The following is a 57,340-nucleotide window of genomic DNA, read 5'->3' as shown; positions in this document are numbered from 1 at the left end:
AGATAGCTTAAAAGCTCTTGGCATATCTACAGAAAAATATGATATTAAGTTTGTTGAAGATGATTGGGAAAACCCAAGTGTTGGTGCATCAGGACTTGGATGGGAAGTTACATGCAATGGAATGGAAGTAACACAGCTTACTTATATACAGCAAGTTGGAGGGATTGACTGCAAGATGATTCCTGGTGAGGTGGCATATGGGTTGGAACGTTTAGCAATGTGCATACAAGGTGTAGATAATGTTTACGATATAATTTGGAACGATAACGGTGTAACTTACGGAGATATTTTTAAACAAAGAGAATATGAATTTTCTTATCTAGCGTTAGATTATTATGATACTAAAGTGGTACAGCAGCAATTCGAAGATACGGAAAAATTGTGTAAGTTCCTTATTGAAAAGGAGCTACCAATGGCAGCTTATGACCAATGTATTAAAACTAGTCACCTACTTAATCTGCTTGATGCAAGAGGTGTGCTTGGTGTGAATGAACGTACAGCTTATATTGGTAAAGTTAGAGAGCTAACAAAAAAATGTTGTGAATTGTACATGAGTAAATAGCGTATGTCGTTGCAGTTGTTATTTGAGTGCCTTTCAGAAGAAATACCACCGAGAATGCAGAATTCAGCTACAGTTCAAGTTAAGAGCTGTATTGCCAATGTTTTTAACAAAAATAATGTAAAATTTACATCAATGGAGGTTTTTATAACGGCACGTCGCATTACCCTATTTGTCGACAACATAAATGCTTTGGAGCTAAAGGATTCCAATAACGAAGTTAAGGGACCAAACATTAACGCACCAAAAAGTGCTATCGAAGGTTTTTTAAGAAAATATCAGAAAAATGAAGAAGATTTGCTCGTTCGAAAAGTAAATAATGAGGATTTTTACTTCATTAAAAGAGAAAGCTGCTCATTTAACATTCAAGAGTTTCTTAAAAATCAACTAGGAGAAATATTAAAAAATTTCTCTTGGCCAAAAAGTATGAGATGGGGCAAAGGAAAAGAAAGGTGGGTTAGGCCAATTAAAAACATTTTATGCATTTTAAATGATGAAATAATACCTGTATCTTTTGCAGGGATTACAGCATCTAACACAACATATGGCCATCGATTTCTCTCAAGTGGTACGGCGCTTACTGTTAAAACACCTAAAGACTATTTTGAATTGCTAGAAAAAAACAGTGTAATTCTCCAAATGGACAAAAGAAAGCAATTTATACTAGATCAGATTAATAAATTCACAAAAGAGCAGAATTTACAACTTGAGAAAAATGATTATTTACTAAATGAATTGACAGGGCTTATAGAGTGGCCAATCGTACTGTTTGGTGAAGTGAATCAAGAAAAGTCATTTGGATTAACGAAGGAAGTAATACTTAGTATAGTTAATACACAACAAAAATACCTTGCTTTAAGTAATGGAAAGAGAATTTCACACTTTGTCACTGTTGTCAACGTCAACAATGGTGAAGTTGTTAAAGGACACGAAAGAATATTAGAAGCACGTCTTGCTGATGCCCAATTTTTAATATCTCAAGATAAAAAGGAAAATCTAGATTATTATGTCAAAAGATTAGGTTCAATATTATTTCATGCTTCACTTGGCAGCGTGGGGGAAAAGGTGAAGCGTATTACGGCTTTGTCAAAGTATATAGCTATATTTATTCCACATGCTTCGCTGATAAAAGTTGAACGTGCTGCATATTTGGCAAAAGCTGATTTGGCAACATCGATAGTAAGAGAGTTTCCAGAATTACAAGGAGTAATGGGTGGATATTATGCTTCTTATTTTCAAGAAGATAGAGAAATAGTGGAAGCTATAACTGAGCATTATAAGCCAATCGGGCCAGAGCAGGAGTGTCCTAAATCTCCTTCTGCAATTGCTGTGTCAATTGCAGACAAAGTGGATAGCTTAGTTGGTTTAATTGCAGCAGGTGAGAAAATCTCTGGTTCGTATGATCAATTTGGTTTGCGGAGAATGACAATTGGTATAATTAGGACAATACTTGAAAATAATTTGCATGTTCCAATTAGGCTAATGATAGACAAGTCAGTATCTTTATATTCAAGGCTTCTATTTAATAAAAATACAGCGTCAGTTGATAAGCCGAATAGAAAACAAATTTCAGAACTAGTATTTAGATTTTGCTTAGAAAGATTCAAGGTTATTTTAAAAAATAGAGATATAAGGCAAGATGTTGTAGATTCAATACTATATAAAATCGATATTAATGATCTGCTGACAGCAGAAAAGCAAACTGTTATATTGGATCGTTATCTTAGTACTCCAGAAGGTGAACAAATTCTAAGCACTTACAAAAGAGTCAGTAACATGATGAGCAAAGCAAGGAAAAGTGATGGCACTACTTATAGTGCATCTTACGGTAAGAGGTTTTTGATTGAAAGTGAAGAAATTGCGCTATCAAATTGTGCTATAACTGCTTGTAAAAACATAAAACAAGCGATAAAAAATAACCACTTTAATGTAGCACTTGATGAACTTGCTGGTTTTGCTCCGTTTATCAATCAGTTTATGGACAGTATAAAGATTAACTGTGATTCTGATAAGCTGAGAAGAAACAGATTATCTTTGCTTGAAAATGTAGTTTCCATCTTTCATTTAGTAGCAGATTTTAACCTCATACAGGTTAAGCAATGGATAAATGCTCAGGCAATATAAAGAACAAATCAAATCATCTCCACAGTCCTGTGGCGTGTATAAGATGGTCGGAGATAAGAATAAAGTTTTATATGTTGGAAAAGCAAAAAACTTAAAGTCGAGATTATCCGACTACCTTCAATTCGAAAACCTTTCTGAACGAATTAGAGTTATGCTCTTACAGGTTATTAAGGTTGAAATATTCATCACTGAGAATGAAATCGAAGCACTGCTTCTTGAAGCACAGCTAATAAAATCATTGAAACCACTTTATAATATTGTGCTCAAGGATGGAAAATTTTATCCTTATATAACAATTTCCAAGCACGATTATCCAAGAATAGCAAAATATAGAGGCAAATTTAAGAAAAATGAGTTTCATTATTATGGTCCCTTTACATCTGCCGCTGCTGTTAAGCAAACTATATTGTCATTGCAAAAAGCTTTTCTCCTAAGAGTATGTTCAGATCAATACTTTTCCTCAACAAAAAGACCATGTATTGAATATCAAATTAAGCGCTGCTCAGCACCATGCATAAACAAAATCACAAAAGACGACTACTGCCAATCAGTAAAACAGGCACGAAATACATTGCTTGGAAGAAATAAGGAAGTGAAAGAACAGTTACTTTTCACAATGAGAAAGTGCAGCAGTGAAGAAAACTATGAGCTTGCTGCTATATATAGAGATCGGGTAAAGTTTCTTGAGCAAATTCAAATACAGCACACGGATTTTTCTTTTGAAAAAGATGCAGATTTCTTCAGTATTGTACGTGAAGAGGATCTAGCATGTATTAGTGTGTTATCGTTCAGAAATAAAGACAACTACGGCAGCACTCCTTACTTTGCCGAGAACTGTGGTGATCACTCAAATGATGAAATTTTATCCACCTTTTTGGTCAATTTTTATAATTCAGCTAACATACCTCCAATACAAATTTACGTTCCAGATTCTATTGTGGATAAGGAAATTATAGAACAAGCACTATATAAGGTTGCTCAAAAGCCAGTAAAAGTTCTGCATGCAAAGAATAAAAAAGAGCGTGATTTATTGAAATTTGTTTATGATAACTCTCAGCATAGCTTAGAGCAGAAGCTTATCGATTATAGGAATAACCTAGAAAAGCTTGAGGAGCTTAGCAAAATCTTCTTGTTACCAAATATTCCAAAGCGTATTGAGGTTTATGACAATAGCCATATATTTGGAAACCAACAAATTGGTGTAATGGTTGTTGCAGGGCAGGAGGGTTTTTTAAAAAGTGAGTACAGAAAATTTACTATAAAGGAAAAATTTTCAGGCGATGACTATAAAATGATGAGGGAAGTGCTAACCAGACGTTTCTCCGGCAATATAAAAGGCATAATACCTGATTTTTTACTGATTGATGGTGGACCAGGACATGTTTCCATAGTACAGAATGTACTGGAAGTATTGAATATAAACGTTCCTTTTGCTTGTATGGCAAAAGGTCCTGATCGTAACGCAGGAAATGAAAGATTTTATATGCTGGGCAGGGAAGAATTCAGTCTGGCAAATGACAGCAAAGTCATGCTTTACTTACAATCGCTGCGTAATGAAGCCCACCGTTTTGCGATAACTTCACATAGAAAAAAACGCGATAAACAGTTTATAGTTTCACAATTAAGCAAAATACCCGGCATTGGCAACAAAAGAAAAAAAGCGTTGATGTCTTATTTTGGTTCAGTGAAAAATATAAGCAAAGCTTCTCTGGCTGAAATTCAAAACGTACCTGGAATTAGTAAAGGTTTAGCAGAAGTCATTCTTAAATACGTGAATTATAAGAGAGGAGTACTGGAATGACACAAAACCCGTTTTATTATTAGGGAATTTATATCTTAAAACCGCAAAAAAAGGTGTGCGTATTTGTGAAAAAAAATCTCCATAAAATTTGTGAAGCAATGTGGTGGGACTAGTGCGATTCGAACGCACGACCTTCGGATTAGGAGTCCAACGCTCTATCCTGCTGAGCTATAGTCCCGTGTTTCCTACCATTCATGTAAAGTTATAGCAAAAAATCCTTTCTTTTCTAGATTTCTTGCATAACCAATTTATGACGACAAAAAACATTTCTGTACTTCTTGAGTATAATGCTATTATATTTAATAACATGGTTTAAGTAAGATTAATGCTAGTTAACAATATTGGTTATTTCTATAACAATCAAAACGACTTTGCTTTAAGCAATATAAACATTAAAGTAAAGAAAGGAAATGTTGCATGTTTATTGGGGCATTCTGGCTGTGGCAAGTCAACAATTTTGAAATTAATTACGGGGATAGAAAATCCAAAATCTGGAACTATTTTTATAAATGATAGGTTAGTTGCAAGTAATAAGGCATCAGTCGCTATAGAGCATAGAAATATCGGATTGATTTTTCAGCATTCTGCATTATTTCCTCATAAAACAGTAGTAGAAAATATAACCTTTGCTATCCGCAGCTCTTCCAAGAGAGAAAAGCACCTAATTGCATTGGAAATCTTGAAGTTACTCAATATAGAAAAATATGAAAATATGTACCCTAACGCCTTATCTGGAGGACAGCAACAATTAGTTGCAATAGCAAGAGTGATGGCACAAAACCCTGATGTTGTGTTGTTAGATGAACCATTTTCTAATTTAGATATACTGCTCAAGTGCCGAATAAGACAACATATATTGTCCCTTTTTAGAAGTAAAAATATCCCTGTGCTAATGGTAACTCATGACCCGCAAGAAGCATTGAAAGTTGCAGATTTTATCTACGTAATGAAAAATGGTAAAATTATTCAATCAGGAGTTTCTAGCGATATATACCATAAGCCTAAAGATGATACGCTAGCAAAGTTTTTTAGTGAGCTCTCTTCTACTCTACAGTTAAGCGAAAAGTTTCCACTTATTCGCTGCAAGAAAATAATCTAGTTTGGGATTGTTATAAAATAATTAAAAAACCTTGATTTATAATTAAATAAAGGTGATATAATCTATGTGTTACTTGACTTCAGTCAAGTTTTAATATTTAAAGGTCAATATTTTAAATGGAGGTGAAAATGAGTTTAGGACCATGGCAATTGTTTCTAGTCTTAATAATAATTTTAGTTCTGTTTGGTGCAGGCAGATTACCGCAAGTTATGGGTGATTTAGGAAAAGGCATCAAAAACCTTAAACAGGAGCTTAAGGACTCAGAAAAATTATCGTCTAATGAACCAGATCGTTAGCGTCCTCATACTTCGTGACATGCACCTTAGTGCATGTCATCTGTTTAAAAACTTAGTCAGGTTAAAGAATGAAAGAGATGAAGTGTTGGTATGAAATAAATAACAAATATTGAAATACAGCAACAACTATGTTAGCTTAAGAGGAATATTTTATTAAAGGATAATTGTGCAAAAAAGTGAGAAACTAACTAAAGATAAAAAACTAGCTTCTGATATTCTAAAAGAGGTTGCAGATACCAATAACAATGATAGCAATAAAGTAACTTTGTTTGACATTAAAACAGCTTTGCATGAGCGTGGTTTTGGTATTTTAATAATCATCTTCTCCTTGCCGCTATCGGTGCCTATACCGGTTCCACCTGGTTATACAACTATTCTTTCTATACCTTTAATCTTATTCTCACTGCAGCTTCTATTTGGATTTGATTCTCCTTGGATGCCCAGTTGGCTAGAAAGAAGATCTTTTCAGCGTTCAACACTAGCTCTTGTGGTAGAGAAAACTTCCCCTGTATTAGAAAAAATAGAAAAATTCATGAAGCCAAGACTGTCTTTCATTTTCTATGGGCCTGGTGAGAAGATTCTGGCTTTTATGATGTTGCTTTGTGCAATAATAATAGCTCTTCCATTACCTTTTACTCACTTCCTTCCTGCAATTGGCACAACTCTTATTTCACTTAGCATTATGAGTAAAGACGGGTTTCTATCCATATTGGGAGTTTTAGTATCATTGTGCGCGTTGTTGCTTACTCTTGTTGTAATAGTCAAAGGACCACAACTTATAACCGGAGCACTTTCTCTTCTTAAAAGCTTTACAACACTTTAACAAAAGAACGAATTACTAGCGCAAAATGAATAATGCATATTGAAATAAAACAATAATTGTGTTAAGAATTATTTTTATCAAAGGTTTTTCGTGTCAAAAAATGATAAGTTGACTAAAAGTGATAAATTAGCTTCTGATATTCTAAAAGAAGTTGCAGATACCAATAACAATGATAGCAATAAAGTAACTTTGTTTGACATTAAAACAGCTTTGCATGAGCGTGGTTTTGGTATTTTAATAATCATCTTCTCCTTGCCGCTATCGGTGCCTATACCGGTTCCACCTGGTTATACAACTATTCTTTCTATACCTTTAATCTTATTCTCACTGCAGCTTCTATTTGGATTTGATTCTCCTTGGATGCCGCATTGGTTGGAAAGAAGGTCTTTTCAGCGTTCAACACTAGCTTTTGTGGTAGAGAAAACTTCTCCAGCATTAAAAAAAATAGAAAAGTTCATGAGACCAAGAATGTCTTTTATTTTCTATGGGCCCGGTGAAAAAATTTTAGCTTTTATAATGCTGCTTTGTGCGTTATCAATAGCTCTTCCACTACCTCTTACTAACTTCATTCCTGCAATTGGTACGACTCTTATTTCGCTTGGTATCATGAGTAAAGATGGGTTTCTATCCATATTGGGAGTTCTAATATCATTGTGTGGGTTATTGCTTACTCTTGTTGTAGTAGTCAAAGGGCCACAACTTATAATTGGGGCATTTTCTTTTCTCAAAAGCTTTGTATATGGTTAGGCTTTACAACACCTTAACAAAAAAAAAGGAACTTTTTACACCAACCGATAAAGATCATGTGAAAATGTATGTTTGCGGACCAACAGTATATGACACAGCACATATAGGCAATGCACGATCTGTTGTTGTGTATGATGTGTTATTTCAGCTACTCAAGTTTTGTTATGGCAAAGTTACCTATGTGCGTAACATAACCGACATTGATGATAAGATAATTAATGCAGCAAGCGAGAAAAATAGCAACATAGAAAGTATAACCACATATTACATTAAAGCTTTTCATGATGATATGGAAAGCATAAATTGTAAAGAGCCAACACACGAGCCAAAAGCAACGGAAAACGTAGATTATATTATAAAATTAATTGAACATTTACTGCAATCAGGCCACGCTTACGAATCTGACAAACACGTGTATTTTAATATAGAATCTTACCATGAATATGGTGCTTTATCAGGAAAAAAAACTGATGAATTGGTTCCAGGTAGCAGAGTTGAAGTTAATGAAAATAAAAAGCACCCTGGAGATTTTGTGCTGTGGAAGCCTGCAAATGATATTGACTACAAACTTTCAAGTTATTGGAATAGCCCATGGGGAGAGGGCAGGCCTGGATGGCATATAGAATGCTCAGCAATGTCATATGCTTACCTTGGCAAAGATTTTGATATTCATGGTGGCGGCATAGATTTACAATTTCCTCACCATGAAAATGAAATTGCACAGAGTAAGTCCGCATTTGCTGGATCAATGTTTGCAAAATACTGGATACATAACGGCTTTCTTACAGTAAATGAAGAAAAAATGAGCAAGTCCTTATTTAATATAGTCAAAGTAAGGGATTTGCTAGATAGTGGAATAAAGGGTGAAGTAATACGCTATGCACTGCTCAAAACTCACTACAGAAAACCACTTGATTGGACAGAAAACGTTATTTCTGATGCACAGGAAACCTTAAACAAATTTTATCGGTTATTACGTGGTTTAGATATAACGAATATTGATGAAAGTAACGCAGAGATTTCTAAAGATTTTATAGACGCTTTAAAAAACGACTTAAACATCCCTGAAGCTCTAGCTATATTACATGAAATGGCTGCAAAAATCAACAAAATGAGTAATGAAAGTGAAAAGCTTAAATTAACTGAGAGTTTTGTTAAGAGTGCCAGATTTATTGGTCTTCTTGAGTCAAGTTATGAAAAGTGGTTTGCTGTGGATGTAAATCATCAAGAAATAGAAAGGTTGATAGACTTAAGAAAAATTGCAAAAAAAAATAAAAATTACGATACTGCAGACAAAATAAGAAATCAGTTGAAACAAATGGGGATTACAATTTCTGACAATGAAGATGGTACAACAACCTGGTAAATTCATATGGAAAACTACTTCCTGTTATTCACAGATAGTCTAGTATCATCATTAGTCTTACCCATACATCAAGGTTTTGTGTTCAATACCATGCTTTATTTCAGGTCGTATCACACTCCACTACTTATGTTATTTTTTGGAGTACTAGGATCAAGCCTTGGTGGAATAGTTAACTGGTACTTAGGTAGAATAACAATCTCTATACGAAAATCATACCACAAACTAGAGAACGAGCATAAAACACCAAAAATCGTAAGAAATCTACTGATTTGTGCAGTTGCATTACTTTCGTGGGTGCCAGCACTTGGAAGTGTGATTCAAATTTTATCAGGTTATTTTAAGTTAAACCTTTATATCCTTGCCCCTTTAATCATTCTATCTAATTTCTTCTATTTGTTATATCTAATACTTACTTTTGGCGTATAACAGCTATAGTACTACAGCTATTAAAGCCCACTTCTGTCATCCTATGCCCTGATAGAAGCGGAGCTATAAATTAAATGCAAAATTTCAATAGTTATAAGGATGCACCATGAGCTAAAAGTAACTTTATTTGAAAAAATTTCTCTTATACAAATATCATCAGGAGCAAGGTAGGACATTTGTAATTTTCCAAATTACAAATGTTGTTTTAGTATAACAGTCACTTTTATATTTGGATTCAAAGTCAAGCAGTTTTTCTGCTTCTTCTTCATATTCTTTCAGGTAGTCACTAACACTAATTTTTTTCTTACTTCTACGACTTAGTACAATATTGCTTTCGTTTATATATTTTACTGCTTGCCCCAAAGCTAATGGAAAATACTGCAATTCTTTTGTTAGTTTTTTTATTTCTTCATCTTGTAAATTATTTCTTATATTCAAAGCCTTCTTCACAAACCTCAAAGCTTCTGTTTCAGTAAACTCATCTAATTGTATTACTTGTATCTTACCTTCCTCTTCTCCTACTTTCCAATCTTTACTACGAGAAGTAATTAATACGCAAGGCTTGTTATAGTCCTGGCCTAAAGAGAATGGCAAAAACTTACTAATATCCTCATATCCCTCAGCATTATCAAAAATGAACAGGCTTTTCCTTCCCCTTCTTGCAAAGAAAGCATATATTTCTTTAACAATAGTTTCTATCGTCTTGTCATTTCCGTACTTATCCTGGGGAGGAATACCTAGTTTATCATCCTCAGCTAACTTCAGAAAAGAATTCTTCATAATTCCAAAGTTTTCAGCGTTTACCCATACAACATTGCCATCATAATCTTTTCTATATTCATAAGCGTATTTCCTAGCTAACTCACTTTTTCCTATTCCTCCAAGACCACCGATAACAACCATTTGTGATATTGCCGTTAGTTTGCCAGTACTTTCATGCAATTTACCATATATTTCTTGCAATTCGCTGTCCCTCCCAACAAACATCTCAACTGGATATACCATATTAAACTGAATAGGCTTCTCTATCTGCTTGTTATTCTGTGTTGTTGCAACTGCATGTATTTTATGCAGTGTTTTACTATCCTTACGCTGTTGTTTTGCTATTTTACCTATTTCTTTATTCCCTTTCTCTACTTCTTGTCTTATCTCACTTAAAGTACTAGCACACATCTCTACTTTTCGGAAAAGCTCTTCGCCTTCTTTATGTGAAAGGAAACGTCCTTCTCTATCCTTCATCCAACTCCACATTTTCATAAAAAGCGCGTTGTAAGCAGTTTCGTCATTACCAAAGTAGTTGAACTTTTCGATCAATTTGTTACTTATCTCATTTTTGATTAATCCTTCCAGTTCAGCATGGTTAGGTAAATTAACTGCAAACACCAATTTATCTGGAAATTCCTCTATTTTCTTATTTATTTCTCCATCGCTAACTTGTCCACCTACCTCACCCTTTATAAAATCCATATTCTCTTGCAAGTGTGAGATAATACTATTATCAAATTTATATCTTACACTACTGCCTATATTCAGAAACTCATCTTCTGTGTTCATTCTTGTAAATGAAATTCCCTTATCTGCTAGACTTTCAAAGTCAAAACCGACATTTGTGGCAATAAAAAAATCCTTTATTTCACCCTCAAACTCTCCACTACTTTTGATCTTTAAATAAGCAATGAGATATTTTATTAAGCCAAACGCACCATTCTTTCCCGGTGTTAATAAGTCACCTATGCTGATCTTTTTGTGCCTGCCCTGCCTGTGCTTGACTTGTATGAATCTATGTACTATTTTCCCATCTTGTTCATACCGAAGAACAATATCATCAAAATCCTTAGCTGATTTTTTCTCTGTGAATAGGCGGAAAGAATACTCTCTATCTACTGCATGTTTAGGAAACAGCATTAGCCATCTCGCTTGATACATAATACCATGAAAGGTGCGCTTAACTGCCGAGCAGGATAATCTTACAGGCACCTCACTCTAATCTCTCACTCAAAATTGAATTCACCACATCAGGGCTGGCTTTTCCTTTGGTAAGTTTCATAACTTCGCCGACAAAGAATCCGTATAACTTTGTTTTACCGCTTTTGTATTCTTGAACTTTATCTTGGTTGTTATTGACGATTGTGTCGATAACTCCTGATATTTGACCTCTATCGGTTATTTGTTTTAGGTCTTGCTCTTCTATAATTAAAGATGCAGGTTTGCCAGTTTCAAACATACTATCGAATACCTGCTTGCCAAGTTTAGCAGAGATTGTTCCATCAACGATAAAATCTAAGAGTTCGGACAAAGCATTTGCTTTGATTGGGGAGCTCACAATATCAATACCTGCTTTATTTAAACGACCGAAAAGCTCTACAGTTAACCAGGTGACCGCGAGCTTTGAATCATGTTTTTTTATCAATTCCTCAAAGTAATCAGCAATCGCCTTATCGGAAGTAATGACGTTTGCATCGTATTCGTTGATACCCAATTCCTCAATGTATCGCAGCTTTTTTTGATCTGGCAACTCAGGCAAAGATGATTTAATAGAATCGATTTTATCCTGGCTTACCTCAACAGGTAATAAATCAGGCTCAGGGAAGTATCTATAGTCGCTTGCATCTTCTTTGTTTCGCATCACTTTTGTTTTTCCCGAAGCAACATCAAACAATAAGGTATCTTGACTTATTTCTTCCCCACTTTCTAAAATTTCAATTTGTCTTTGTATTTCATAGTCTATAGCTTGCACAATATAACGTATCGAGTTCAGATTTTTTATCTCACAACGAGTGCCAAGTGCGCTACTGCCTTTTAGGCGGACAGAAACATTTGCATCACAACGAAGTGATCCCTTTTCCATATCACCATCACACGAACCAATGTAACGCAAAATCTGCCTCAATTTTTTCATGCATTCTGCAGCTTCCGCAGATGAACGGAGATCTGGTTCTGAAACAATTTCCATTAAAGCAACCCCTGCACGATTTAAATCTACATAAGTTTTGCTTTCCTCATGAACGCTCTTTCCTGCATCTTGCTCTAAATGAATTCTCGCAATTCTTATTTCTTTTTCATTGTCGTTGATAAATACTCTACCGTTTTTAACTATTGGCTCAAAAAACTGAGTTATCTGGTAACCTTGCGGTAAATCAGGATAAAAATAATTTTTCCGATCAAAGTAAGAATACTTATTAATTTCTGCAGAAAGTGCAAGACCAGTGCGTATTGCTTGCTCTATGCAGTAATAATTTAGTATTGGCAGCGTACCTGGCATTGCCGCATCAACTAGAGAAACTTGAGTGTTATGCTCAGCACCAAATTCCGTTGATGAGCTAGAAAATAGCTTCGTATTAGAAGAAACTTGAGCGTGTACCTCAAGCCCAATTACCGCTTCCCAATCCTCTTTCGTCATGTATTTTATTTAAATGATAATCTTAATATTCTGCAAAATTAGCACAAAAAGTCAAAACAAAACTCATGTTAGCTAAGTGGTATGCAGATTGTTTTACCCATAGAAACGGGTTAAATGCAAAAGATTACTTGACAAGCTTCGCCAGCCCTCTTATCATAAAATTGAAGCTATTTATTTATCTTCTCTGTACAGATTAAATGACAAAAAAACTCACGTATCTGGCGTCTCATGTTTAATTTTTTGCACTATGTGCACCTTATGTCTTTATAAAACTTCTACCTACATAAGCTGAAACGCGCTTATAAAGCGTTTAAAACATAAAAAAACGCCAACTTAAAAAATGGATAGTGAATAACTAGCTACCCTAGGGTTTCTTTTGCCTTTTTTTTCGTTTGGTAAATTTCTTAATGTTTGTAGCTAAACGATAACCGTCATCCCGCTACTTGTTAGCGGCCGAGATACCGCGAATGAATCGCGGTATGACGTAGGATTGCTGTCATTCCAGTGCCAAGCACTGGGATCCAGCCTTTATTATTTGGTTGAAATTAAGTCTTCTGGAGTATCCGTTCAGCGGAGTGGCAGAATAAGGTAGACAAGGTGATCTAAAAAGATAATCATAGAGCAAAAGTGAAATAATATGGTAAACCTTTTAGAACTTTGCAAAAATTTACAGCAAAAAATAGAAAGGTTAGAAGCAAAAATAGAAAGATTGGAAAAAGAGAATGAAAGTTTAAAAGCAGAAAATAAGGCTTTAAAGATAGAAAATGCTGAGTTAAGAGAAAGACTCGGTTTAAGCTCAAAAAATTCATCAATACCAAGTTCCAAAGAGTTGTATAAAATAAAAAAGAATAAGCCGAAAAGCGAAAGGAATATTGGCGGTCAGGTTGGTCATAAAGGAAGTTTTCGCGCCAACATGGATGCAGATAAAGTAGTAAAGATAGAGTTGCCTAATACTTGCGAATGCGGAGGAGAAATTGCAATATGTGAAAAACCATATATTCATCAGAAAGTTGATCTTCCAGAAATCAAGCCTTATGTAGTGGAATATCAGTTAGAACATGGCCGTTGTCGGAGATGCGGAAAGAGAAGAAGTAGCAAGTTACCGGAAGGTGTTACGCCAGATACATTTGGTCCAAGGGTTAAGTCAATAATTGCAGCGTTCAGCGGATTCTACAAAAATTCAAAACGCGAAATAGCGAGTGTCGTAAATGATATCTTCAATTTGAACATAAGCGTCGGTAGCATATCAAATAGTGAACATAGAGTTGCTTCAAAATGCAAAAAAATGTATGAGCAGATCGAACAAGAGATAAGTAGGAGTAAAGTTCTACATATTGATGAAACGAGCCATTATAACAAAGGTAAACTCGCTTGGTGTTGGATGTTTGCAAGCAATACGGCAAGTTTTGTAAAATTTACAGAGTCAAGAGGAATGAAAGTTTTACAAAATAGTAAATTCTGCAATCGCAATAGCTTGGTAATAACTGACAGGTATGCAGCATACAGTTATTTTGCCGATAAAAACAGGCAAATCTGTTGGGCACATTTATCAAGAGATTTTGAAAGATTAGCACATAGTTGGAATATTGAAGTTAAAGTTCTGGGTTGTTACTTGAGAAACGTGGCCACTGAATTATTTGCACTAAAAAAAGCTTTACTAAAAAGTGAGATAGATGTTTTGAGGTTTGTCAGACGTGCCAGAAAATTAAGAAAACGTACAAAGTATTACTTGAAGGAGATATCTCGTTTACCTGAAGCAATTGGAGCCTCTCGAGTTGCAAAAAATGTTCTGAGATCTGAAAGAATGATGTGGAAATTTTTAGATGACCCAGAAAATATTCCGCTGACAAATAACCACGCTGAACGGCAAATTCGGCATTATGTCGTTTATCGCAAAAACTCATATTTTACACAATCAAAGCGGGGAAATACATTCCTTGAGCGGATAATTTCATTATACTTAACTTGGAAACAAAGGGGTCTCAATCCTTTCCAAAATCTCCTATCTATTGTTTCTTAAACCACTCTCCTGAACGGATACCTTCTGGATCCCAGTGGGCTTTGTTGCATCGCTCTTCGGATAGTAGGTAACGTACAATAAATTCATGAAGCTATCTCAAACTTAGCCATGCCTATTTCAGTAAATTTGTTAAGCAAATAACACTTGAGTAGCAGTTCCTTCTCACGATTAATTTCAGATTTGCTCCTAAAACTAAACCCAAATATTCGCTTCAACCTTGAGAAAAATCCTTCAATATACGATCTTTTTCCGTAATTTACTTCTTCTTTCCATCTTTTTATACCATTCTCACCATGTAATTTCATTAACTGAATAGCGGCATTTCTATCAAGCATATAATCCAATTTTGGATGCTCTGCTGCGTTGTTTTTCGGAGGAATTTTCGTTTTTATACCATATTGATTACACAGCTTATAGAGCTTTTCTCTGTCATATGCCCTATCTGCATATAGTACTTTTATGACATACTGAAAATCGACTTCTTTTAGCAAATCACAAGCTCCATAGTGATCAGACCGTTACTGTATTTTACAGCTATGGCTTTTTTGCTGTTTGTATTCAACATTACATGCAATTTTCTTGTCTGTTCATAGCTGCGATACTTTCTATCTTCGCTATTTTCTTTGCTATGACCAGGAGTGTTGTTGTATATACTAATTCCTGTACTGTCTATAGCAATTTCGATATCTTCCATATTATTTTTATCAATTCTGCAATCATTGATCTTAATATTGAGTTTCTTAAACCTTCTTGATGATTGTGAATAGCTGATAACTTGCAAATTTTTCCCAATTTGCTCAAGGTATCCTGCTATAAACTCAACTGTTTGCCTCAGGCCTATTCTAAATAAACAAGTTATTATGTGCACCAAAATTACAACTTTATCGCTATAAATATTGTTGCCACCTGGTATTTTTGGACCATTCTCGTACCACTTTTCTATGGCTTCGTTGATATAATGAAAAATATTTCCTCTTTTTTCTAGAAATTTGTTATATTCGCTATGGTTACTGACCCTCATTTTTTGTGGCATATTTTTTCTTTCAAGGTTAAATGGCTATTTTATAATGAATTTTGTCAGTAGCCACCAGATTTTTCAGTTGCTATGCAACAAAGCCATCCCAGTGTCAGCTACTTGGATGACACCATTCTTTTTCCTGGATTCCAGTGTCTGGGCACTGGAATGACATCCTCCCTTGTGGAGATTGCTCTCAAATCACAATGTTCGTACAGCTATGCAAACACAAAGGTGTCATTCCAGCGCGTGACGCTGGAATCCAGTTGAGCTATTTCAACAAAAATACTGCATTTTGAGATGAACGTCTATTCTCACCAGACTTATTTACAAGTATAACAATTAAAGTCTGGATTCCAGTGTCAAGCACTGGAATGACATCATAGGGGCACTGCCCTTTTGGATGGAAACCAGTGTCAGCTACTTAGATGATACCTTTTTTCTACTTAGTTTGGGTTATGCAAGAAGTCTATTGCATTCCTGAGCAATTTGATTCATTATTCTTTTTGTAAAAAATTTTCTTAACTTTCTCTCCACTTTTTTGGTAAGGTCACTTTAAAGGAAGTCTAATAGATGCTACATAGAAATCCAGATGAGTTTCTAAAGTCTATTCCAAAAGATAAGCGCATAATGTGCCTTGACATGGGAGAAAAGCAAATAGGCATAGCATTTAGCGATAAAACACAGCTCATAGCCACAGCTCATAGCATATATCACAGAAAAAATATGAGCAAAGATTTAGGTTATCTGCATAGAATATTCAAAGAAAATGAAGCTGGATCAATGGTAATAGGAATACCATTAAACATAGACGAGCAAGAAACTAAATGGTGTAAAACCATAATCCAATTTGCAAATAAAATAATAAAAAAATATAAAGTAAATATATACTTACAAGACGAGAGCTTATCAACATCTATTGCAACTCATACACTAAAAATCACTGGAATATCAATCACAAAATCGAAAAAAATAGATGATAAAATCTCCGCATGTATTATTTTGCAACGAACGTTAGACAAGATAAATACAATCAAATAGTTTTTCCAGATCTGGAAATCTTCAAACTGAATCCCATATAAAAGTTACTCAACAAAACAAGAACCTTTCGTATAAGCATGACAAATTGCTACAGCAAGAGCGTCAGCAGCATGGTGGCATTTTATACTCAAATTTTTAACTATTTGCTTCACCATAAATATCATCTGATCCTTATCAGCATGGCCATTTCCGGTAATGCTTTTTTTTACATAGTTTGCATCATATTCATTCATAGTTAGCTTTGTTATTTTTAACGCTAAAATTACAACCCCTCTTGCATATCCTAAAGTTAGTGAAGATTTAGGATTTTTATTAACAAAAATTTTCTCCACCGCAGCTTCATTCGGAGAGTATAGGGAAATTACTTTCTTTAATTGTTCAAAAATTGTATGTAGGCGTTCACCTGTACCCAATTTACCATCAGTTGATATGGTACCGCCGCCCAAAAATTCAATATTATTTTTTTCGTTCAGGCTGATAATGGCCCACCCAGTCTTGCTTATTCCTGGATCTAGACCTATTATTTTAACCACTTAATAAACGCTTAACCAATAGACAAACAAAAATAAAAATATCCAGACTACATCTACAAAGTGCCAATACCAGGAGGCAAACTCAAAGCACAAATGGTCCTGAAGTGTAAATTGGCCTTTCCGTGCTCTAAATAAACACACTGATAAAAATATTATTCCTATTATAACGTGTGCGCAGTGAAAACCGGTAATCATATAAAAATTGGATGTATAAATAAGCTTTTCTCCTGTTTCTTGTAGAGAAAAACTCGCTTCATGATACTCTATTGCTTGCACTATTATAAAAAAAACTCCAAGCAATATAGTTATGGACAGCATTTTAATCATGCTCTTTTTATCATTTTTAAGTAAAGAGTGATTTGCCCAAGTAATTGTTGTACCAGAAAGCAATAATATTAATGTATTCATGAATGGTAGTGACCACGGATCAGGTGGCAAAATTCCCTCAGGGGGCCATTCAACTTTTTTTGCAGGAGAAAACGCCTCAAATAAAAAAACTGGATCAAGCCAGGCTTTAAAGAATGAACAAAAGAACACTATAAAAAATACGACCTCCGAGAGAATAAACAAGTACATTGCAAATTTGAGTCCATGTTTTACAATGGCAGTGTGACATTTGTCATAAATGGCCTCCCTTATTACATCTCTCCACCAATAAAACAGCACCCCTGATACTGCGGAGATTCCCAAAACTAAACAAAACATTCCGACAATTTGTTTATGAAGCGCGCCAACTAATCCAAGTGCAAGAATAAGAATTGCTGCTGATACAGCAATTGGCCAAGGGCTTGGATCCACTAAATGAAAATCATGTTCTTTACTTTTCATAGCATTTTAAAAAATACTTATTAAGGATACAAATTAGCTTAAAATTGTCAATGTTCCTTAGGAAATTGATTGAATCTTGAAAAATTATATGCACCGTTCAAAAAATCTAACACAAATTGTGCAGTTATTCTAAACAACTCAAGCATTCTGCTCTTTTCGTTTTCTCTTGCTCTGCTGCAATATCCATCAACAATATTTTCCAAAATAATGCATCCAGACTTTACTGAATCACTGTAACAAAAATTAAACCAATCCCTATATCTATTATTTTTCTTGAATCTATTTTTCATGCTATCAACGACAGTCTCGTATATAAACATGCAAGAATACAAAACCGTCATAGCCTCATAGGTATTACTATGCGAGATGGATAAAAGAAAATTAGTGAAATTAAAACACTCAAGAGATTTCTTTTCGCGACTTATACCGTACATAGTAAAGTAGTAGTCATATAGCATTCTATTAACAGTCACTACTCTTTGGGCTACTTCAGCAAGCGAGATAATACTACTATAATCTTCCATTTTGGATGCAGTAATTAAGGTGGTACGAATATAATCACCTAAGAACAACGTCTTTTGTTGAGCATAGAATTTGAAGTTCTCTATATTTAGGGTGTTATTCGCTAACTCAACATTAAAAGGATGCTCAATTATATCCTTTAAAAGATTTGACCCGTAACAGCTCCTAATTATGCCACTGAACACTGTAGTTATCGATAAAAGATCAAGTTAACGTAAATAATCCGCTGCTAATATTCTTTGCTAGATATATTAGAGTAATATGCCTCATCCCAAAACATTATTTCTAATTCCAGCCCTTTCTTAAAAAACTCATACATCCTCTTTTTTTCACAGTCACTAGCTTTTTTATATAGCTTATTTGTAATATCAGTAACCTCATCAATTACAGCATTTACTGTTTCGCTACTATAAATGTTGATCCACTCTTTGTATTTGTTATTTTTAACCCCTTTAGTTGTTATCTCATTTACCATATGGCGTATAACGATTTGGTATATGTTAAAGCAAGAATAAGATGCTACTAAAGCTTCATTAACAGAATTGTGATATGCGGCACTCATGAAAAAGTCAGTAAAGGCAGAACAAGCTCTTGACTTTTTGTGATCATCAGATAGATCACAATCTTCAAAATATTTTTTATACTGTTCTCGAACATAAAATGCTCCTTGTGCCAAATTGATTAAACTACTCATCATTTCAATATCATCAACTCTAGCTGCAACAATTAAAAAAGCACGAGCGCAATCTATACAATACAGAAAATCCTGCTGAAGGTAGAATTTGAATTTTTCATAATCTAATGTATTATTTATCAATTCAACATTAAAAGGGTGTTCTTTTATTTTATCAATAAGATCAGAAAACTCTTTTAGAGGTTGTCCGGAAACTAGTAAATTCAAGCATATTCCCTCTTTAACATAACCCTACTCATAGCTAGGTATATGAAATTCTCAGTGGATGTTGTGAGTAAATCATACTCCTTCGATAGCCTTCTATTCCTATTAACCCAAGCAAAAGTCCTTTCTACAACCCATCTTCTTGGCTGTACTTTAAACCCTTGTTCTCTTGTTGGTAGTAGCTCAGGTGGCGTATCTTTGTGCACCCAAAATCTACATGGAGGCCTTGTAACAATTTCAATATCTATGTCATATTCTTCCTTTATGTGATTCTTTAAATTTCTTCCTTGGTATCCCATGTCAGCCCACATTTTTTTAACTTTAGTATATTTTGTTCTCATATTGTTTAATGCTATTTTAATACCATCTCTATCATTTTCGTTAGCAGCGCCTACGTAACAACCTAGTATAAAACCCTGAGTGTCTGTAATTATATGCCTTTTTCTACCCTTTACTTTTTTACTTCCATCATAGCCTTTGATCCCCCCTTTTTCCGTGGTTTTTACCGATTGACTGTCCACTATGCATGCGCTCGGCTTCCCATTTTTGACCTACTATATTTAGTGATATCATAATTCATTTTCTCAAAAATTCCCTGCTTCTTCCATTGCCTGAACTGCTCATACACAGTCTTCCATAGCGGAAAATCATTTGGTAAATACCGCCATTGACACCCTGTACGCAATACATAGAAAATTGCTTCTAATATTTCTCTTTTGCTATACTTTGGCGGCCTTCCTCCTTTCTTGTATGATACTCTGAAGTGTTTTTCTATTCTTGCCCATTCCCTTTCGCTTAGATCTGTTGGATACTTTTTTCTCATCTTTACCCCGTACTAAAATTTCAGATATTATAGCCTTTTACTTGTTTCCGGACAACCTCTTACAATTACGTTGTACAGTTCTCCTTCTATTTCGTTATACACTTTATAAGCCTCACAATAAAAATTGAATATAAAAATTATTACTAATGCGGTATAATTATTATGAAAAAGCGTGCTATGCTTTAACAATAAGCTAGTATATAAATATGGGGCTGTAAATCAAAAATTTTAGCAATCTAAAGAAATTTTACTATTACCTTCTATATTGAATTCTCTACGAAGATCAGCAGACAAGTTTATGCTTTCCCAAGAAAATCCACCGTCACTTTCTGACTCTTTACCAAAATGTCCATAACAGGCTGTACGTTTATATATAGGGCAATTAAGCGATAAATGCTTGATTATGCCTTTTGTTGATAAATCTATATTATTCTCGATAAACTTTTTAATTACTCTTTCCTCTACCTTATTCGCACCAAATGTATCAATATAGAATGAAGTAGGTTTTGATACACCAATTGCATAAGAAAGTTGCACAAGACAACGTTCAGCCAAACCTGCAAAGACAATATTTTTAGCAAGATATCTTGCCATATAAGCCGCAGATCTATCAACTTTGGTTGCATCTTTTCCGGAAAACGCTCCTCCACCGTGTGGAATATAACCTCCATAAGTATCAACCATAATTTTTCGTCCGGTTAATCCACAATCACTAACCGGTCCACCAATAACAAATCTACCAGTTGGATTGACTAAGAGATTTTCCTCAGAACACATCCATCCTTCAGGTAAAGATGAAACTATGTAAGGGTAAATTATTTCTTTTACTTTTGATTGATCCAAATCCTCAGGGTGCTGTATTGAGACAATAATACTTTCAGCACGTACCGGGAGGTTATTCTCATATGCCAAAGTGATTTGTGACTTTGCATCTGGACCAAGTTTTGCTTCTTTAACTGCGCTCATGATATTTTTCAGAATCGAGTGTGCATAAAAAATGGGTGCCGGCATAAGGTTTTCTGTCTCTGTTGTTGCATAGCCATACATTATGCCCTGATCTCCAGCACCTTGATCCAACCCTATTGCAATGTCATTTGATTGCTCATGCAGCAATATATTTACTTTCACTTTTCTCCAGTGGAACCCATCGTGCTTGTAACCAATATCTTTTATTGTATTCCGTACAATACTTTCAATCCTGCTATTTTTTATGTTAGGCCCAAACACTTCCCCAGCTATAATAACGTTATCTTTGGTGACTAAAGTCTCTATTGCAGCTCGCGCAAAAGGATCAGTAAAAAGGTACTCATCAAGTATTGCATCTGAAATTTGATCTGCTACTTTATCTGGATGACCAGCCGCCACTGATTCACTGGTTACTAAATTTTTATATAAACTCATGTTTTTGCTTATACAATATCAAAACCGCTATAGAAAACACAGTTAGTAACTACTAAATGGTGGGTCTGGGAAGAGTTGAACCTCCGACCTCACGCTTATCAGGCGTGCGCTCTAACCACCTGAGCTACAGACCCATGATTTATTCAAGCTGAAGCTTTCATATTATCTGTAGGCACGATATCAATAAAAGTCTTTTTATTTGCTGATCTTCTAAAGCTGACCCAGCCTTCTATTTTAGCAAAAATCGTATGATCTTTACCTATACCAACATTCTTCCCAGGATGGAATTTTGTGCCTCTTTGGCGCACAATTATGTTACCAGGAATAACCTTCCCATTCTTCTTTATTCCTAACCTACGACCCGCTGAATCTCTACCATTACAGGAACTACCACCTGATTTTTTAGTTGCCATATCTTACCTCTTACTTTTGAAGACTAATTTCATTTATACGAAGAACAGTTATATACTGCCTATGACCAGTTTTCCTACGGTAATTTTTTCTTCTTTTCTTCTTAAAGATTATAATTTTTTCCCCCCTGCACTGCTCCAACACTTCAGCTTTAACAGTAGCATTAGATGAATAAGATAAGCCATTATTTGAAATACAAATCACCTTATTGATTTCCACCTCTTTTTTTTCTTCAGCTTCTAACTTCTCTACCTTTATTATACTACCTTCTTTTACTAAATATTGCTTTCCACCAGTCTCAATTACTGCAAACATGATAAATATAAATTATTGTTATTAACTTTAATCGTAAACGATGTCATATACGCTGTCAATATAAATAAAAAGCATGACTTAACGTTCTTTTTGAGCTACTAAAATACTTCTATCTGTTTTCATCTTTTATCTACCTTTTCTCAGACAGTAGACTTCTTGCATAACCTAAGCAGAAAAAAGGCAAATAGTTATTATAGCTCTAAGTTTACCGACACCGTCATGCAAGTAGCCCCTTCTCCTGTCATCCGAGTAGCTTGACACTGGTTCCTTTATGACGATGTCATCCAAGTGTCAGCTACTCGGATGACAAAAAAAGGAGCACTAGGATGACACCCTACTTAACCGTCATACCGCGATTCATTCGCGGTATCTCTTAACATAGATCCCTTACTTAACCGTCATACCTTAACATAGATCCCGCTAACACGTAGCGGGATACTATCTACACCGTCATACCGCCGCGGTATCTCTAGATCCCGCTGGGATGACGATTGTCGTTTAGCCATAAATATTAAGGAATTTACCAAATAAAAAAAAAGGCAAAAGAAACCCTGGGGTTATTATCCGCTTTAAAATATTGGCGTTTTTTATGTTTTAAACGCTTGACAAGCGAAATTCAGCTGCTTTTAATTGCAACTAACCTACGCTGCAAGTGTTTAAGAAATTTACTAAGCAGAAAAAAAGACAAAGGACCCCCGAGTTAGCTAGTCTTTTACTATCTCTGTCGAGTATTGGCATTTTTTGATGTCTTGTAACGCTTTATAAGCGCGTTCAGCTTATTTAGATAAAAATCTAGATGTAGATGAAGTTTTGTAAAGACATACAGTATCTATATACTGCAAAAAATTGAACATAAGACGCCGATACATTAAGTAATCCTTACCTTTTAATCTGCAGATTGGCGAAAGCAAATACAATAGCTTCACTATCATGATAAGGGGGCTGGCGGAGTTTGTCAAGGAAGTTTTTTTGTTTCTATTCCCAATAAAAGTTTGTTATATGGTTATGCAAGAAGTCTAATATTAAAAATGACACAACAACATAATTAAATTAGACTACTTTATTCTCTTAGTTACTTGCTTTTCTCTTGCTATTGCAAGGCTTTTTTCTGGTACATCCTCAACTATAACACTACCTGCTGCAATTACAGATTCATCATGAATATTAAGCGGCGCAATTAGTGAGCTATTGGCGCCAACAAAGCAATTGCTCCCTATATTCGTTTCATGTTTATTTTTCCCATCATAATTACAAACAATAGTGCCTGCTCCTATATTACTCTCCTGCCCTACTTTAGCATTTCCTATATAACTTAAGTGTTTTATTCTAGTGTTTTGACCAACTTCACTTGTTTTCACTTCCACAAAATTTCCTATTTTTGCCTTATTACCAATTGTTGTGTTTCCGCGTATTCTGGTAAATGGACCGACCTCAGCATTACTTTTAATTAAGCAGTTTTCTAAATGCGAAAATGGCAGTATTTTCGCACCAGACTCTATTTTCACTCCAGTACCGAAAAAAACATATGGGTAAATAACTGAATCTCTGGCAATTTGCGTATCAAGAGAAAAGAAAACAGTCTCTGGTGCAACAAGCGTTACTCCGGAGTCGGTAAAAACTTTTCTTTTATTTTCTTGAAAGTAAAATTCAGCTTTTATAAGGTCATTTCTGTTATTTATTCCCGTTGCTTCTTCTCCACCGGTAATAACGTAACCGACATTTAAATTACTCTTCACTGCAATGGAAACTATATCGGTCAAGTAATATTCATGAGTTGAGCTATTGCACTCTATTTTCTCCACCAATTCACGTAAATTCTTTGCACATGCAACCATTATTCCAGCATTTGCAAGAAATTCTTCATGATTATTTTTATCACTCTTTGCTTCTACGATTTCTCTTAAGGAACCATTCTCAATAATTAACCTACCGTATTCTTTATTGCTTGTCCTAAAACCTAGGCAAACTAGAGCCTTGCCTTCTAAATAACTAATCATTTTAGTTATTGTGCTGCTTTTTATGAGCGGAGTATCCCCATACTGCACAACAACTATGCTTGAATCTGGCAATTCTCTTAGGTTTCTCATCGCAGTTTTGACCGCATCTCCCGTGCCAAGTGTTAATTCTTGTGTAATTAACTGTATATCCTTAAAGCACTTTAGTCTTTCAATTAAAGGCAGATCAACTACAACAGCAATATTTTCAGGATTTAACTGTTTTGCATTGTAAATGACATGCTGAAGCATGGAAAAATTGCCTATTTCGTGCAGAACCTTAGGCAAATCTGAATTCATCCGCCTGCCATGCCCGGCAGCAAGTATGATAAAAGTATGAGCTTTATTTATCACTTATCTTAAAGATGAAAAATGAAAACCATAATGATCAAGCCAACTGATTTTGTTATCGTAAAAGCTTCTTAGGTCGCTGATTTGATATTTTAGCATCGCAAGCCTTTCTATACCAATGCCAAACGCAAAACCGTTGTATTTAGTATGGTCTATTCCAACATTTTGAAAGACATTTGGATGCACCATACCACATCCAAGCACTTCTATCCATTTACTACCTTTATAACTTATGTCCACTTCCGCAGAGGGTTCAGTAAAAGGAAAAAAACTATTACGAAAACGTATCTTCAGCCCTTTATCTCCAAAAAACTTATTAAGGAAGTGATGAATAGTAAATTTTAACTGGCCCATATTGACGTTTTCATCGACATATAACCCTTCTATCTGGTGAAACATAGGAGTATGAGTTGCATCAAAGTCATTTCTGTATACCCTACCAGGGGCTACTATTTTAATTGGGAATTTTTTTGTTTTTTCCATGGTTCTAATCTGTACAGATGAAGTGTGAGTGCGCAGTACCATTCTTTTATCGTTTATTTTATTCTTTAAGTAGAAGGTATCTTGCTCCTCTCGCGCAGGATGATGACTTGGAGTATTCAGTGCATCAAATACATGAAATTCATCTTCAATATCAGGGCCATCAACTGCTTTAAAACCCATATGTGCAAAAATAAGCTTTACTTCATTTATAACCTTACTGAGTGGATGGACCTTGCCCATTTTTTCTGGTCTAACGGGCAACGTGATATCAACCGCCTCGTTCTGCAATTTAAAGTTAACTTCTTCTGTTTTTAGCACATTTTCCCTATTCATGATAAGATGATCTATCTTATCACGTAAAGCGTTAATCACTGCACCTAAATCACGCTTTTTCTCTGCATTTTCTATCTTTTTTAAGTTATCAAAATACGCTCTAACTACACCCTTTTTTCCCAAATATAATAGCCTAACTTTTTCTAAATCTTGCAAAGAAGAAGCATTCTCAATTTCGGAAACTGCTTTATCTTCAAGTGAAAGTATGTCATCTAATAACTCTTTATTCATCTTAAAAACGCTGGCTTAAACTTTCATTATAGTGAAATTTTAAATATCATCAACAATCCGAAAAATTGCCCTATTCTGATTATTAATTTATTGACTGATTAATCTTTTTTATTTACCTTTGCGTTGATGAATTTGCTGTATCAACTATGCACAACAGTAATACTGAAACTAAGAATAAGTATAAAATAGAGGATTTACCTAAGCTCTTTAAGGAAAAATCCAGAAACATAAGTAAAGCATTTTCTAGCGAAACAATTAAGATCAGTACTATTCGCTCGAGAAGTATTGAAAGTAATATACAAGAATTTTCATTTGAGCTAACAGCAACAGATAAAGACACCTTTAATATAGGATTATTTCGAATAAACCCTTTAATTGATTTTTTCAAAATCTGCCTTTCCCGGGAAAAAAAATTTACAGCCAACATAAAAGTGCCCAAAGAAAGCAGTGAACTATATAATAACTACTGTAAAACTAACAGTTATAAAACTGTAGAAGAATTCGTAAATAGTGCTCCGCCTCAAATCCTTCTGCAGGGCACAACGATAACACTACAAACAGACGTTGAAAACATTAACCTGGACAACTTGTACCAAATCGAGTTATTTCTAAATGAAAAGCTACAACATGCAGAAAAAACTGAAAATGAAGACAAAAAAGAACAGAGTGAAACTAACCAAAAAAATGCACAAAATAAACAAATCGTACCAGTTACAGGCCTGTTTGGCTATAATTTAACAAGTAGTAAAAAGCAAGTGATGCGGGTTCCAATAGTTGTTGCTGCAATGCGTGACAATTTTTTTTGGTTTGGATCTTCTTTTCGGCTATCCAATTTTTTTAATACAATACAATTCTTCTTTCAACAGCCACCAAAACTGTCCATACGAAACCAGAGGGCTTTGACTTACCATCCAACACTTCAAGAGACAAAACAGGACAAGGTAACACAAAAAGATGGAATCGACGAAAGAAGAATAGAAGACGTCACAATGCTTATTTCTGATTTCGGTCAAACTACTTCGCACACAGAGTATTTTAAGGCTAACAGAAAAAAGAAGTCAAAAAAGCAGACCAAAGAACTATCAGAGAAAGAAAAACCATTAGCCATAAAACAAGCACAAAATGATGCTAGAGTAGCTATGATAGATAACCAAATTGAGCACAGGGGGAAAAAACTCGATAAAATATTTATTGAAGTGATGAGTGGATACAAAAATCAAGATCCAGAAACATTTTGCAATATTTTCAGCTCAGTATTCAATATTGTTTACTTTCAAGATAAACAATTACATGCAATATTAGAGCCAGGCGAAATATCAGAAGTATTACAGATACTCGAAAGGCCACAACCTCTTAGTAACTCACTTTTAGGTAAAGAATATTTACAAAAACAAGTATATAGAAAAAAAGAGCAATTGCTTAAATTAGTTTCAGGTGTTTATATACAACAACCTTCTCCACAACATGAAAATACTCCTCATAAATCTACAAACCCTTTACCAATTAAAGATCTTTCACCAGCAACAAATGAAGCTAAAACTCTACCACCTACTAACATTACACTCAAATCATCATTAAAAACTGTATTTTCCTCAAAAAAGGCTTATTTTTGTCTATTTATAATAGTAGCATCTGCATCAACACTTTGCTTATGGCATTTTCCGTTAGGAAAAGTGTCAATGTTAAAAGGATTAGTGCCACCAGAAAAAAGAGAAAGTATTGGGCTAGCATTGAACATAGGGTTACCAATATTAACTGCATTATGTGTTCTGAGTTTGGCTTATTTCATATATTCTGAATATTCTATAGAATCTATTGAACAAGTAAGTGAAAACGATCCCCTTTCTCGCGCCTATAGCTAGTGCAGGCTCAGTTTTCCTACGTCATACCGTCACGGTATCTCTAGATCCCGCTAACACGTAGCGGGATGACGAATTTGTCGTTTTTTAAATTGTCGGTAAACCAGAATTACTTTAACTATAACAAAATAGAAATAAGTTGTTGTAAAAAATTTTTCATGGTAAAATTATTTATTTTCACCATATGTTTAAAGGAATTATCACGGATATCGGGACTATAACTGATACTACCACTCACTCCAACTCTGATCAAATTTTCCATATCAAGACACAAAATTTATCCTCTATAAATAAAGGAGATTCAATAGCTTGCTCTGGTGTGTGTTTAACTGTTGTTGATATAATGAGCGATACATTTACAGTCCAAGCATCTCAAGAAACTATGAAGGTTGCTAACTTAAATACGTGGAGAATAGGAAAAAAAATAAATCTCGAACAAGCAATGAGATTAAGTGATAAGATCGATGGCCACCTAGTTCAGGGTCATGTTGACGGGATAGTAAAATTTTTAACAATTAATCAAAATTTAGATTCTCATGAAATCAAACTATCGTGCCCACAAGAATTAATTAAATTTGTTGCAAAAAAAAGCTCCGTTACACTAGATGGGGTTTCCCTCACAGTGAATTCAGTTATTAATCAGGAATTTACAGTAAATATCACTCCCTATACATGGGAAAATACAACTTTTCAGTACAACAAAGTAAATGATTATTTGAATTTAGAAATTGACATGATCGCTAGGTATTTAGATCAATTGATGCAGCATAAATACAATTAATTTTACAACCTTGTTATTTACAACTATTATATCTTGAAAACCATATAGATATAAAACATGCTTTTCGATAGCCTAATTATCTTCATTGTTGTTCTATGCGTAATAATCTCGGTAACTAGAGGCTTTATAAAAGAGCTATGCGCACTAATGTTTCTATTTTTATCGGTCTTTCTGACAGCTAATCACTATGATTTTTTCGCTCCAAATTATAGTAAATATTTTGATTCTAAAGTTACACTAAACATACTTTCTACAATCTCTGTATTTATTATACTTAATCTTATATTCATGATAATAAATAACTGGCTAATGTACATATTATCACCCATAAGGTTGGGGTTTATCGATAGAGTTACTGGAATCTTTCTCGGAGTGCTTAAAGGAATATTGCTCTCTTATGTATTATTTTTTGCTGTGCACTTATATTGCTACACAGTATATGACAAAAAAGAGGGAGAGTATAAAATAGAAGCAGAAGACATATTGCCTAATTGGATAATAAATTCACACTCTTATCAGGCTTTATTTGTGACAGCAGAAGAAGTAATTGACATGTATGTACCAGAGTCGTTGATACTAAAAATAAAAGAGATCGGTGGAGAAATGGTTGATCAAGAAAAACCTAAAAACAATAAAAAAGAAGAGTAAATATTTATTTATAAATATTTTCATTGGGAGTATTCAAAAAGCCATATGTGCCAGGTTAAGAGCACAGAATTTTTTACTGGAAATATTAATTTTGTTTTAGCAATAAATCAACTTAAGGTCATAATATCTTGACATTTATTTAATGTTGCTATATAATAGCTATGTACATTTTGTGTACTATAGCAATAAAATTACCTTGTAATAGGTGTATTGGACCCGAGGGCAGTACTCGGCGCCTCCACCATGTTTTTTAATTATACGGGGGCGATTAAGGATCGACATGCATAGTAAAGATGGTAGCTTTGCTCGGTTAGACACCACCGCTAAGAGTTCATAATTTAAATGCAAACGATAATTTTGCTGCTGAAGAATATCGTGTTGTTGCTTAATTTAGCACAACCAATTTATTACTAAAGCACGGTTCAGGGAACGCCGGGTAACAGAAGTTCCCCCAAAATTTACGTATGTGAAAGTTATATGGAGCAAACAGATTACAAAAAACTGCTTAATTCTGCTAAGTTTCAAGTTATCAAAAAGACTTTAGATGTTATATCAGGTAATGGTTTTATCCCTCACTTAGAAATATTATTTTTCACATATTTTAATGGTGTGACCATGCCAGATCGTTTGAAAAAGTCATACCCTACTCAAATGCTTATTATATTACAGCATCAATTCTATGATTTAAAAGTTTCTGAGGATAAATTTAGCGTCAGTTTGAGTTTTCAAGGAAAACAAGAGCGAATTACTATACCGTTTTTTGCTATTAGTGAGTTTCGTGATAAAATTTCAGGAGATGTTTTAATATTTGACAAAATCAGTATCGACTCTGATAAAGAATACAAAAGTGAAAAATGTACTGAAAAACTATCAAACGGTAGTATTATATCCATAGATCAACTGCGTGATGAGTAACTGCTCATCTTTATAAACAAAAAATATTAATAGAAAAAAGTGGTCTAACTTCAGTAATAGAATAGAGGGTAGATAAATATGCTAAATCTTTAATTATTTATTAACGCAGGTGGCAAAATTTTTCTTACATATCATCAACTTCCTTTATTGAAAAATTCAGAAAAATGTTGTATAATTATTAGTAGACTTTGGTAAAACATATGACAGATTCAGGAATTAGTATAACTTTTGACCCAAAAACTTCACATAACCTTACTAAGTTAGCTGAAATCACCAAGGAATCCGTTCAAGAACTAGCAAAAAGGTTAGTCATCGAAGGAATCGAGTGCGAAGTAGAAGATATTGCGTTATATAAAACTATTAAGGAATGTGAGGATGTAGACTGGAACACAGTACTATCTGAAAGGGAGAGGACATAAACTGAAATACGATATTGTCTACTCAAAAAACTTTACTGAAAGAGATTTTCTAAATCTTCCAAAAACAATAAGATCAAGGATTACAAAAGCGATAAACGAGCGGCTTACAACTGATCCAATTAAATTTGGTAAACCATTACGTGGCAGGCTAAAAGGGTGTAGAAGAATAAGGGTTAGTGATTATCGAATTATTTATACTGTAAATATTGCAAAACATAAGGTATTTGTTGCTACAGCAGGACATAGAGACACCATTTATGAGAAGGCTACTTGATAAACATTAAATATATTTTTATACAGCCTTCCTTCCTTCCTTTCTTTATTGAAAAATTAAAAAAAATGTTGTATAATTATTAGTGGACTTTGGTAAAACATATGGCAAATTCAGGCATTAACATAGCTCTTAGCGAAGAAACTTTAAAGCATCTTGCTGAATTATCTGAATTTACTAAACAGCCCGTTCAAGAATTAGCAGGAAAACTATTTAGAGAAGCAGTTGAGCTTGAAATGGAGGATTTTTTAGTATCTAAAATTTCTGATGAGCGTGATGTTGAAGGTGCAGAAACAGTTGATTTTGAAGATATTAAGTGGGATTAGAGCGTTATACCAATTCTCATTGTTGTCCAGTCAAATAGGAAACATTGCAGAGTTGTTTAATTGTGGAGCTGGCAAGAGAAGTAATAAATTTGCACAAAGCACCCTCAAGTAGAGCAATTGTATCGTATATTTTATTGCGCAAAATGTTCTGTTTTATATATAACCAAAGCCTCTCAACAGGATTTAGCTCAGGTGAGTATGGAGGTAGGTATATAATGTCGATATTTTTAGGTACCTTTAAATTTTTTGACCTATGCCAACTAGCACAGTCCATAACGAGAAAAGCCTCTCGTGTTTCTAGATATTGCGAAATTTGCTCAAGAAATATGTTCATGCAATCAGTGTTGACATTTGGTGCAAATAAGCTAGAACTCTCTCGATTTCTAGGATTAACTGCACTATAGAGATAGAAATTTTGCCTACCTAATTTTGTTTTAACCTGTGTTCTAATCCCCTTTTTAAACCACCCATGTCCAACTTTTGAATGTGTGCCAAACCATGATTCATCAAAGAAAAATAGCTCTTTTTCTGGATACTTGCTAATAGCTCCATTGAGATTTTTTTTTGAATTCCTCTTGTTTGCTTTTATCTTGTCCATTATGAACTGGTCTTGGTGTAATATATGAGAATTTCATCTTTTGCATATGGCGGTGTACTGTAGATTTGCTGATATTTAATCCGAACTTTTCCTGGATTCTTATTCTCATTTCTTTAATGGTGATATTAGGATTTTCTTCTATCCACTCTTCAATTTGCTGTAGTTGAGCCTGATTTAATTTAGTTTTTCTACGACGTTGTGAAGGAGCAAACAGTTTTTCTTCTCTGCCAATTTTCAAGAGTTTTACCCACGAAGTTAGTGCGCTTCTTGAAATGCAATATATTTTTGCTACAGCCGTTATACTGTACTTTTTTGCTGCAATTACAGCATTTAGTTTTTTTGAAACATATGCATTATTCCTTACTTTCTTCAGCATTTCTTTTGCTGATTCTACTACTTTTTCATCCAATAATTTTGATCTTAATGCCATTTAAACCTCGCTATTTTACTTACTTCAGTATGGCTTTTCTTCCATCATTGTCCATCTGTTTGCCCTGTAATGGGAATTGGTATCAGAGGTTGTCCGGAAACTAGTAAATTCAAGCATATTCCCTCTTTAACATAACCCTACTCATAGCTAGGTATATGAAATTCTCAGTGGATGTTGTGAGTAAATCATACTCCTTCGATAGCCTTCTATTCCTATTAACCCAAGCAAAAGTCCTTTCTACAACCCATCTTCTTGGCTGTACTTTAAACCCTTGTTCTCTTGTTGGTAGTAGCTCAGGTGGCGTATCTTTGTGCACCCAAAATCTACATGGAGGCCTTGTAACAATTTCAATATCTATGTCATATTCTTCCTTTATGTGATTCTTTAAATTTCTTCCTTGGTATCCCATGTCAGCCCACATTTTTTTAACTTTAGTATATTTTGTTCTCATATTGTTTAATGCTATTTTAATACCATCTCTATCATTTTCGTTAGCAGCGCCTACGTAACAACCTAGTATAAAACCCTGAGTGTCTGTAATTATATGCCTTTTTCTACCCTTTACTTTTTTACTTCCATCATAGCCTTTGATCCCCCCTTTTCTGTAGTCTTTACAGATTGACTATCTACTATACAGGCACTCGGCTGCTCATTCCTTCCTATTTTTCTTCTACTATATTTTGTAATTTCATAATTCATTTTCTCAAAAATTCCCTGCTTCTTCCATTGCCTGAACTGCTCATACACAGTCTTCCATAGCGGAAAATCATTTGGTAAATACCGCCATTGACACCCTGTACGCAATACATAGAAAATTGCTTCTAATATTTCTCTTTTGCTATACTTTGGCGGCCTTCCTCCTTTCTTGTATGATACTCTGAAGTGTTTTTCTATTCTTGCCCATTCCCTTTCGCTTAGATCTGTTGGATACTTTTTTCTCATCTTTACCCCGTACTAAAATTTCAGATATTATAGCCTTTTACTTGTTTCCGGACAACCTCTTACAAGGTTAAGTCTCTAAAGAGTGTTGTTGAAAAAGATTTACCAAACCTTCCAAAGACAATAAGGCTAAGAGTTCAAAAGGCTATAAAAGAACGTCTTACAGTTGACCCAATAAATTTTGGTGAACCACTACATCATAACTTAAAAGGATGTAGAAGGCTAAGAGTTGGTGACTATCGTGTAATTTACAGAGTAAATCAATTAGATCATATAGTAACTATCACAGAGATAGGACATAGAGATGATATTTATAAGAAATAAATACCAACATTAATATATATTATACACCCCTCCTTCCTTGTCCATTCTCTACTTTAGGTGGCTTTGCCCAGCTCAAAAAATGAAGTTTTTTTTGGTTCAGCAAAAACAACATTTTGAGTTTGAAAAGGCTAAATACTTGTCTTTTATATAACTTTCGTGTAATAGATATGTATGCATCCAATCATATATCTACTCAATACGTTACTTGATCTTTATAGCTTCATTCTAATATGTTGGGTTGTCCTAAACTGGCTGGTTAAACTTAATATGGTGAACATATATAATGAAACTGTCAGTAGCATAATGCACATCTTGAACCAATTGACATATCCACCACTAAAGATTATTAGAAGATATATACCACCGTTCAACGGATTAGATTTATCTATAATGATATTGCTAATAACAATTCACTTTGTAAAATATACAGTAGCTTACTACTTTAGGTAGATGTTAAAAAAATATCTAAAATCAGCAATATATCTATCCCTTTTAATATATATATATATATCAGTTTTTAGCTATAACTATAAAGATCCTTCCTTAAACACGGCTACAAATGAGGAAGTGACAAATTTAGGTGGAATAGTAGGTTCATATTTAGCTGATATATTGGTTCAATTTCTTGGATTAACTAGTGTTACAATAGCTACAACCATAGTTTACTTGTTGATCTTCAGGCCAGCAAAAATACTGCTGAAAATTCTCTATTTAATATTAATCAATTTAGGGGTATGTGCTATATTACCACAACTTTCGCTAGGCATCACAGCAAGGTACAGACACAGTGGAATAATAGGGAATGCACTCGTTAATAACTGCCCGTTTTATGTATTTGTGATAGTAACATTAATAGGTCTTGTAGGATCTGTTGGTTGGAAGAGAACAATTTACTCTCTATTCTTCTTATGTAAAAAAATAGCTTGCTTATTTGTAAATGTTCCATTCTTCAGATCACATAAAACTGCTGAATATTCAGTTGCACCATTAGTAGTAGAAGAAAAACATAAAACTAAAATCACTACTAAACAACAACCAAAAGAAAGACAGAAAAAAGCTACCGAAGAAATTTTTAAACCTTCCAGTGAGTTCGAATTTCCAAGCATTCATTTACTTTCCAAAGCAGAGGAGTCTTTGCAGAGAAAACAGCTGAATGAAATGGAGAGCAATAAAAATTTATCTCTGCTGGAACAAGTCCTGAGTGATTTTGGCGTGCAAGGAAAAATTATCAGTGTATGCTATGGGCCGGTTGTGACTTTATACAAACTTGAACCACAAGCTGGTACGAAATCTGCAAGAGTAATTGGCCTTGCAGATGACATTGCACGTTCGATGAGTGCACTCTCTGCACGTATTTCAATAATTCGTGGGCAAAATGCTATGGGAATAGAGTTGCCGAACAAGGAACGGGAAATTGTAATGCTGCGTGATTTGCTTGAATCACCAGAATACCAAAATGCAAACTTAAATCTTCCAATTGCGCTTGGCAAAGAAATAAGTGGAAAACCAGTTATTGCAGATCTAACTAAAATGCCTCACTTGCTCGTTGCTGGAACCACAGGGTCTGGTAAATCAGTTGCGATTAACACTATGATTCTTTCACTCGTTTATCGATTAAGTCCTGACGAATGCAAGATGATAATGATCGACCCCAAAATGCTTGAGCTTTCAATATATGATGCAATACCACATCTAATAACGCCAGTAGTAACAGAGCCAAAAAAGGCTGTAGTCGCTCTTAAGTGGATAGTGAAAGAAATGGAAAACCGCTATCGCATGATGTCGTATTTGAATGTACGCAATGTTATAAACTATAATCAAAAAATCACAGAAGCGATGAATAGTGGAATAGAATTGGAGCGCGTTGTGCAGATTGGCTTTAACTCAACAACAGGCAAACCTCTGTTTGAAAAAATACCAATCAAGATGGAAACATTTCCATATATTGTAGTGATCGTGGATGAAATGGCAGATTTGATGCTTGTTGCCGGCAAAGAAATAGAGTGCTCTATTCAACGCTTAGCTCAGATGGCTCGTGCTGCAGGAATACACATCATAATGGCAACACAACGCCCATCTGTGGATGTGATCACAGGTGTGATAAAGGCGAACTTTCCAACGAGAATCAGTTTTGCTGTTACTTCTAAGATAGATAGCCGTACAATACTTGGCGAACAAGGGGCTGAACAATTGCTCGGCATGGGTGACATGCTCTATATGGCCTCTGGTGGTAAGATCATTCGAGTTCACGGCCCATTTGTAAGTGATAATGAGGTGCAAGATATAGTTGATCATCTGAAAATGCAAGGTGAGCCAAACTACATGGAGGAAATCACTAAAGAAGATGAAAATTCTTCTACAGAGTCACACGATGAAACGGAGGATGAAGAAAATGACCTCTATAACCAAGCAGTGGCCATCATTCAAAGAGATCAAAAAGTTTCAACCAGTTACATTCAAAGGCAGCTTAGAATAGGCTATAACAGAGCAGCAAACATCGTTGAAAGAATGGAAAAGGAAGGTATTGTCAGCGCTCCAAATTACTCAGGGAAAAGAGAGATATTGGTTGAATAACAATCTTGTAATACCTTAATTTAAGTTTCCGCACTTTCAAAAAGCAAGTCAAACAAAATTATTAAAAGGTCAATACATAATGACAGTTAATTTAATAATAATTTAAACATTGGGAATGTAAAATTATAATATATTAATTAACTAGGGGGTTAAAATGGTAAAAGGAATTTTGTGCAATTGGTTAGGTGTAACAGAATTGCAAGAAAGTCAAAAAATCGATGCTGAGCAGTTTGAAAAAGTTTTTGGTGCATTAAAAGAATGGCAAGAAGCTCAAAAGATAGATGCTAAACAGTTTGAAGAGGTATTTAGTGCATTAAAAGAATGGCAAGAAGCTCAAAAGATAGATGCTGAGCAGTTTGAAAAAGTTTTTAGTGCATTAGAAGACAAGATTGGTACTGAGCAGTTTCAAGCTATGCAAGAGCACTTAAACGGCCTGCAAGAAAAAGTGGAAACACTTGCAGAGGCAGTAGCAGATCAAGAAAAAACACTACTAATTTGTACCATAGCCACTGCTGTTGCCGTAATAGCGATAACTAGTTTTGTTGCATTCTGTATCTATCAGGGAGTTAAGTGTGAAAGGGAGAAAGAAAAGAACTTGTCTAAAGATACACCAGACGCAAAACTTAATAATGTAGATGCTACCGATGGTACTAAAAAACTACGGAATGACTTAAAAGTTGACAAACATATAGCTGCATAACACTTTTCTTGAAAAGGTGTTACGCAACTTGTAACACCTTCCTCTTCTCTTAGCCTATGTAGATTTTTTGATAGTAAACATATCACTTTTTAGAAAAATATTTGTATTGTAAAGTTAGTAAAGATTCTGGTTTACTTAAAGTTTGTTAATTGCTATCTTTTAAAACACGATATTTACTATAGCACCATATGCTTAGGATTTTTTCTAAAGTTTTGTTTATATTAATGTTTTTGGTTTCTAGCTTTTTTACTGTGCATAGTGCTGGAGCTAAATCTAAGCTCAGTAAGAGATACATACCTCCTGGTAACCCTGGTGGTGCAAACTTTCATACAGATGAGGATTTTGCTGAGTCATATAAACTGTATGAGAAGCGTAGGGAATTGCTCAAGAAAAAAAAGTCACAAGATCGAGCTATAAATAAAGAAGATCTAATAAAAAAATTAAAAGAGAAAAAAATTGCTAGTCTTGATAATGAGCCAAATGACATGGAAGCGTGCATAGTCGACGATGAAGAGAGCGCTATGATAAATCAGCATGGTATTAATATCGCACGTTTAAAGGGTGCTGTATTTATAGATCAAGAGCCAGTTTCTCAGTATGAAAGTAAGCAGCATGAAAGTGAACAACAAGAAGGGAAGAAAGTTACTTCAACACGAGAAAAGAAAGTTTCTCCTATAAATATCACTATAAAAGAAACTCCTTCAAGAAGAACGTGCTCACATGATTCTATTGCTAATTTGGATAACGTAGATGCTTATAGTTTGAATGGTTCAAGTTCGTTTGGCAGCGTAGCTGACACAGTAAAATAGTATCACAATTAATAATATGCTAGATACAGACCTGATATTGAATGACGATGCATGTGAATTATCGCCAATTTCCAGGCACAAAACTCATGTTGTAGAAGTTGGAAAAGTAAAGATAGGCGGAAATAATCCTGTAGTTGTACAATCTATGGCGCTTGGTGTGCATATAGATTCTGATAATATAAAAAGTAGCGCAAAACATTATGCAAAAGAGATAACAGAACTAGCGCGTACAGGTTCAGAATTGGTGCGAATTGCCTTGAACTCAGAGGAGGTAGCAAGAGCAATACCTTATATAGTAGAAGAGATAAATAAAGAAGGTTTTGACGGTAAAATATTGGTAGGCTGCGGTCAATATGAGCTAGATAAATTAGTTCAAGATTATCCAGACAACATCAAGATGCTGGGTAAAATTAGAATCAATCCAGGCAATATAGGCTTTGGCGACAAACGTGATGAGAAGTTTGAAAGGGTGATAGAGTATGCAATAATGCACGATCTTCCGGTTAGAATTGGGGTAAATTGGGGTAGTCTTGATAAATACCTTTTGCAAAAATTGATGGATGAAAACTCTTCGCTTAGTAATTCAAGGCCTTCTGATGTTATACTGCGCAAAGCACTTGTAATGTCTGCTCTTGATAGTGCAAAAAAAGCTGAAGGAATTGGTCTAAATTCAAACAAAATAATCATTTCATGTAAAGTTAGCAAAGTGCAAGATTTAATTTTAGTTTATATGGCACTTGCAAAATCTTCCAATTATGCGCTGCATTTGGGTTTAACTGAGGCTGGTATGGGCAATAAAGGTGTGGTAAATACCGCAGCAGGGCTTACTTATTTATTGCAAAATGGCATTGGAGATACAATACGGGCTTCTTTGACTCAACGTCCTGGTGAATCGCGTACTAATGAAGTGGTGGTGTGTCAGGAAATATTGCAGTCTATAGGCTTGCGATACTTTAACCCTCAGGTTAATTCATGTCCTGGTTGTGGGCGCACGAGCAGCGATCGTTTTCGTATATTAACTGAAGAAGTGAATGGCTATATAAAAACTCATATGCCGATGTGGAAGAAAAAAAATCCAGGTGTAGAGCATATGAACATTGCTGTTATGGGATGCATAGTAAATGGTCCTGGAGAAAGCAAACACGCAAATTTGGGAATCAGCTTACCTGGATATGGAGAAAAACCTGTTTCAGCAGTCTACAAAAACGGCAAATATTTCAAAACTTTACAAGGTGATAATGTCTCTGAAGAATTTAAGGCAATTATTGATAATTATGTGAAGAAACATTACACGTAACCTTTCACGGTTAATTATGACCTTACCCATAAATGGAAGAAGATCTGATAGGCTTTCATATACTTAACTTCAATATTAGCTTTTCTTGATCTCTGGTTTCCACCTTTAGTAACTTCTAGAGAAATTTTCTTTTTTACTGGCAGTTGAGTGATGCGTGTTTGCAAATCTGTTTTTCCGACTTCAGTACAGATAAATCTTCTATTAGCTCGATTGCGGATTACATAAAAACTACCTAACGTCTCAGCCACCCATAAAAATTTGAAGATGTCTGCTTCCCTATCACCAAGGGTAACAAGTTGTACATTTGGAGGAAGGTTGTTTATAGTTTCTTTGAGAGCTGTTATCCACTTATAACTTTCTTTTTCTTCTATGGAGGTACGGTATTTTCTGTTTGCTTTTTCTTGTGCCGTTTCTTCTTCCCTAATAGAACGCGCCCAACATTGTTGGGAAGATAGACCTAAAGGTAATCCGTCTTTGCTAGGCACTATGCAACAGTAAACCCATTTTATGCTTTGTATAAGCTTTAGAAATACTGCCTAGTCTCTTGGTCTTTATATGAGAGTCAAAATCCAAATAACTGGATTCCAGTGGGCTTTGTTGCATCGCTCTTCGGATAGTAGGTAACGTACAATAAATTCATGAAGCTATCTCAAACTTAGCCATGCCTATTTCAGTAAATTTGTTAAGCAAATAACATTTGAGTAGCAGTTCCCTCTCACGATTCATTTCAGATTTGTTCCTAAAACTAAATCCAAATGTCTTTTTTAATCGCGAGAAAAAACCTTCTATATAAGATCTTTTTCCATAACTCATCTCTTTTTTCCACTTCTTTATACCATCTTCATCATATGACTTTATGAGCTTGACTGCAGAATTTCTCTCAGCCATATAGTCTAACTTTGGATGCTCTGCTGCGTTGTTTTTCGGAGGAATTTTCGTTTTTATACCATATTGATTACACAGCTTATAGAGCTTTTCTCTGTCATATGCCCTATCTGCATATAGTACTTTTATGACATACTGAAAATCGACTTCTTTTAGCAAATCACAAGCTCCATAGTGATCAGAGTAGATACCGTTACTGTATTTTACAGCTATGGCTTTTTTGCTGTTTGTATTCAACATTACATGCAATTTTCTTGTCTGTTCATAGCTGCGATACTTTCTATCTTCGCTATTTTCTTTGCTATGACCAGGAGTGTTGTTGTATATACTCATACCAATTCTCATTGTTGTCCAGTCAAATAGGAAACATTGCAGAGTTGTTTAATTGTGGAGCTGGCAAGAGAAGTAATAAATTTGCACAAAGCACCCTCAAGTAGAGCAATTGTATCGTATATTTTATTGCGCAAAATGTTCTGTTTTATATATAACCAAAGCCTCTCAACAGGATTTAGCTCAGGTGAGTATGGAGGTAGGTATATAATGTCGATATTTTTAGGTACCTTTAAATTTTTTGACCTATGCCAACTAGCACAGTCCATAACGAGAAAAGCCTCTCGTGTTTCTAGATATTGCGAAATTTGCTCAAGAAATATGTTCATGCAATCAGTGTTGACATTTGGTGCAAATAAGCTAGAACTCTCTCGATTTCTAGGATTAACTGCACTATAGAGATAGAAATTTTGCCTACCTAATTTTGTTTTAACCTGTGTTCTAATCCCCTTTTTAAACCACCCATGTCCAACTTTTGAATGTGTGCCAAACCATGATTCATCAAAGAAAAATAGCTCTTTTTCTGGATACTTGCTAATAGCTCCATTGAGATTTTTTTTTGAATTCCTCTTGTTTGCTTTTATCTTGTCCATTATGAACTGGTCTTGGTGTAATATATGAGAATTTCATCTTTTGCATATGGCGGTGTACTGTAGATTTGCTGATATTTAATCCGAACTTTTCCTGGATTCTTATTCTCATTTCTTTAATGGTGATATTAGGATTTTCTTCTATCCACTCTTCAATTTGCTGTAGTTGAGCCTGATTTAATTTAGTTTTTCTACGACGTTGTGAAGGAGCAAACAGTTTTTCTTCTCTGCCAATTTTCAAGAGTTTTACCCACGAAGTTAGTGCGCTTCTTGAAATGCAATATATTTTTGCTACAGCCGTTATACTGTACTTTTTTGCTGCAATTACAGCATTTAGTTTTTTTGAAACATATGCATTATTCCTTACTTTCTTCAGCATTTCTTTTGCTGATTCTACTACTTTTTCATCCAATAATTTTGATCTTAATGCCATTTAAACCTCGCTATTTTACTTACTTCAGTATGGCTTTTCTTCCATCATTGTCCATCTGTTTGCCCTGTAATGGGAATTGGTATTACTATGCTCTTTTATAAAAAAATATTTTACTCTTTTTGACTGGCCAGGGCTTTTTTTTAAATGTCTCTTTCCCTTGTTACTCTTGCTAACTCTCTTTGTAAATCAAACCTCTCTTTGTCGTAAGGAGCCATGTTACCTCTACCTGGAAATGCATTTGCCGCTGACTTTTTTTCGTTATATTTCTTCATCCATTTTCCTAATACACTATCCCTTATTCCTAGATCTCTTGCTACTTTTGCAACTGGTTGACCTACCTTTCTTTGTTCATTTGCCAGCTTAACAGCTTCCAATTTGAATTCTGCCGTATATTCTCTTACCATTTCTAATCCTCCAAAATTCTATTTTACCCAAAAAAACTCTTTTCTTTCTCTCCACTTTTTCTGGGTAAGGTCAGTTTACTGGCCTCTCCATGAGTGAGATTGAAAAATTAAGTGGAAATCTGTGAACGGTTACCTTGGATGACAGAAAAGAGTGTTGGAAGGAGGCAATATTAAAAACTTAATTTCAGTCCAGCCAAGAACACATAACCAGAGTTGTTATTTTCTATTTTAGGCTCTTTTGTACTAAACTTTACAATATCGAAATAGTATGAAGTACCTAAAAAAAGAGAATTTTCAAGACTTAAAGCATATGATGTTAACTCGTTTGTACCTTCGCCTGCAATATCCCTACCACTACTAAAATATGTTAAGCTCGATTTGTAAGAATCAGAACGGTAAGCGATACCTGCATTCATATAATACGTATTATTTGTTTCAGGATTACGCTTCTCACCAGATTTACCACCATTACCATACGAAAAAATGTAATCAAGATCGAACAATTTTAGCTTCAAACCAAAATTCCAGTGTAGTAATTGATTGCGGCATTCATAATTTTTAGAAGTCCCATCTGAGCAATCAGTTAAATTTTCTCTTGCAAATTCACCAGTTAAGGCAGTAGTAAAACCTATATCATCTGACAAGCTGTTTTTATAGGAAAGGCCAGCAGCAATTAAATTGCTGTACTGTAAGTTATTTTTTCCTGGAACATAACTGAATCCGAGTTGAAAGTTATAGATTTCAGGGGAGATGTAGTTAATTGATGATTGTTTTAACCCTAGTTCGAGTTCATTATAATCGCTATAAATATTGGGCTTGACCCAGAACACCTTGTCTTGATCATATCCAGGGTCACCATCTTTTTTATGATCACCGCGCAAATTTGCATAGTTTGTCCAATGACCATTTACTCCTCCAGCAGCTGCATAAATTTTTGAAGTGTTAATTAACATGCTCTGACCAACTAAACTTCTTTTACCATATTCAATTGATCCAAGTTCCTGGTTTTTTATGATAAAATACCATTCCTCCATGTCTAACTTTTCTATGTCTAACGCTTTTAGGTTTGCAATACCAGAAACCCCTGCCTTAACATTAACCCCCATTTGAGTATTTGGATAAACTTGCTGTAAATAAAGAAAGCGCAAGTATGAATAACTTGAAGTTTTATCCTTAGGCTTAGCATTTAAAGAATCTCTGTTGAAGGCGTAGCCGAATCTCAAATCTATTTTTCCGTCTAGTTCTGCATAAAATATTTCCTTATCCAAAATTGTTTTAGAGCTAGCACTATTCTGCAAAAACAATGATGAAAGCAGTGCTACCAGGTAGTACTTTAACTTCATAAATAAACTTAAATCTTTATAAAAATTTAAGTTTAAACTCAATATAAATAAAAAACAACTTTTCAGAAGGCACCGCTGGTAGATTTTGCTGCCTGTTTTTGAGCTATATTCCCATAAATTATTGATACACTTGGTAATTTTTGCATTAATAACTGCTTATTAATGGCAGAATGTATACGATTAATTATTTTAGATGTACTTTTTACATCGCAGTTAATCAAAACAAAAAGCACTTTATTCTCATCAATATACCCTAGAAAATCATCACTACGGCAATTTTTATAAAAATGTTCTATGACAACTTTCAGTGCATCATTTGTCTCGCTACAGCTACTATTTAAGCCAATTATTCCTATAGCTGCATTAATTTGATGTTGAAAGGCGAAATTCAATATAACGTATAACTCTAGAATAGTGGACTCATTGCCCGGTATATCGAATAAGTCATGGTTTTTATATTTTTTACCCATTAGATATTCATCTCTAAAGATTCCTAATTTATGGGACAAACTGATATCACGTATTAACAGCTCATAATTTATTTTATTACTGGCAAATTGTGCAGTGCGGAAAACTTTTACTTTTGTCCTGATATCTTCTCCTTTAGCATCAGTTAAGGAAAAATCTATCACTTTAGGTAATATATCAAGTAAATCGTGCCCATTTTCGGTATACTCTAAATAATTCTTCACGTTGTCAGCTGCTCTTGTGCTTAAGATATTAATTAATGGCTTATTAAGCAAATTCTCCTCTTCATATTTTAACAAATCCCTTGCAACTTGATTGAGCCCTAAAATTAACACGTTTTTTTTCTTATTATCCTGACAAACAGATACCACAGCATCATCTTTTCTTCTTGCAGTTATGAAATCATCCATACTTTCATTCTATACAGCGTATTTATAAGTATAATAAGATTATATTAAGATTTACTTACTTATTGATATGCTTAATTAGGTATAGACAAAATGTCATACGGGATGGCTTTGTTGTAGAAGAATCAAGATTACTGTTTATAGACTTCAAGTTACTGCAAAAAATATTTTAAAACATAGTGATATCTTGACTTTACCTAGTTAATATTCCAAATTATAAAAAAACAGATAGTTCTATGACGACAAGTCTATTACAAGGCAAAAAGGGATTAATAACCGGAATAATAAATAAGAGATCAATAGCATACGGTATAGCAAAAACTCTCTCAGAGCACGGAGCAGAACTTGCAATCACCTACCAGAATGAAATAATAAAAGAAAAACTATCACCAATAGCAGATGAACTAAATGTGGAGCTAATATTACACTGCGACGTTTCAAATGAAAAAATCATAGATAACGCTTTCGAAATAATAGAGAAAAAATGGGGTACTCTTGACTTTTTGGTGCATGCAATAGCATTCTCCGATAAAAATGAGTTAGATGGTAAATATGTCAATACTTCACTGGATAACTTCCTCAATGCAATGCATATATCGTGCTATTCTTTTACTGCTTTAGCGCAAAGGGCTGAAAAAATGATGTCAAATGGTGGTAGTTTACTTACTTTATCTTATTATGGCGCTGAAAAAGTTATGCCAAATTATAACGTTATGGGTTTATGTAAAGCGGCACTTGAAGCAAGTGTAAAATATATAGCATGTGATCTCGGGCCACAAAATATCAGAGTAAATGCAATTTCCGCTGGTCCAATCAGAACTTTAGCATCTTCTGGAATAAGCGATTTTCACTCCATATCAGAATGGAATAGAAATAACTCTCCGCTCAGACGCAATGTTACAATAGAGGATGTTGGCAAGGCAGCGTTATACTTATTAAGCGACTTAAGTAGTGGCACTACTGGAGAAATTTTGCACGTTGATTCAGGATATAACGTTGTGGGAATGAAGGTGGTTGACTGAGATCTAAATCCTTAATTCAAAGCGCTAGTTCCTTCGGGTTCATACACAACTCTATCAGGAGTTTTGTGACTGTGATTGCAGAAAACATCGAACATAAAATTCCTATTGATAGAGTAACAGAAAAGCCTCTTATTGCTCCACTGCCAATAATGAACATTATTCCTGCAGCAATTAATGTAGTGATATTTGAATCCAGTATTGTCTTTATAGCGTTTTTAAACCCTTCTTCAATAGCACGTTCCACTCTCTTGCCAGATTTGATTTCCTCACGAATTCGCTCAAATATTAAAACATTTGCATCCACCGCCATACCGACAGTGAGTGCAATACCGGCAATTCCAGGTAAAGTTAGAGTTGCTTCAAGCAGAGTGAGAATTGATAATATAAGAACTACATTAGAAAAAAGTGCAACAGAGGCCAATACACCTAATTTGCCGTAAGTGATGATTATAAATAAAGCCACGGCTATAATAGAGATTGTTGCTGCCATTTCCCCTGCCTTTATTGACTCTTCTCCAAGACTTGGGCCAATGTTTTTTTCTTCAATTATTTTAAGTGGTGCTGGCAGTGCTCCAGATTTTAAAAGTATTGCAAGTTCGCTTGCTTGTTTTTCAGTGAAATTACCGCTAATTTCTCCCTCTCCATTTAAAATTGGCTCACGTATTGTAGGTACTGTTAAGACTGTGTTATCCAGAACAATTGCAAAAGGTTTTCCCACATTTTCTTTAGTGATTTTTGCGAATCTTTTACTCGCTATGCTGTCAAATTTAAAATGCACTGTTGGTTTACCTAAGTGACCAAATCTAACTGATGCGTTAACCAGCGAATCACCACCTATTTCAGTTTTGCGGAATATTGGATAAGAATTACCTAAAGAATCCTTGAGCATGACAGTGGTTTCATGGTCTATATCCTGCACCTTGGCTATGTTAGTGTTTGCCAAATGAAAAGCTAGCTTAGCAGTTTTGCCAAGCAGAGATTTTATCTGCTTGGTATCTTCTACTCCAGGCACCTGCACTAATATTTTATTCTGCCCTTGTTTTTGAACGCTGACTTCCTTTGTGCCAAGTTTGTCCAAACGGCGCTGGACATTGTTTATTGATTCTGCAGCTACTTCACTGATCAAAGAATTTTTATAATGGGGTTTATACGAAATGAGAATTGAAGAATCTTTTCTATTTAGCTCTAAATTTGGATTTATCGCATTAATCAACACAGATGCTTTTTTATAATCATCAATATTATTTAAAGTTATAACGCTATTTTGTACGTTAGATTCAATATCTTTTGTTAGCAATGTCTCTTTTATTTCGTTAGCTAGCATGCTTAGCTTTTCCTTAAAATAGAAGTCTAAGTCTATGTTTAAAAGCAAAGATGCCCCTCCTTTCAGGTCAAGGCCTAAGTTTATTCTTTTTTTCGAAATAAAAAGCTTATTATCAAAGAAATTTGGCAGTGTTATGTATAAAGCAAATAAACAGATGCATAATACTGAAAAAGATTTGACTATAAGTCTGTTGTACATAAGTTGTAGGTTTAAAATTGTAATAATTGATTGTAAGTTAAAAATAGATTTTTGTAAAATTCTCTATTTGACCTTACCCAGAAAAAGTAGAGAGAAAGTTAAGACGTTTTTATCATGAGAATAAATTGTGCAGGAATGCAATAGTTAATAGTAGAATGTCTACGTTATTTGTTATAAAAGATTTCTATGTATTCAAATATGGCAGTTCTGGTTTGTTGAGCGAGAAGTATCAATAAGCAGCTCCCTTTTAAGTGAACTTTTCTGCAACAGAGTTATCGTAACAACAGCCCTTATGGCTCATGCTGGAAATGATGTTTTTTGTATTCAATAGAAATTGGTAATTTTGAGAGGTATACTGTGACCCTTGATCGCTATGTAACAGCAGATTTTTATCGGGTTTGCGTTTATCAACGGCCATCAATAAAGAATCTATAACTAATTATCATGTTACTCATTAACCACCATGCGTGAATATAGGTCAATTATTGCCGCCAACAACCTTCTTTAGTTTTTATGTAGGTAATCCCAAACTTTATTTGGCTGATCAGTAGTAAAATTTTGATCCAATGTGTTCGGAGCCACAACTCGGTTGCTTATTTGCTGTTTTTTATTTTTGAACCTTCGTCTAAGCTTGGTTTTAATGCCATTTTCTTGCATAACACTTTGTACTGTTTTAATTTTTGCCTAAAGCTTTTAATTCAGCGTGAATTTTAGGGGCTCCATATCTGCATTTAGAATGCTTGATGTATTTTTTGAATATCTGCTAGAAGCCCTTCTTTTGCTAATTCTTTACTGCTTTTTTCCTTAGCAACCCATACCACCAGTACAAAACCCTACATAGTTCCTGTGTTTTATAGCAATTTCTATATAAAAGAATACTTTACTCTTTTTCTTTGCCCAGGGCTTTTTTTAAGATGTCTCTTTCTCTTATTAGCTCTTTTTTTAGATCAAATCTTTCTTTGTCATAAGGAGCCTTTGCCTGGAAATGCGTATGCTCCAGACATTTTTCCATCATATTTTCTTACTTAACATACTGCCATCTATACCTAGATCTTTTGCTATTTTTGTACTTGCTTGACCTGTTTCTTTAACCAGCTTAACAGCTTCTAATTTGAATTCTGCTGTATATTCTCTTCTATTTGTCATATTTTGAAAAAACGTTTTATTTTACTCCAAAAACGTCTTAACTTTCTCTCTACTTTTTCTGGACTACTCCGAATCGGTTGACAAATTGGACGCTTGATAAGCATAATTTGGAGCTTCTTGTGTAATGACTATATCATGAGCGTGACTCTCTCTTAATCCTGATGCAGTAATAGTAACAAATTTACAATTTTTTTTCATCTCTTCTATATTCCTATTACCAGTATACCCCATTGCAGCTTGCAATCCGCCAATCAATTGATGGATTACTCCTGAAGCTGGACCTTTGAATGGAACTCTTCCTTCCACTCCTTGTGGAACTAATTTGAGTTTTGAATCTTTATCTTGAAAATAACGGCTAGCTGAACCTCGTTTCATTGCACTAATAGATCCCATTCCTCGATAGCCTTTATATGCTCTGCCCTTATACATAATAATCTCACCTGGGCTTTCGTCAGTGCCAGCAAAAATCGAACCAATCATCACAGAGTCAGCACCAGCTGCAATAGCTTTTGCAACATCTCCTGAGTATTTTACCCCACCATCAGCAATTAGTCTGACGTTTCTTGCTCTACACGCCTCTGCAACATTCTTGATTGCAGAGAATTGTGGCACACCAACACCTGTAACTATTCTGGTTGTACAGATTGATCCTGGTCCTATTCCGACCTTCACTGCATCAACACCCGCATCAATCAACGCTTCAGCAGCCTCCTTTGTTGCAATGTTTCCGCCAATTAATTGCGTATTAGGATACATCTTTTTTATTTCCCTAATGGTATTGATAACGTTTTCGGAATGACCGTGAGCAGTATCCACAACAACTACATCAACTTCTTCTCCGATCAAAGCTTCACATCTGTCTATACCATCTTTTTTACCAGTGCCAATTGCAGCGGCAACTCTGAGACGCCCTTTACTGTCTTTACATGAATTTGGGTATCTATTGTATTTTTCAATGTCTTTAACCGTAATTAAACCTATACAACAAGAATTTTCATCTACGACCAAAAGCTTTTCTATTCTATTTTCATGCAACAATTTCATTGCTGAGGCACTATTCACTCCCTGCTCCCGCACTGTCACTAACTTATCTTTTGTCATCACTTCGGAAACTTTTACATTCATGTTCTGGTCTTCAATAAATCTCACATCTCGGTTAGTTAAAATTCCAACTAACTTGCGTTGATCGACTACAGGAATGCCAGAATAATTGTGCTCTCTCATTAATGAAATTGCTTCCGCAACTGTTTTATCCGGTGAAATCGTAATTGGGTTATACACGATCCAACTTTCATATTTTTTCACCCTTCTTACTTCTAAAACTTGTTCATCTATTGATAAATTCTTATGTATGCAACCTATCCCTCCATGTTGGGCAATAGCTATTGCAAAGCCCGATTCAGTAACAGTATCCATTGCAGAGGATATGAGAGGGATATTTAGTTCTATACTATTTGTTAAATAAGTTTTTGTATCTGCATCGCAAGGCAATATATTAGAATAGGCTGGCAAAAGAAGTATATCGTCAAACGAATAACAAGCTTCCATTTTTTTCATAGGCTTTATTTAAAGCTTATACGCCAATTAATTAAATTGCAATAGGCAAAATTAGCTAGGAGCCTTTAATTGTATAGCTCTAACTGTTTTTAGGAGATAGAAAAGCTATATGGTTGCTAATACATTTTATTGCAGAATAAGCATTCTATAGCTAACCCAAGAAAGGTTTCCCTACGTCATACCACGATTCATTCGCGGTATCTCTAGATCCCGCTAACAAGCAGCGGGATGACGGTTCTTCAAATCGTTAAGGTGTCATCCAAGCCTCCTATGATGTCATTCCAGTGTCCCTATGATGTCATCCCAGTGCCCAGACACTGGGATCCAGGAATTTTATTAAGTATAAAAGTAGCCGTTTTATGTTAAAATACAACGTTTTAATGATTATGAAAAAGCTGGATTCCAGACTGGAATGACATCGTTTACTATGTGCCATATTGCAATGTTCGTACAGTAAGCCATAGGATGACAGAAGCGGAGCTATAGAAGCCGGTGTGGCTCTGTCGTATAGCTCTCACTGTTTTTAGGGGATAGAAGAGATACCAGAATATATAGCTGCTAATATATTTTATTGCACAATAAGCATTCTACATTATTTGCCAGCAAACAGAACTGCTCAATAGTTAAGTTTTCTGGACGTTCATTTCCACTCAATTTAGCGTTTTCAAGGACAGTTTCAGCGTGGTTCGTTATATTTTGCAAGCTATTTCTCAGCATCTTTCTTCTTTGAGAAAAAACAGCACGTGTTAATCTTGTTAAGGTTTCCAAATTTACTGCAAATTTTGGGATAGGCAAAGGATTTACTGTAATTACTGAAGAATGTATTTTTGGTCTTGGAAAAAACTCTTTAGGTTCAATATCAAATTCCTTTTTTATATCACATAGTAACTGGCTTAGCACTGATAAGGAACCATAATCTTTAGAATTGGGTCTTGCCGTAATGCGATCTGCTACCTCTTTTTGAAACATTAATGTCAAGTTCGTAAAAAATTTTATATTATTTAACCACTTTAAAAATAACACTACCGAGATATTGTAAGGCAAGTTAGCAATAACTTTAACTGGACGTTCTATCAGCTCTTCTTCTATAACGTGCAGTGCATCTGCTTCTATAATTTTATACTTTCCTTGATGCTCATTTAGCAGTTGATCATGGTGTTTTACTAAATCTCTATCTTTTTCTATAGAAAGTAGAGACTTTGGATTATGCACCAATATTTCTCTTGTTAATGCACCATATCCAGGACCAATTTCAATGACATTAAAATTTTCCAGACTACCAGCTAAAGCGACTATTTTTTTTGTTATCTCACTCGATAAAATAAAATTTTGCCCTAGACTCTTTTTTGGCTTCAGTAAAAATTTTCTCATATTATTTTCATTATACAGTATTTTATAAAAATTAGTTGACGAAAATTCATTGATAATTGTATATTATTAATGTGTTTAACGCCGGCTTAGCTCAATTGGTAGAGCAACTGACTTGTAATCAGTAGGTTGTCAGTTCAAGTCCGACAGCCGGCACTCTCGCCCATATAAGTAAAGTTGATGTCCTTTTTAATAGTAGCAAATTGGAAAATGAATGGAATGCGTTCTTCATTTGTTGACTTTATAGGCAAACTTAACAACAAGAGCAACGAAATTACCTCTAAGCTAGTGATTTGCCCTCCTTTTACGTCATTTCCAAGCAGTATAGAGTTGAACAATAATATTAATATAGGAGCACAGAATTGCCATCATAAAAAGTTCGGTTCTTACACAGGTGAAATTAGTGCAGAAATGTTAAAAGAACTAGGGTGTACTTACGTAATACTTGGGCATTCTGAAAGGGCTAATGAAAAAGATAGTGAAATAAAACTTAAGTCGGAAATAGCAATAGAATCAGGCTTACACCCAATTATCTGTGTGGGTGAAAATTCAGAAGATTATAAGAAAGAAGTAATAGAATATCAATGCAAAAACCGCTTGCCAATACACGGTGAATATACCGTAGCATATGAGCCAATATGGGCAATAGGCACAGGTCATGTGCCAAATAATGATGCAATTGCTGAGGTGATAGAGGTAATAAAATTGTGTACTAGTAAAAAACACATTATATATGGTGGTTCAGTCAGTTCAGAAAATATAGAAAATTTGTTAAATATTTCAAATTTATCAGGAGTTTTAATTGGCAGTGCAAGCTTAGATTTCGATCACTTTTATAAAATTATACAACAAGTTGAAAAAAAGTTTTCTCTTATCAATTCTAAAATCAGCAACTAAGAATCCTATAACAAATGGCATCATTCCAGTGTCAAGCATATGTCTGTACGAGCATCTAGTATAGCTAAAGTAATCTAGAAAATTAACGATATTTTATTCCCCGGTGAACGCTCTATTTTGTTTTCCAACTCTAGTTCCAAAAGAGCCATTAGAGCTATGTTGGTAGAAAGTCCGCTTGCTAATATAAGTTCATCTATATCAACAGGTACAGAGTTAATATGATCAACTATAACAGATTTTGCCTGTTGTAATTTTTCTTGTTTTTGGTTAACAAAATGGTGCTCAACATCAAATAGGTTTTTTTGCTGCGGAGGTAAACTAAACCTAATACTCTCTATTATGTCATCAGCGGATTCGATAAGCTTAGCACCGTTTTTAATTAAATAATTACTACCACTACAGCGTGAATCTAAAGGGAAACCAGAAACTGCAAACACCTCTCTCCCTTGATTTAAAGCAAAATCTGCTGTTATTAGAGAGCCAGAACGTTTCGATGCTTCAATCACTGCAACACCCAGCGATAGACCAGATATAATTCGATTCCTTTGAGGAAAATACTGAGGCTTTGGTTTAGTAGCAAATGGAAGCTCAGTAACTACTAATCCACCATTCTCGGTGATTTTTTTGTATAGATCAAAATTTTCTTTTGGGTACACCACATCAATTCCGCTTGCTGTAACAGCAATAGTGGGATGATTTTTGTATATTACACTGTTTGCTGCAGTATCGATTCCTTTTGCAAGTCCAGAAACGATAACAAAACCAGCTTCGCTTAAATCAAGTGCCAACTTATTGGCAAAATTTCTTCCATTCATTGAAGAGTTACGCCCACCGATTATTGCAATTATCTCACGGCTTAATAATGATATATCACCAAGCGCAGTTATTACAGGAGGACAACTAGAGATATTTCTTAAAAGATCAGGGTAATCTGGGTCACATGCGGGTATAATTTTAGCTCCAATTCTTTCTGCATTATTGATTTCTTCTCGTGCATCTTGAATGCCATACACCTTATTATTAGCCACCCTATTGAGATATTTTAGCACCTCATCTAGCGATCCATGTGTTCTTAGTATACTAAAAAACTTTGTTGGTCCTATAGTTCTAGCCAAGCTTAACCATACTTCTAATTCTTTGTTGTTCAATTTATTTATCTTCATAAAAGGCTTGAATTTCTTATCAATTTAGTGTACCCAAGATAATGCAAATATACAGTGTTTTATGACGCATTTTGTTACAGATAAATGCATAAAATGTAAATATACGGACTGTGTGGAAGTATGTCCCGTTGACTGCTTCTATGAAGGTAAAAACATGCTCGTGATTAACCCAGATGAATGTATTGATTGCGGAGTGTGCATACCTGAGTGTCCAGTAGATGCAATTGTAACTGATGATTCCATAAAAGATATTTTAGAACTAGATGAAGAGTTACTGAACAGTGAACAAAAAATCTTCAAATCATTTTACAACATAAACGTAGAATACTCACAAAAATGGCCAAATATCACAGCTAAGAAGCAACCTCTCTATACTGCAGAAGAGTATAAGGAAAAAAAGGATAAAACAGCTTATTTTGACGAAAATTTAGAATAATGCTACTGAAGGAAAAAGAAAATTTCTCTTGTATCTCACAATTATTGTTTTGCATTGCTGAAAGTGGCTGTATTGTTTATGTCCTTGATAGCATAACTAGTTTACTTGAGAATACAAATAGTAATACAGCAATTTTACTGCTATTTAACTGTTAATAGGTACATTAGACGGATCATATGGGGTATAAAATGGATATTAAAGTAAAATATGCGGGAATAACTAAGCGTGCTGCAGCTTATATAGTTGACCAAATTATATTCCTAGTCTGTTATTCATTATTTTATTTATTAATTTTATTCATATTATCAGGAGAGCCCCTTGCCGATGTTTTTAATTATGTCTTTCCTGATATTGACACTAATAGTGACCTTATATCAGAGCGATATGAAATATTAGAAGACTTATACCAATTCCCATTACAGGGCAAACAGATGGACAATGATGGAAGAAAAGCCATACTGAAGTAAGTAAAATAGCGAGGTTTAAATGGCATTAAGATCAAAATTATTGGATGAAAAAGTAGTAGAATCAGCAAAAGAAATGCTGAAGAAAGTAAGGAATAATGCATATGTTTCAAAAAAACTAAATGCTGTAATTGCAGCAAAAAAGTACAGTATAACGGCTGTAGCAAAAATATATTGCATTTCAAGAAGCGCACTAACTTCGTGGGTAAAACTCTTGAAAATTGGCAGAGAAGAAAAACTGTTTGCTCCTTCACAACGTCGTAGAAAAACTAAATTAAATCAGGCTCAACTACAGCAAATTGAAGAGTGGATAGAAGAAAATCCTAATATCACCATTAAAGAAATGAGAATAAGAATCCAGGAAAAGTTCGGATTAAATATCAGCAAATCTACAGTACACCGCCATATGCAAAAGATGAAATTCTCATATATTACACCAAGACCAGTTCATAATGGACAAGATAAAAGCAAACAAGAGGAATTCAAAAAAAAATCTCAATGGAGCTATTAGCAAGTATCCAGAAAAAGAGCTATTTTTCTTTGATGAATCATGGTTTGGCACACATTCAAAAGTTGGACATGGGTGGTTTAAAAAGGGGATTAGAACACAGGTTAAAACAAAATTAGGTAGGCAAAATTTCTATCTCTATAGTGCAGTTAATCCTAGAAATCGAGAGAGTTCTAGCTTATTTGCACCAAATGTCAACACTGATTGCATGAACATATTTCTTGAGCAAATTTCGCAATATCTAGAAACACGAGAGGCTTTTCTCGTTATGGACTGTGCTAGTTGGCATAGGTCAAAAAATTTAAAGGTACCTAAAAATATCGACATTATATACCTACCTCCATACTCACCTGAGCTAAATCCTGTTGAGAGGCTTTGGTTATATATAAAACAGAACATTTTGCGCAATAAAATATACGATACAATTGCTCTACTTGAGGGTGCTTTGTGCAAATTTATTACTTCTCTTGCCAGCTCCACAATTAAACAACTCTGCAATGTTTCCTATTTGACTGGACAACAATGAGAATTGGTATCAGTAATTTGATCTGGGTTCCAAGGCCCTTGTGCATCACACATATGAAGCGATAATATATTGCACATGACCAAGTTTGCCCAAAATTCTTGTAATACAGCCTCTCCAGAAAAATTCTCTAACTCTGCTCCTACTTTGAGTCGTTTCCTCTATGTGCCACCTTAACACATAAGCTTTGCTCCAAAGTCTCGGTCAAAAACTCTGTTTCTCAGTTGGCTAATGTCAGCACTATAACTCTTACTTTCTGTCCTTTCATTTTATTTTTTAGCTTTTCATTTTCTAATATAAAATCAAAATCTAATTCGCCAGCGTTCCCATAGCTTACTATAATTTCTTTTTTGCAAGCGAAAAATAAAATCTACTTCCAAATCATAATGCTGCTGAATGAATTTTACTGAAGACGATCATAGATAAATAATAATTTCTCTTGATTTAATAAACGCATTTGAGTGATAACTTCGGGTAATTGCTCTGCCGCCAACGTTTGTTCACCTATATTCCAAGCTGCAAGACGAGCACTACAAATCAGCGAAGTACACAAATCAACAAACAAATTGCCAATGGTGCCTGTTGTTCCATTTGGTTCAAACTCGGATACAATTTCCCCAGAGCTGGGTAATCTCATACCAGAACCATCTGCTGCAATAAGTCTATAGCCTCTCCAACTCAGGTTCATCCTGATAGGCTGTTTGGATGCTTAAATTCTTGAAAGCCTGTATGGCAAATCTTATACCTTGCTTTAGAAAAAGCTTGCTTTGAGGGTACATGTCAATGGCTCCATAAGTTCACATTCTATTCCCAAACTTTTTTTAACTAACTTTAAAATCATAGAAAATACTGTCGAAAAAGGAAGTTTTCTTGTTCGTGTAAAACTCAACACAATGGATTTTCTGAAAAGTTTTCGAGTATATTGCATTTTTAATTTGTAAGATAAGATCTTTTCCTTTTTGCATGCCTCACCTAAAAAAGACACATTTTAAACTTTTTTGTTGCAATAAAATAGAAACAAAAGTGCTGTCCCTTGCACTCTTTGGATAATTTAATGATAAAAAATTTAGAGAGAAATTTTATACACAATCTCTGACATTTTTCCTTAAGTTGACGCCATTGTGTGAACGGTTACGGTTTCCCGTCTTCACCATGCTATATAGAAAAAAGTCTGGATTCCAATTTGCATGACAATATGGAGTATCTGCTTCTTTCATCCCAGTGGGATCTTTTATTCCATTTTATCAACAGTTTGTTTTGCAGTATCAAACAATTTTAATCCTATAATCCCGAATGTAACTAAAATAAAGCATATTACTTCGAATAAATTAACTGGTTCATCAAATAGGTAAACTCCAAGTATCGAAGCTCCTATAGCGCCCACTCCAGTCCAAATTGCATAGCATACTCCGATAGGTATAGAACGTGTAGCGAGCGAAAGTAAATATGTACTAAGAGCCATGGAGAGTATGCTAATTATTGATGGTACGAGATGAGTAAATCCATAACTATGCTTAAGTGTTATGACCCAGAACACTTCAATTAGTGACGATAAGAGTAAATATATCCAATTCATGCATAAATTTTTAGGTTTAAATAGAGAGCTTTAGCCCTATGGTTCCTATTACAATTAAAACGATACATAAAACTTGATATAAATTAATATTCTCTGTGAAAGTGGTTGCACCAATTATAGTTATTCCAATTGTGCATATTCCAGAGGAAACTGCATAGCATACTCTAATAGGTAGAAAGCATGCTGCAAGAGATAAAAAATAAATGCTAATGATCATAATTACCAATGTTGCAATCGAAGGCACAACTTTAGTAAAACTGTTACTAAACTTTAGTGTTACAGCCCACAGTATCTCTAGGATACTAGACAGCAACAAATATAACCAGCACATTTTCGTAACACTTCAATCTTGTATTGTAACAGAAATTGTTAGTTAAAACTACACTAAAGTGCAATAGATCTCTCTTTCGAAATTGCTTTAATATCAAACTTAAAACAACATCCTAAAAAACTTTTCTACGAAATTCAATTCCTGCACGTCATTTGCTGCATAAAGTGGTGTAGTTTGTTGCTCAATACCTGGTATTTCTACAAAAACTTCGCCCACTTCTTGACCTTTTTTAATGGGTGCAGGTATCATATCTTTATATTCAATACGCACCTTAATTTGGTCATGCAATTTGCGGTTGTAAGTTATGGTAACATCGTTTGCAACTGTAATAGGCACTTTTTTATCTTTTCCATAGAGAACATTTACTTCCTCAACTACGCTATCCTTAGCGAATATTTTCTTGGTGTTAAAATGATTTAAGGAGTATTGTATCAGTCTTTTTGCTTCTTCTATTCGCTCTTTCTCAGTGTTTAAGCCATTTACGACAGCAAAAATTCTCCTATCATTTCGTTTTGCAGATGCTACAATGCCGTAACCACCAGCATTTGTATAACCGGTTTTTAAACCGTCAACCCCAATGTCGTGAAAAAGTAGAAGATTTTTATTCTTTTGTACAATTTCATTATATGTCAAATATTGTTCAGAAAATAAATCATAATATTCAGGAAAATCGGTGAAAATCCTTTTTGCCAGCATTACCAAGTCTTTTGCGTTCATAAAATGATCTTCATCTGGCCACCCGCTTGAGTTGACAAAATGACTGTCATTCAGATTCAAATTTTGTGCAACTTCATTCATTTCAGCCACAAAATTCTCTTCTGATCCTGCAATGCCCTCGGCTAGTGTTATGCAGGCATCATTGCCTGAGACTATTGTAATTCCTTCAAGTAATTCCCTCACCGTAACGGATTGACCTTCTTTCAAAAACATAGAAGAGCCTCTCCTTTCCCACGCTTTTCTACTTACTCGAAATTTATCCTCCATGTGTATTATTCCAGCTTTTAGATAATCGAAGGCTATATATAAAGTCATTAGCTTGCTCATTGAAGATGGGGCCATTTTTTCATCAGAATTATGGTCAAAAATGAATGAGTCTGAAGCTAAATCTAAGACTACTGCTTGCTTTGCTTTGGTTCTAAACTGGTATGAGTATGAAGAAAAAGGAAGTATAAAAACTAATAGCAAAATTACCAATCTGCTTAACATATCTATAATTTTAAATTTACAGTGCACTAAT

The 57,340-nt window shown here is 34.6% G+C and carries 64 protein-coding genes, 3 tRNA genes, 1 other RNA gene and 2 pseudogenes (1 of these 70 running past the window's edge); 34 read left to right on the top strand and 36 right to left on the bottom strand.

What is annotated here, in order from left to right:
• The 3 genes in view from AAGD51_RS04325 to uvrC are tightly spaced (at most 3 nt apart) and all read left to right on the top strand, a layout consistent with a single transcriptional unit that may run on beyond the window.
• Window positions 1–562, top strand: the 3' portion of a protein-coding gene (locus AAGD51_RS04325) for a glycine--tRNA ligase subunit alpha (RefSeq protein ID WP_077188493.1). 278 nt of this gene lie to the left of the window's left edge; 562 of the gene's 840 nt are visible here — the last part of the coding sequence; its start codon lies off the left edge, out of view; its stop codon occupies window positions 560–562.
• Window positions 563–565: 3 nt separating this feature from the next.
• Window positions 566–2,683: a glycine--tRNA ligase subunit beta gene (gene glyS, locus AAGD51_RS04320; protein WP_236515134.1), complete on the top strand. Its 2,118-nt coding sequence runs from the start codon at window positions 566–568 to the stop codon at window positions 2,681–2,683.
• Window positions 2,667–4,484 carry an excinuclease ABC subunit UvrC gene (uvrC, locus tag AAGD51_RS04315; RefSeq protein ID WP_182318997.1) on the top strand — a complete coding sequence of 606 codons (1,818 nt, stop codon included), beginning with the start codon at window positions 2,667–2,669 and terminating at the stop codon, window positions 4,482–4,484. Before glyS ends, uvrC begins: the two co-directional genes overlap by 17 nt.
• A 101-nt stretch (window positions 4,485–4,585) precedes the next feature.
• On the opposite strand, the gene AAGD51_RS04310 is transcribed toward uvrC, so the two are convergent.
• Window positions 4,586–4,662 (bottom strand) — tRNA-Arg (locus AAGD51_RS04310).
• A 147-nt stretch (window positions 4,663–4,809) separates the two neighbouring features.
• On the opposite strand from AAGD51_RS04310, the gene AAGD51_RS04305 reads away from it, so the two are divergent.
• The 6 genes from AAGD51_RS04305 to AAGD51_RS04280 all read left to right on the top strand — a co-directional run bounded on the left by AAGD51_RS04305 (window position 4,810) and on the right by AAGD51_RS04280 (window position 9,241).
• Window positions 4,810–5,583, top strand: a complete 774-nt coding sequence (locus tag AAGD51_RS04305; RefSeq protein ID WP_236515133.1) for an ABC transporter ATP-binding protein — start codon at window positions 4,810–4,812, stop codon at window positions 5,581–5,583.
• Between the two features lie 128 nt (window positions 5,584–5,711).
• On the top strand, window positions 5,712–5,879 hold the full coding sequence (locus tag AAGD51_RS04300) for a twin-arginine translocase TatA/TatE family subunit (protein WP_006013840.1): 168 nt from the start codon (window positions 5,712–5,714) through the stop codon (window positions 5,877–5,879).
• Between the two features lie 166 nt (window positions 5,880–6,045).
• On the top strand, window positions 6,046–6,702 hold the full coding sequence (locus AAGD51_RS04295) for an exopolysaccharide biosynthesis protein (RefSeq protein ID WP_010962397.1): 657 nt from the start codon (window positions 6,046–6,048) through the stop codon (window positions 6,700–6,702).
• A 90-nt stretch (window positions 6,703–6,792) separates the two neighbouring features.
• Window positions 6,793–7,449, top strand: coding sequence for an exopolysaccharide biosynthesis protein (locus AAGD51_RS04290; protein ID WP_151807773.1), 657 nt, complete (start codon window positions 6,793–6,795; stop codon window positions 7,447–7,449).
• Window positions 7,442–8,815: a cysteine--tRNA ligase gene (gene cysS, locus AAGD51_RS04285; RefSeq protein ID WP_236515131.1), complete on the top strand. Its 1,374-nt coding sequence runs from the start codon at window positions 7,442–7,444 to the stop codon at window positions 8,813–8,815. Before AAGD51_RS04290 ends, cysS begins: the two co-directional genes overlap by 8 nt.
• A 6-nt stretch (window positions 8,816–8,821) precedes the next feature.
• Window positions 8,822–9,241, top strand: coding sequence for a YqaA family protein (locus AAGD51_RS04280; protein WP_077188498.1), 420 nt, complete (start codon window positions 8,822–8,824; stop codon window positions 9,239–9,241).
• Between the two features lie 156 nt (window positions 9,242–9,397).
• On the opposite strand, the gene AAGD51_RS04275 is transcribed toward AAGD51_RS04280, so the two are convergent.
• Window positions 9,398–11,218, bottom strand: a complete 1,821-nt coding sequence (locus AAGD51_RS04275) for an NB-ARC domain-containing protein (protein ID WP_341810381.1) — start codon at window positions 11,216–11,218, stop codon at window positions 9,398–9,400.
• 1 nt (window position 11,219) lies between these two features.
• On the bottom strand, window positions 11,220–12,641 hold the full coding sequence (gene gatB, locus AAGD51_RS04270; protein ID WP_077188500.1) for an Asp-tRNA(Asn)/Glu-tRNA(Gln) amidotransferase subunit GatB: 1,422 nt from the start codon (window positions 12,639–12,641) through the stop codon (window positions 11,220–11,222).
• Between the two features lie 637 nt (window positions 12,642–13,278).
• Between gatB and AAGD51_RS04265 the strand changes: the two genes are divergently transcribed.
• The gene (locus AAGD51_RS04265) at window positions 13,279–14,661 is read left to right on the top strand and encodes an IS66-like element ISWen3 family transposase (protein WP_341810379.1); all 1,383 of its coding nucleotides are present in this window, start codon (window positions 13,279–13,281) and stop codon (window positions 14,659–14,661) included.
• An 83-nt stretch (window positions 14,662–14,744) separates the two neighbouring features.
• Here AAGD51_RS04265 and AAGD51_RS04260 read toward each other — a convergent pair whose 3' ends face one another.
• Window positions 14,745–15,152, bottom strand: coding sequence for a transposase (locus AAGD51_RS04260; RefSeq protein ID WP_049973602.1), 408 nt, complete (start codon window positions 15,150–15,152; stop codon window positions 14,745–14,747).
• Complete coding sequence (locus tag AAGD51_RS04255) at window positions 15,146–15,694, bottom strand: transposase (protein WP_341810376.1); 549 nt, start codon at window positions 15,692–15,694, stop codon at window positions 15,146–15,148. Before AAGD51_RS04255 ends, AAGD51_RS04260 begins: the two co-directional genes overlap by 7 nt.
• Before the next feature lie 72 nt (window positions 15,695–15,766).
• Here AAGD51_RS04255 and AAGD51_RS04250 point away from each other — a divergent pair, with 72 nt between their 5' ends.
• A complete protein-coding gene (locus AAGD51_RS04250; RefSeq protein ID WP_144054585.1) occupies window positions 15,767–15,946 on the top strand; it encodes a hypothetical protein in 180 nt (59 codons plus the stop codon).
• A 303-nt stretch (window positions 15,947–16,249) separates the two neighbouring features.
• Window positions 16,250–16,717 (top strand): Holliday junction resolvase RuvX, encoded by a 468-nt coding sequence (gene ruvX, locus AAGD51_RS04245; protein ID WP_077188502.1) that lies wholly within the window; start codon window positions 16,250–16,252, stop codon window positions 16,715–16,717.
• A 44-nt stretch (window positions 16,718–16,761) separates the two neighbouring features.
• On the opposite strand, the gene ruvC is transcribed toward ruvX, so the two are convergent.
• From ruvC to pheS, 12 genes are all read right to left on the bottom strand, one after another.
• A complete protein-coding gene (ruvC, locus tag AAGD51_RS04240) occupies window positions 16,762–17,250 on the bottom strand; it encodes a crossover junction endodeoxyribonuclease RuvC (protein WP_015588791.1) in 489 nt (162 codons plus the stop codon).
• On the bottom strand, window positions 17,251–18,078 hold the full coding sequence (locus AAGD51_RS04235; protein ID WP_006279354.1) for a cytochrome c oxidase subunit 3: 828 nt from the start codon (window positions 18,076–18,078) through the stop codon (window positions 17,251–17,253). It lies immediately after the preceding gene.
• A gap of 47 nt (window positions 18,079–18,125) precedes the next feature.
• Window positions 18,126–18,785, bottom strand: a complete 660-nt coding sequence (locus AAGD51_RS04230; protein WP_010962391.1) for a TenA family protein — start codon at window positions 18,783–18,785, stop codon at window positions 18,126–18,128.
• A 44-nt stretch (window positions 18,786–18,829) separates the two neighbouring features.
• Window positions 18,830–19,501 (bottom strand): TenA family protein, encoded by a 672-nt coding sequence (locus AAGD51_RS04225; protein WP_070356740.1) that lies wholly within the window; start codon window positions 19,499–19,501, stop codon window positions 18,830–18,832.
• Entirely contained in the window at window positions 19,498–20,019 is a 522-nt protein-coding gene (locus tag AAGD51_RS07255; RefSeq protein WP_410542054.1) for an IS5 family transposase, read from the bottom strand. Before AAGD51_RS07255 ends, AAGD51_RS04225 begins: the two co-directional genes overlap by 4 nt.
• Window positions 20,019–20,321, bottom strand: coding sequence for a transposase (locus AAGD51_RS07250; RefSeq protein WP_410542053.1), 303 nt, complete (start codon window positions 20,319–20,321; stop codon window positions 20,019–20,021). The genes AAGD51_RS07255 and AAGD51_RS07250 overlap by 1 nt, the downstream gene beginning before the upstream one ends.
• A gap of 228 nt (window positions 20,322–20,549) precedes the next feature.
• Window positions 20,550–21,722: a methionine adenosyltransferase gene (metK, locus tag AAGD51_RS04215; protein ID WP_006279561.1), complete on the bottom strand. Its 1,173-nt coding sequence runs from the start codon at window positions 21,720–21,722 to the stop codon at window positions 20,550–20,552.
• A gap of 57 nt (window positions 21,723–21,779) precedes the next feature.
• A tRNA-Ile gene (locus AAGD51_RS04210) sits at window positions 21,780–21,856 on the bottom strand.
• Window positions 21,857–21,865: 9 nt separating this feature from the next.
• Window positions 21,866–22,135, bottom strand: coding sequence for a 50S ribosomal protein L27 (rpmA, locus tag AAGD51_RS04205; RefSeq protein ID WP_006279564.1), 270 nt, complete (start codon window positions 22,133–22,135; stop codon window positions 21,866–21,868).
• Between the two features lie 10 nt (window positions 22,136–22,145).
• Window positions 22,146–22,448, bottom strand: coding sequence for a 50S ribosomal protein L21 (rplU, locus tag AAGD51_RS04200; protein WP_006279565.1), 303 nt, complete (start codon window positions 22,446–22,448; stop codon window positions 22,146–22,148).
• Between the two features lie 1,055 nt (window positions 22,449–23,503).
• Complete coding sequence (gene glmU / locus AAGD51_RS04195; protein WP_077188522.1) at window positions 23,504–24,796, bottom strand: bifunctional UDP-N-acetylglucosamine diphosphorylase/glucosamine-1-phosphate N-acetyltransferase GlmU; 1,293 nt, start codon at window positions 24,794–24,796, stop codon at window positions 23,504–23,506.
• A complete protein-coding gene (pheS, locus tag AAGD51_RS04190; RefSeq protein WP_077188521.1) occupies window positions 24,797–25,840 on the bottom strand; it encodes a phenylalanine--tRNA ligase subunit alpha in 1,044 nt (347 codons plus the stop codon).
• Between the two features lie 146 nt (window positions 25,841–25,986).
• Here pheS and AAGD51_RS04185 point away from each other — a divergent pair, with 146 nt between their 5' ends.
• The 8 genes from AAGD51_RS04185 (at window position 25,987) to AAGD51_RS04150 (ending at window position 31,059) form a co-directional block, all read left to right on the top strand.
• A complete protein-coding gene (locus AAGD51_RS04185; protein ID WP_236515127.1) occupies window positions 25,987–27,702 on the top strand; it encodes a hypothetical protein in 1,716 nt (571 codons plus the stop codon).
• Between the two features lie 181 nt (window positions 27,703–27,883).
• A complete protein-coding gene (locus AAGD51_RS04180) occupies window positions 27,884–28,480 on the top strand; it encodes a riboflavin synthase (protein WP_010082169.1) in 597 nt (198 codons plus the stop codon).
• A 57-nt stretch (window positions 28,481–28,537) separates the two neighbouring features.
• Window positions 28,538–29,128, top strand: coding sequence for a CvpA family protein (locus AAGD51_RS04175; RefSeq protein WP_010962383.1), 591 nt, complete (start codon window positions 28,538–28,540; stop codon window positions 29,126–29,128).
• Between the two features lie 124 nt (window positions 29,129–29,252).
• Window positions 29,253–29,583, top strand: a transfer-messenger RNA (tmRNA) gene (gene ssrA / locus AAGD51_RS04170).
• A 22-nt stretch (window positions 29,584–29,605) separates the two neighbouring features.
• Window positions 29,606–30,043, top strand: a complete 438-nt coding sequence (locus AAGD51_RS04165; protein ID WP_006279412.1) for a ClpXP protease specificity-enhancing factor SspB — start codon at window positions 29,606–29,608, stop codon at window positions 30,041–30,043.
• A 200-nt stretch (window positions 30,044–30,243) separates the two neighbouring features.
• Entirely contained in the window at window positions 30,244–30,462 is a 219-nt protein-coding gene (locus AAGD51_RS04160) for a hypothetical protein (protein WP_006279413.1), read from the top strand.
• Window positions 30,443–30,736, top strand: a complete 294-nt coding sequence (locus tag AAGD51_RS04155) for a type II toxin-antitoxin system RelE/ParE family toxin (RefSeq protein WP_341810512.1) — start codon at window positions 30,443–30,445, stop codon at window positions 30,734–30,736. Before AAGD51_RS04160 ends, AAGD51_RS04155 begins: the two co-directional genes overlap by 20 nt.
• 101 nt (window positions 30,737–30,837) lie before the next feature.
• Window positions 30,838–31,059, top strand: a complete 222-nt coding sequence (locus AAGD51_RS04150; protein WP_006279415.1) for a hypothetical protein — start codon at window positions 30,838–30,840, stop codon at window positions 31,057–31,059.
• A 16-nt stretch (window positions 31,060–31,075) separates the two neighbouring features.
• On the opposite strand, the gene AAGD51_RS04145 is transcribed toward AAGD51_RS04150, so the two are convergent.
• Together AAGD51_RS04145 and AAGD51_RS04140 are read right to left on the bottom strand one after the other, a co-directional pair.
• A protein-coding gene (locus AAGD51_RS04145; RefSeq protein ID WP_236514338.1) for an IS630 family transposase occupies window positions 31,076–32,087 on the bottom strand; the annotation gives its coding sequence in 2 pieces (ribosomal slippage) (window positions 31,076–31,624 and window positions 31,626–32,087; 1,011 coding nt in all).
• Window positions 32,088–32,196: 109 nt separating this feature from the next.
• A pseudogene (locus AAGD51_RS04140) lies at window positions 32,197–33,029 on the bottom strand (IS5 family transposase).
• A 120-nt stretch (window positions 33,030–33,149) separates the two neighbouring features.
• Here AAGD51_RS04140 and AAGD51_RS04135 point away from each other — a divergent pair.
• The 6 genes from AAGD51_RS04135 (at window position 33,150) to ispG (ending at window position 38,730) form a co-directional block, all read left to right on the top strand.
• Window positions 33,150–33,350: a type II toxin-antitoxin system RelE family toxin gene (locus AAGD51_RS04135; protein WP_406829226.1), complete on the top strand. Its 201-nt coding sequence runs from the start codon at window positions 33,150–33,152 to the stop codon at window positions 33,348–33,350.
• Between the two features lie 171 nt (window positions 33,351–33,521).
• Window positions 33,522–33,800 carry a YggT family protein gene (locus AAGD51_RS04130; protein ID WP_006279515.1) on the top strand — a complete coding sequence of 93 codons (279 nt, stop codon included), beginning with the start codon at window positions 33,522–33,524 and terminating at the stop codon, window positions 33,798–33,800.
• The gene (locus tag AAGD51_RS04125; RefSeq protein WP_077188517.1) at window positions 33,801–35,924 is read left to right on the top strand and encodes an FtsK/SpoIIIE family DNA translocase; all 2,124 of its coding nucleotides are present in this window, start codon (window positions 33,801–33,803) and stop codon (window positions 35,922–35,924) included.
• A 154-nt stretch (window positions 35,925–36,078) separates the two neighbouring features.
• Window positions 36,079–36,624, top strand: a complete 546-nt coding sequence (locus AAGD51_RS04120) for a hypothetical protein (protein WP_065094680.1) — start codon at window positions 36,079–36,081, stop codon at window positions 36,622–36,624.
• Between the two features lie 188 nt (window positions 36,625–36,812).
• Entirely contained in the window at window positions 36,813–37,433 is a 621-nt protein-coding gene (locus tag AAGD51_RS04115) for a TRP75-related protein (RefSeq protein ID WP_065094679.1), read from the top strand.
• Window positions 37,434–37,449: 16 nt separating this feature from the next.
• A complete protein-coding gene (gene ispG / locus AAGD51_RS04110) occupies window positions 37,450–38,730 on the top strand; it encodes a flavodoxin-dependent (E)-4-hydroxy-3-methylbut-2-enyl-diphosphate synthase (RefSeq protein WP_077188516.1) in 1,281 nt (426 codons plus the stop codon).
• A gap of 14 nt (window positions 38,731–38,744) precedes the next feature.
• Here the strand turns inward: ispG and AAGD51_RS04105 are convergent, their stop codons facing one another.
• The 6 genes from AAGD51_RS04105 to AAGD51_RS04080 form a co-directional block, all read right to left on the bottom strand.
• On the bottom strand, window positions 38,745–39,215 hold the full coding sequence (locus AAGD51_RS04105; RefSeq protein WP_077188515.1) for a hypothetical protein: 471 nt from the start codon (window positions 39,213–39,215) through the stop codon (window positions 38,745–38,747).
• Between the two features lie 151 nt (window positions 39,216–39,366).
• Window positions 39,367–39,960, bottom strand: coding sequence for a transposase (locus AAGD51_RS04100; RefSeq protein WP_236514497.1), 594 nt, complete (start codon window positions 39,958–39,960; stop codon window positions 39,367–39,369).
• Window positions 39,957–40,968 (bottom strand): IS630 family transposase gene (locus AAGD51_RS04095; protein WP_236514338.1). Its coding sequence is split into 2 segments (ribosomal slippage): window positions 39,957–40,505 and window positions 40,507–40,968, totalling 1,011 coding nucleotides; the frame shifts between segments, so codons are not numbered across the junction. The genes AAGD51_RS04100 and AAGD51_RS04095 overlap by 4 nt, the downstream gene beginning before the upstream one ends.
• A 140-nt stretch (window positions 40,969–41,108) precedes the next feature.
• Window positions 41,109–41,372: a transposase gene (locus tag AAGD51_RS04090; protein WP_010082296.1), complete on the bottom strand. Its 264-nt coding sequence runs from the start codon at window positions 41,370–41,372 to the stop codon at window positions 41,109–41,111.
• Window positions 41,373–41,542: 170 nt separating this feature from the next.
• The gene (locus AAGD51_RS04085) at window positions 41,543–42,715 is read right to left on the bottom strand and encodes a porin (RefSeq protein WP_338482703.1); all 1,173 of its coding nucleotides are present in this window, start codon (window positions 42,713–42,715) and stop codon (window positions 41,543–41,545) included.
• Between the two features lie 62 nt (window positions 42,716–42,777).
• A complete protein-coding gene (locus AAGD51_RS04080; RefSeq protein ID WP_077188505.1) occupies window positions 42,778–43,593 on the bottom strand; it encodes a PAS domain-containing protein in 816 nt (271 codons plus the stop codon).
• 233 nt (window positions 43,594–43,826) lie between these two features.
• Here AAGD51_RS04080 and AAGD51_RS04075 point away from each other — a divergent pair, with 233 nt between their 5' ends.
• Entirely contained in the window at window positions 43,827–44,612 is a 786-nt protein-coding gene (locus AAGD51_RS04075; RefSeq protein ID WP_006280349.1) for an enoyl-ACP reductase, read from the top strand.
• A 16-nt stretch (window positions 44,613–44,628) separates the two neighbouring features.
• Here the strand turns inward: AAGD51_RS04075 and secD are convergent, their stop codons facing one another.
• Complete coding sequence (gene secD, locus AAGD51_RS04070) at window positions 44,629–45,984, bottom strand: protein translocase subunit SecD (RefSeq protein WP_236514340.1); 1,356 nt, start codon at window positions 45,982–45,984, stop codon at window positions 44,629–44,631.
• On the opposite strand from secD, the gene AAGD51_RS04065 reads away from it, so the two are divergent.
• A complete protein-coding gene (locus AAGD51_RS04065) occupies window positions 45,971–46,252 on the top strand; it encodes a hypothetical protein (protein ID WP_039964338.1) in 282 nt (93 codons plus the stop codon). The genes secD and AAGD51_RS04065 overlap by 14 nt on opposite strands.
• 129 nt (window positions 46,253–46,381) lie before the next feature.
• Here the strand turns inward: AAGD51_RS04065 and AAGD51_RS07245 are convergent, their stop codons facing one another.
• From AAGD51_RS07245 to guaB, 4 genes are all read right to left on the bottom strand, one after another.
• Window positions 46,382–46,552, bottom strand: a complete 171-nt coding sequence (locus AAGD51_RS07245; protein ID WP_080717647.1) for a DDE-type integrase/transposase/recombinase — start codon at window positions 46,550–46,552, stop codon at window positions 46,382–46,384.
• 462 nt (window positions 46,553–47,014) lie between these two features.
• Entirely contained in the window at window positions 47,015–47,149 is a 135-nt protein-coding gene (locus tag AAGD51_RS04060; RefSeq protein ID WP_007548509.1) for a hypothetical protein, read from the bottom strand.
• The gene (locus tag AAGD51_RS04055; protein ID WP_007548354.1) at window positions 47,146–47,280 is read right to left on the bottom strand and encodes an IS3 family transposase; all 135 of its coding nucleotides are present in this window, start codon (window positions 47,278–47,280) and stop codon (window positions 47,146–47,148) included. The genes AAGD51_RS04060 and AAGD51_RS04055 overlap by 4 nt, the downstream gene beginning before the upstream one ends.
• A gap of 63 nt (window positions 47,281–47,343) precedes the next feature.
• Window positions 47,344–48,837 (bottom strand): IMP dehydrogenase, encoded by a 1,494-nt coding sequence (guaB, locus tag AAGD51_RS04050; RefSeq protein WP_006279746.1) that lies wholly within the window; start codon window positions 48,835–48,837, stop codon window positions 47,344–47,346.
• Window positions 48,838–49,065: 228 nt separating this feature from the next.
• Here guaB and AAGD51_RS04045 point away from each other — a divergent pair, with 228 nt between their 5' ends.
• Window positions 49,066–49,203 carry a hypothetical protein gene (locus AAGD51_RS04045; RefSeq protein WP_156518046.1) on the top strand — a complete coding sequence of 46 codons (138 nt, stop codon included), beginning with the start codon at window positions 49,066–49,068 and terminating at the stop codon, window positions 49,201–49,203.
• A gap of 192 nt (window positions 49,204–49,395) precedes the next feature.
• Here the strand turns inward: AAGD51_RS04045 and rsmA are convergent, their stop codons facing one another.
• Window positions 49,396–50,208, bottom strand: coding sequence for a 16S rRNA (adenine(1518)-N(6)/adenine(1519)-N(6))-dimethyltransferase RsmA (rsmA, locus tag AAGD51_RS04040; RefSeq protein ID WP_077188507.1), 813 nt, complete (start codon window positions 50,206–50,208; stop codon window positions 49,396–49,398).
• Window positions 50,209–50,288: 80 nt separating this feature from the next.
• Between rsmA and AAGD51_RS04035 the strand changes: the two genes are divergently transcribed.
• Window positions 50,289–50,361: transfer RNA gene (locus AAGD51_RS04035), tRNA-Thr, on the top strand.
• Window positions 50,362–50,385: 24 nt separating this feature from the next.
• Window positions 50,386–51,102, top strand: a complete 717-nt coding sequence (locus AAGD51_RS04030) for a triosephosphate isomerase (RefSeq protein ID WP_006279748.1) — start codon at window positions 50,386–50,388, stop codon at window positions 51,100–51,102.
• A 74-nt stretch (window positions 51,103–51,176) separates the two neighbouring features.
• Here the strand turns inward: AAGD51_RS04030 and dprA are convergent, their stop codons facing one another.
• Window positions 51,177–52,265 (bottom strand): DNA-processing protein DprA, encoded by a 1,089-nt coding sequence (dprA, locus tag AAGD51_RS04025; protein ID WP_236514341.1) that lies wholly within the window; start codon window positions 52,263–52,265, stop codon window positions 51,177–51,179.
• Window positions 52,266–52,326: 61 nt separating this feature from the next.
• Between dprA and AAGD51_RS04020 the strand changes: the two genes are divergently transcribed.
• The 3 genes from AAGD51_RS04020 (at window position 52,327) to AAGD51_RS04010 (ending at window position 54,199) form a co-directional block, all read left to right on the top strand.
• Window positions 52,327–52,701 (top strand): ferredoxin family protein, encoded by a 375-nt coding sequence (locus AAGD51_RS04020; RefSeq protein ID WP_077188509.1) that lies wholly within the window; start codon window positions 52,327–52,329, stop codon window positions 52,699–52,701.
• Window positions 52,702–52,889: 188 nt separating this feature from the next.
• Window positions 52,890–53,168, top strand: a complete 279-nt coding sequence (locus AAGD51_RS04015; RefSeq protein ID WP_341810380.1) for a hypothetical protein — start codon at window positions 52,890–52,892, stop codon at window positions 53,166–53,168.
• Between the two features lie 19 nt (window positions 53,169–53,187).
• A protein-coding gene (locus AAGD51_RS04010) for an IS630 family transposase (protein WP_236514338.1) occupies window positions 53,188–54,199 on the top strand; the annotation gives its coding sequence in 2 pieces (ribosomal slippage) (window positions 53,188–53,649 and window positions 53,651–54,199; 1,011 coding nt in all).
• Window positions 54,200–54,207: 8 nt separating this feature from the next.
• Here the strand turns inward: AAGD51_RS04010 and AAGD51_RS04005 are convergent.
• The 4 genes and pseudogenes from AAGD51_RS04005 to AAGD51_RS03990 form a co-directional block, all read right to left on the bottom strand.
• Window positions 54,208–55,161: pseudogene (locus AAGD51_RS04005) on the bottom strand (transposase); the annotation flags it as partial.
• A 266-nt stretch (window positions 55,162–55,427) separates the two neighbouring features.
• Complete coding sequence (locus AAGD51_RS04000; RefSeq protein ID WP_006279756.1) at window positions 55,428–55,772, bottom strand: DMT family transporter; 345 nt, start codon at window positions 55,770–55,772, stop codon at window positions 55,428–55,430.
• 16 nt (window positions 55,773–55,788) lie between these two features.
• Complete coding sequence (locus AAGD51_RS03995) at window positions 55,789–56,103, bottom strand: DMT family transporter (protein WP_006279755.1); 315 nt, start codon at window positions 56,101–56,103, stop codon at window positions 55,789–55,791.
• Between the two features lie 99 nt (window positions 56,104–56,202).
• Window positions 56,203–57,309, bottom strand: a complete 1,107-nt coding sequence (locus AAGD51_RS03990; RefSeq protein ID WP_006279754.1) for a D-alanyl-D-alanine carboxypeptidase family protein — start codon at window positions 57,307–57,309, stop codon at window positions 56,203–56,205.
• Window positions 57,310–57,340: the final 31 nt, after the last annotated feature.

The organism is Wolbachia endosymbiont (group A) of Volucella bombylans, assembly GCF_964026965.1.
Lineage (GTDB): Bacteria > Pseudomonadota > Alphaproteobacteria > Rickettsiales > Anaplasmataceae > Wolbachia > Wolbachia pipientis.
Note: the sequence above shows the minus strand (reverse complement) of the source record. Positions and strands in the feature narration are given on the sequence as shown.

Bases quoted from the DNA above. Each gene is read 5' to 3' on its own strand.
- uvrC (WP_182318997.1), top strand. From the start codon at position 2,667: ATGCTCAGGCAATATAAAGAACAAATCAAATCATCTCCACAGTCCTGT.
- AAGD51_RS04300 (WP_006013840.1), top strand. From the start codon at position 5,712: ATGAGTTTAGGACCATGGCAATTGTTTCTAGTCTTAATAATAATTTTA.
- AAGD51_RS04235 (WP_006279354.1), bottom strand. From the start codon at position 18,078: ATGAAAAGTAAAGAACATGATTTTCATTTAGTGGATCCAAGCCCTTGG.
- rplU (WP_006279565.1), bottom strand. From the start codon at position 22,448: ATGTTTGCAGTAATTGAGACTGGTGGAAAGCAATATTTAGTAAAAGAA.
- AAGD51_RS07250 (WP_410542053.1), bottom strand. From the start codon at position 20,321: ATGAGAAAAAAGTATCCAACAGATCTAAGCGAAAGGGAATGGGCAAGA.
- rsmA (WP_077188507.1), bottom strand. From the start codon at position 50,208: ATGAGAAAATTTTTACTGAAGCCAAAAAAGAGTCTAGGGCAAAATTTT.
- AAGD51_RS04020 (WP_077188509.1), top strand. From the start codon at position 52,327: ATGACGCATTTTGTTACAGATAAATGCATAAAATGTAAATATACGGAC.
- AAGD51_RS04065 (WP_039964338.1), top strand. From the start codon at position 45,971: ATGTTTAAAAGCAAAGATGCCCCTCCTTTCAGGTCAAGGCCTAAGTTT.
- AAGD51_RS07245 (WP_080717647.1), bottom strand. From the start codon at position 46,552: ATGGCCGTTGATAAACGCAAACCCGATAAAAATCTGCTGTTACATAGC.
- ruvX (WP_077188502.1), top strand. From the start codon at position 16,250: ATGCTACATAGAAATCCAGATGAGTTTCTAAAGTCTATTCCAAAAGAT.
- AAGD51_RS04090 (WP_010082296.1), bottom strand. From the start codon at position 41,372: ATGGTAAGAGAATATACGGCAGAATTCAAATTGGAAGCTGTTAAGCTG.
- AAGD51_RS04175 (WP_010962383.1), top strand. From the start codon at position 28,538: ATGCTTTTCGATAGCCTAATTATCTTCATTGTTGTTCTATGCGTAATA.
- glyS (WP_236515134.1), top strand. From the start codon at position 566: ATGTCGTTGCAGTTGTTATTTGAGTGCCTTTCAGAAGAAATACCACCG.
- AAGD51_RS04085 (WP_338482703.1), bottom strand. From the start codon at position 42,715: ATGAAGTTAAAGTACTACCTGGTAGCACTGCTTTCATCATTGTTTTTG.
- rpmA (WP_006279564.1), bottom strand. From the start codon at position 22,135: ATGGCAACTAAAAAATCAGGTGGTAGTTCCTGTAATGGTAGAGATTCA.
- AAGD51_RS04045 (WP_156518046.1), top strand. From the start codon at position 49,066: ATGACGGTTCTTCAAATCGTTAAGGTGTCATCCAAGCCTCCTATGATG.
- AAGD51_RS04075 (WP_006280349.1), top strand. From the start codon at position 43,827: ATGACGACAAGTCTATTACAAGGCAAAAAGGGATTAATAACCGGAATA.
- AAGD51_RS04165 (WP_006279412.1), top strand. From the start codon at position 29,606: ATGGAGCAAACAGATTACAAAAAACTGCTTAATTCTGCTAAGTTTCAA.
- AAGD51_RS04120 (WP_065094680.1), top strand. From the start codon at position 36,079: ATGGTAAAAGGAATTTTGTGCAATTGGTTAGGTGTAACAGAATTGCAA.
- AAGD51_RS04000 (WP_006279756.1), bottom strand. From the start codon at position 55,772: ATGAATTGGATATATTTACTCTTATCGTCACTAATTGAAGTGTTCTGG.
- AAGD51_RS04060 (WP_007548509.1), bottom strand. From the start codon at position 47,149: ATGATGGAAAAATGTCTGGAGCATACGCATTTCCAGGCAAAGGCTCCT.
- AAGD51_RS04250 (WP_144054585.1), top strand. From the start codon at position 15,767: ATGCAACAAAGCCATCCCAGTGTCAGCTACTTGGATGACACCATTCTT.
- AAGD51_RS03995 (WP_006279755.1), bottom strand. From the start codon at position 56,103: ATGTGCTGGTTATATTTGTTGCTGTCTAGTATCCTAGAGATACTGTGG.
- AAGD51_RS04055 (WP_007548354.1), bottom strand. From the start codon at position 47,280: ATGACAAATAGAAGAGAATATACAGCAGAATTCAAATTAGAAGCTGTT.
- pheS (WP_077188521.1), bottom strand. From the start codon at position 25,840: ATGAATAAAGAGTTATTAGATGACATACTTTCACTTGAAGATAAAGCA.
- AAGD51_RS04130 (WP_006279515.1), top strand. From the start codon at position 33,522: ATGCATCCAATCATATATCTACTCAATACGTTACTTGATCTTTATAGC.
- ispG (WP_077188516.1), top strand. From the start codon at position 37,450: ATGCTAGATACAGACCTGATATTGAATGACGATGCATGTGAATTATCG.
- cysS (WP_236515131.1), top strand. From the start codon at position 7,442: ATGGTTAGGCTTTACAACACCTTAACAAAAAAAAAGGAACTTTTTACA.
- AAGD51_RS04280 (WP_077188498.1), top strand. From the start codon at position 8,822: ATGGAAAACTACTTCCTGTTATTCACAGATAGTCTAGTATCATCATTA.
- AAGD51_RS04080 (WP_077188505.1), bottom strand. From the start codon at position 43,593: ATGGATGATTTCATAACTGCAAGAAGAAAAGATGATGCTGTGGTATCT.
- AAGD51_RS04265 (WP_341810379.1), top strand. From the start codon at position 13,279: ATGGTAAACCTTTTAGAACTTTGCAAAAATTTACAGCAAAAAATAGAA.
- AAGD51_RS03990 (WP_006279754.1), bottom strand. From the start codon at position 57,309: ATGTTAAGCAGATTGGTAATTTTGCTATTAGTTTTTATACTTCCTTTT.
- AAGD51_RS04150 (WP_006279415.1), top strand. From the start codon at position 30,838: ATGGCAAATTCAGGCATTAACATAGCTCTTAGCGAAGAAACTTTAAAG.
- dprA (WP_236514341.1), bottom strand. From the start codon at position 52,265: ATGAAGATAAATAAATTGAACAACAAAGAATTAGAAGTATGGTTAAGC.
- AAGD51_RS04100 (WP_236514497.1), bottom strand. From the start codon at position 39,960: ATGAGAATTGGTATGAGTATATACAACAACACTCCTGGTCATAGCAAA.
- AAGD51_RS04015 (WP_341810380.1), top strand. From the start codon at position 52,890: ATGGATATTAAAGTAAAATATGCGGGAATAACTAAGCGTGCTGCAGCT.
- AAGD51_RS04255 (WP_341810376.1), bottom strand. From the start codon at position 15,694: ATGCCACAAAAAATGAGGGTCAGTAACCATAGCGAATATAACAAATTT.
- AAGD51_RS04160 (WP_006279413.1), top strand. From the start codon at position 30,244: ATGACAGATTCAGGAATTAGTATAACTTTTGACCCAAAAACTTCACAT.
- AAGD51_RS04125 (WP_077188517.1), top strand. From the start codon at position 33,801: ATGTTAAAAAAATATCTAAAATCAGCAATATATCTATCCCTTTTAATA.
- AAGD51_RS04115 (WP_065094679.1), top strand. From the start codon at position 36,813: ATGCTTAGGATTTTTTCTAAAGTTTTGTTTATATTAATGTTTTTGGTT.
- AAGD51_RS04305 (WP_236515133.1), top strand. From the start codon at position 4,810: ATGCTAGTTAACAATATTGGTTATTTCTATAACAATCAAAACGACTTT.
- AAGD51_RS04185 (WP_236515127.1), top strand. From the start codon at position 25,987: ATGCACAACAGTAATACTGAAACTAAGAATAAGTATAAAATAGAGGAT.
- metK (WP_006279561.1), bottom strand. From the start codon at position 21,722: ATGAGTTTATATAAAAATTTAGTAACCAGTGAATCAGTGGCGGCTGGT.
- AAGD51_RS04180 (WP_010082169.1), top strand. From the start codon at position 27,884: ATGTTTAAAGGAATTATCACGGATATCGGGACTATAACTGATACTACC.
- AAGD51_RS04030 (WP_006279748.1), top strand. From the start codon at position 50,386: ATGTCCTTTTTAATAGTAGCAAATTGGAAAATGAATGGAATGCGTTCT.
- gatB (WP_077188500.1), bottom strand. From the start codon at position 12,641: ATGACGAAAGAGGATTGGGAAGCGGTAATTGGGCTTGAGGTACACGCT.
- guaB (WP_006279746.1), bottom strand. From the start codon at position 48,837: ATGAAAAAAATGGAAGCTTGTTATTCGTTTGACGATATACTTCTTTTG.